General features: G+C 51.6%; 61 protein-coding genes and 1 pseudogene (2 of these 62 only partly in view). 41 read left to right on the forward strand and 21 right to left on the reverse strand.

The features are described 5' to 3' along the window. The 28 genes from rplC to JNC80_RS06575 all read left to right on the forward strand — a co-directional run. A protein-coding gene (gene rplC / locus JNC80_RS06440; RefSeq protein WP_022710938.1) for a 50S ribosomal protein L3 crosses the window boundary here: on the forward strand, window positions 1–178 show its end. It extends 551 nt beyond the left edge of the window; 178 of the gene's 729 nt are visible here — the last part of the coding sequence; its start codon lies off the left edge, out of view; it ends in the stop codon at window positions 176–178. After that, entirely contained in the window at window positions 178–798 is a 621-nt protein-coding gene (gene rplD, locus JNC80_RS06445; RefSeq protein WP_022710939.1) for a 50S ribosomal protein L4, read from the forward strand. The genes rplC and rplD overlap by 1 nt, the downstream gene beginning before the upstream one ends. Next, window positions 795–1,088, forward strand: coding sequence for a 50S ribosomal protein L23 (locus JNC80_RS06450; RefSeq protein WP_022710940.1), 294 nt, complete (start codon window positions 795–797; stop codon window positions 1,086–1,088). Before rplD ends, JNC80_RS06450 begins: the two co-directional genes overlap by 4 nt. Window positions 1,089–1,108: 20 nt before the next feature. Further along, a complete protein-coding gene (gene rplB / locus JNC80_RS06455; protein WP_022710941.1) occupies window positions 1,109–1,942 on the forward strand; it encodes a 50S ribosomal protein L2 in 834 nt (277 codons plus the stop codon). 15 nt (window positions 1,943–1,957) lie between these two features. Further along, window positions 1,958–2,236: a 30S ribosomal protein S19 gene (gene rpsS / locus JNC80_RS06460; RefSeq protein WP_022710942.1), complete on the forward strand. Its 279-nt coding sequence runs from the start codon at window positions 1,958–1,960 to the stop codon at window positions 2,234–2,236. 2 nt (window positions 2,237–2,238) lie between these two features. Then, complete coding sequence (rplV, locus tag JNC80_RS06465) at window positions 2,239–2,628, forward strand: 50S ribosomal protein L22 (protein WP_022710943.1); 390 nt, start codon at window positions 2,239–2,241, stop codon at window positions 2,626–2,628. After that, the gene (rpsC, locus tag JNC80_RS06470) at window positions 2,628–3,338 is read left to right on the forward strand and encodes a 30S ribosomal protein S3 (RefSeq protein WP_022710944.1); all 711 of its coding nucleotides are present in this window, start codon (window positions 2,628–2,630) and stop codon (window positions 3,336–3,338) included. The genes rplV and rpsC overlap by 1 nt, the downstream gene beginning before the upstream one ends. Window positions 3,339–3,377: 39 nt before the next feature. Continuing rightward, complete coding sequence (gene rplP, locus JNC80_RS06475) at window positions 3,378–3,791, forward strand: 50S ribosomal protein L16 (RefSeq protein ID WP_022710945.1); 414 nt, start codon at window positions 3,378–3,380, stop codon at window positions 3,789–3,791. 11 nt (window positions 3,792–3,802) lie between these two features. Beyond that, window positions 3,803–4,003 carry a 50S ribosomal protein L29 gene (gene rpmC / locus JNC80_RS06480; protein WP_022710946.1) on the forward strand — a complete coding sequence of 67 codons (201 nt, stop codon included), beginning with the start codon at window positions 3,803–3,805 and terminating at the stop codon, window positions 4,001–4,003. A gap of 12 nt (window positions 4,004–4,015) precedes the next feature. Further along, a complete protein-coding gene (rpsQ, locus tag JNC80_RS06485) occupies window positions 4,016–4,246 on the forward strand; it encodes a 30S ribosomal protein S17 (protein WP_022710947.1) in 231 nt (76 codons plus the stop codon). Between the two features lie 79 nt (window positions 4,247–4,325). Then, window positions 4,326–4,694: a 50S ribosomal protein L14 gene (gene rplN, locus JNC80_RS06490; RefSeq protein ID WP_022710948.1), complete on the forward strand. Its 369-nt coding sequence runs from the start codon at window positions 4,326–4,328 to the stop codon at window positions 4,692–4,694. A gap of 13 nt (window positions 4,695–4,707) precedes the next feature. Beyond that, window positions 4,708–5,019 (forward strand): 50S ribosomal protein L24, encoded by a 312-nt coding sequence (gene rplX, locus JNC80_RS06495; protein WP_022710949.1) that lies wholly within the window; start codon window positions 4,708–4,710, stop codon window positions 5,017–5,019. Further along, on the forward strand, window positions 5,012–5,569 hold the full coding sequence (rplE, locus tag JNC80_RS06500) for a 50S ribosomal protein L5 (RefSeq protein ID WP_022710950.1): 558 nt from the start codon (window positions 5,012–5,014) through the stop codon (window positions 5,567–5,569). Before rplX ends, rplE begins: the two co-directional genes overlap by 8 nt. Before the next feature lie 26 nt (window positions 5,570–5,595). Next, window positions 5,596–5,901, forward strand: a complete 306-nt coding sequence (gene rpsN / locus JNC80_RS06505; RefSeq protein ID WP_022710951.1) for a 30S ribosomal protein S14 — start codon at window positions 5,596–5,598, stop codon at window positions 5,899–5,901. A 13-nt stretch (window positions 5,902–5,914) separates the two neighbouring features. Beyond that, on the forward strand, window positions 5,915–6,313 hold the full coding sequence (rpsH, locus tag JNC80_RS06510; RefSeq protein WP_022710952.1) for a 30S ribosomal protein S8: 399 nt from the start codon (window positions 5,915–5,917) through the stop codon (window positions 6,311–6,313). A gap of 40 nt (window positions 6,314–6,353) precedes the next feature. Next, window positions 6,354–6,887, forward strand: coding sequence for a 50S ribosomal protein L6 (gene rplF / locus JNC80_RS06515; RefSeq protein WP_022710953.1), 534 nt, complete (start codon window positions 6,354–6,356; stop codon window positions 6,885–6,887). A gap of 12 nt (window positions 6,888–6,899) precedes the next feature. Beyond that, a complete protein-coding gene (rplR, locus tag JNC80_RS06520) occupies window positions 6,900–7,262 on the forward strand; it encodes a 50S ribosomal protein L18 (RefSeq protein ID WP_075654833.1) in 363 nt (120 codons plus the stop codon). A 276-nt stretch (window positions 7,263–7,538) separates the two neighbouring features. Beyond that, a complete protein-coding gene (gene rpsE, locus JNC80_RS06525; RefSeq protein WP_022710955.1) occupies window positions 7,539–8,099 on the forward strand; it encodes a 30S ribosomal protein S5 in 561 nt (186 codons plus the stop codon). A gap of 48 nt (window positions 8,100–8,147) precedes the next feature. Further along, complete coding sequence (gene rpmD / locus JNC80_RS06530) at window positions 8,148–8,345, forward strand: 50S ribosomal protein L30 (protein ID WP_022710956.1); 198 nt, start codon at window positions 8,148–8,150, stop codon at window positions 8,343–8,345. Window positions 8,346–8,365: 20 nt separating this feature from the next. Then, on the forward strand, window positions 8,366–8,839 hold the full coding sequence (gene rplO, locus JNC80_RS06535; RefSeq protein ID WP_075654834.1) for a 50S ribosomal protein L15: 474 nt from the start codon (window positions 8,366–8,368) through the stop codon (window positions 8,837–8,839). 152 nt (window positions 8,840–8,991) lie between these two features. Further along, window positions 8,992–10,332 (forward strand): preprotein translocase subunit SecY, encoded by a 1,341-nt coding sequence (secY, locus tag JNC80_RS06540; protein ID WP_022710958.1) that lies wholly within the window; start codon window positions 8,992–8,994, stop codon window positions 10,330–10,332. Then, on the forward strand, window positions 10,329–10,913 hold the full coding sequence (locus JNC80_RS06545) for an adenylate kinase (protein ID WP_022710959.1): 585 nt from the start codon (window positions 10,329–10,331) through the stop codon (window positions 10,911–10,913). The genes secY and JNC80_RS06545 overlap by 4 nt, the downstream gene beginning before the upstream one ends. Before the next feature lie 485 nt (window positions 10,914–11,398). Then, window positions 11,399–11,767: a 30S ribosomal protein S13 gene (gene rpsM, locus JNC80_RS06550; RefSeq protein ID WP_022710961.1), complete on the forward strand. Its 369-nt coding sequence runs from the start codon at window positions 11,399–11,401 to the stop codon at window positions 11,765–11,767. Between the two features lie 236 nt (window positions 11,768–12,003). Continuing rightward, window positions 12,004–12,393 (forward strand): 30S ribosomal protein S11, encoded by a 390-nt coding sequence (rpsK, locus tag JNC80_RS06555; protein WP_022710962.1) that lies wholly within the window; start codon window positions 12,004–12,006, stop codon window positions 12,391–12,393. Between the two features lie 105 nt (window positions 12,394–12,498). Beyond that, window positions 12,499–13,512 carry a DNA-directed RNA polymerase subunit alpha gene (locus JNC80_RS06560; RefSeq protein WP_022710963.1) on the forward strand — a complete coding sequence of 338 codons (1,014 nt, stop codon included), beginning with the start codon at window positions 12,499–12,501 and terminating at the stop codon, window positions 13,510–13,512. A 42-nt stretch (window positions 13,513–13,554) separates the two neighbouring features. Continuing rightward, the gene (rplQ, locus tag JNC80_RS06565; protein ID WP_376709819.1) at window positions 13,555–13,986 is read left to right on the forward strand and encodes a 50S ribosomal protein L17; all 432 of its coding nucleotides are present in this window, start codon (window positions 13,555–13,557) and stop codon (window positions 13,984–13,986) included. Between the two features lie 642 nt (window positions 13,987–14,628). Further along, entirely contained in the window at window positions 14,629–16,101 is a 1,473-nt protein-coding gene (locus JNC80_RS06570) for a DegQ family serine endoprotease (protein WP_376709820.1), read from the forward strand. A 101-nt stretch (window positions 16,102–16,202) separates the two neighbouring features. After that, window positions 16,203–17,516, forward strand: a complete 1,314-nt coding sequence (locus tag JNC80_RS06575) for a replication-associated recombination protein A (protein WP_376709821.1) — start codon at window positions 16,203–16,205, stop codon at window positions 17,514–17,516. 165 nt (window positions 17,517–17,681) lie between these two features. Here JNC80_RS06575 and JNC80_RS06580 read toward each other — a convergent pair whose 3' ends face one another. Beyond that, window positions 17,682–19,478, reverse strand: a complete 1,797-nt coding sequence (locus JNC80_RS06580; RefSeq protein ID WP_151159010.1) for a glucan ABC transporter ATP-binding protein/ permease — start codon at window positions 19,476–19,478, stop codon at window positions 17,682–17,684. Between the two features lie 507 nt (window positions 19,479–19,985). Here JNC80_RS06580 and JNC80_RS06585 point away from each other — a divergent pair. From JNC80_RS06585 to JNC80_RS06600, 4 genes and pseudogenes are all read left to right on the forward strand, one after another. After that, a complete protein-coding gene (locus tag JNC80_RS06585; RefSeq protein ID WP_376709822.1) occupies window positions 19,986–20,969 on the forward strand; it encodes an RluA family pseudouridine synthase in 984 nt (327 codons plus the stop codon). Window positions 20,970–21,027: 58 nt separating this feature from the next. Continuing rightward, window positions 21,028–21,969 (forward strand): annotated as a pseudogene (locus JNC80_RS06590) (DMT family transporter); the annotation flags it as partial. A gap of 65 nt (window positions 21,970–22,034) precedes the next feature. Further along, window positions 22,035–22,688: an HAD-IA family hydrolase gene (locus tag JNC80_RS06595; protein WP_376709823.1), complete on the forward strand. Its 654-nt coding sequence runs from the start codon at window positions 22,035–22,037 to the stop codon at window positions 22,686–22,688. A gap of 41 nt (window positions 22,689–22,729) precedes the next feature. Further along, window positions 22,730–23,530 carry an ATP12 family chaperone protein gene (locus JNC80_RS06600; protein ID WP_376709824.1) on the forward strand — a complete coding sequence of 267 codons (801 nt, stop codon included), beginning with the start codon at window positions 22,730–22,732 and terminating at the stop codon, window positions 23,528–23,530. Window positions 23,531–23,708: 178 nt separating this feature from the next. Here the strand turns inward: JNC80_RS06600 and glnA are convergent, their stop codons facing one another. Beyond that, the gene (gene glnA, locus JNC80_RS06605) at window positions 23,709–25,118 is read right to left on the reverse strand and encodes a type I glutamate--ammonia ligase (protein WP_022711540.1); all 1,410 of its coding nucleotides are present in this window, start codon (window positions 25,116–25,118) and stop codon (window positions 23,709–23,711) included. Window positions 25,119–25,184: 66 nt separating this feature from the next. Next, window positions 25,185–25,523 carry a P-II family nitrogen regulator gene (locus JNC80_RS06610; RefSeq protein ID WP_028233793.1) on the reverse strand — a complete coding sequence of 113 codons (339 nt, stop codon included), beginning with the start codon at window positions 25,521–25,523 and terminating at the stop codon, window positions 25,185–25,187. A gap of 377 nt (window positions 25,524–25,900) precedes the next feature. Between JNC80_RS06610 and JNC80_RS06615 the strand changes: the two genes are divergently transcribed. Then, complete coding sequence (locus JNC80_RS06615) at window positions 25,901–27,460, forward strand: NAD(P)H-hydrate dehydratase (protein WP_376709825.1); 1,560 nt, start codon at window positions 25,901–25,903, stop codon at window positions 27,458–27,460. 86 nt (window positions 27,461–27,546) lie between these two features. Here the strand turns inward: JNC80_RS06615 and uvrA are convergent, their stop codons facing one another. Continuing rightward, window positions 27,547–30,468 (reverse strand): excinuclease ABC subunit UvrA, encoded by a 2,922-nt coding sequence (gene uvrA, locus JNC80_RS06620; RefSeq protein WP_376709826.1) that lies wholly within the window; start codon window positions 30,466–30,468, stop codon window positions 27,547–27,549. Window positions 30,469–31,749: 1,281 nt separating this feature from the next. Between uvrA and JNC80_RS06625 the strand changes: the two genes are divergently transcribed. From JNC80_RS06625 to JNC80_RS06635, 3 genes are all read left to right on the forward strand, one after another. Next, window positions 31,750–32,865 (forward strand): DmpA family aminopeptidase, encoded by a 1,116-nt coding sequence (locus tag JNC80_RS06625; protein ID WP_376709827.1) that lies wholly within the window; start codon window positions 31,750–31,752, stop codon window positions 32,863–32,865. Window positions 32,866–33,182: 317 nt separating this feature from the next. Further along, complete coding sequence (gene ttcA / locus JNC80_RS06630; RefSeq protein ID WP_376709900.1) at window positions 33,183–34,040, forward strand: tRNA 2-thiocytidine(32) synthetase TtcA; 858 nt, start codon at window positions 33,183–33,185, stop codon at window positions 34,038–34,040. A 12-nt stretch (window positions 34,041–34,052) separates the two neighbouring features. Continuing rightward, on the forward strand, window positions 34,053–34,877 hold the full coding sequence (locus JNC80_RS06635; RefSeq protein ID WP_376709828.1) for an inositol monophosphatase family protein: 825 nt from the start codon (window positions 34,053–34,055) through the stop codon (window positions 34,875–34,877). 47 nt (window positions 34,878–34,924) lie between these two features. Here the strand turns inward: JNC80_RS06635 and JNC80_RS06640 are convergent, their stop codons facing one another. The 9 genes from JNC80_RS06640 to purC all read right to left on the reverse strand — a co-directional run bounded on the left by JNC80_RS06640 (window position 34,925) and on the right by purC (window position 43,552). Next, on the reverse strand, window positions 34,925–36,214 hold the full coding sequence (locus JNC80_RS06640; RefSeq protein WP_022711531.1) for a multidrug effflux MFS transporter: 1,290 nt from the start codon (window positions 36,212–36,214) through the stop codon (window positions 34,925–34,927). A 677-nt stretch (window positions 36,215–36,891) separates the two neighbouring features. After that, entirely contained in the window at window positions 36,892–37,224 is a 333-nt protein-coding gene (grxD, locus tag JNC80_RS06645) for a Grx4 family monothiol glutaredoxin (RefSeq protein WP_022711528.1), read from the reverse strand. Window positions 37,225–37,484: 260 nt separating this feature from the next. Further along, window positions 37,485–37,718, reverse strand: a complete 234-nt coding sequence (locus JNC80_RS06650) for a BolA/IbaG family iron-sulfur metabolism protein (RefSeq protein ID WP_022711527.1) — start codon at window positions 37,716–37,718, stop codon at window positions 37,485–37,487. Window positions 37,719–38,022: 304 nt separating this feature from the next. After that, window positions 38,023–40,254: a phosphoribosylformylglycinamidine synthase subunit PurL gene (purL, locus tag JNC80_RS06655; RefSeq protein ID WP_075654847.1), complete on the reverse strand. Its 2,232-nt coding sequence runs from the start codon at window positions 40,252–40,254 to the stop codon at window positions 38,023–38,025. Window positions 40,255–40,355: 101 nt separating this feature from the next. After that, a complete protein-coding gene (locus JNC80_RS06660) occupies window positions 40,356–40,754 on the reverse strand; it encodes a hypothetical protein (protein ID WP_022711525.1) in 399 nt (132 codons plus the stop codon). A gap of 93 nt (window positions 40,755–40,847) precedes the next feature. Next, a complete protein-coding gene (locus JNC80_RS06665; protein WP_151159021.1) occupies window positions 40,848–41,498 on the reverse strand; it encodes a glutathione S-transferase family protein in 651 nt (216 codons plus the stop codon). Between the two features lie 93 nt (window positions 41,499–41,591). Beyond that, window positions 41,592–42,263, reverse strand: a complete 672-nt coding sequence (gene purQ, locus JNC80_RS06670; RefSeq protein ID WP_376709830.1) for a phosphoribosylformylglycinamidine synthase subunit PurQ — start codon at window positions 42,261–42,263, stop codon at window positions 41,592–41,594. A 173-nt stretch (window positions 42,264–42,436) separates the two neighbouring features. Beyond that, window positions 42,437–42,679: a phosphoribosylformylglycinamidine synthase subunit PurS gene (gene purS, locus JNC80_RS06675; protein ID WP_121993372.1), complete on the reverse strand. Its 243-nt coding sequence runs from the start codon at window positions 42,677–42,679 to the stop codon at window positions 42,437–42,439. Between the two features lie 108 nt (window positions 42,680–42,787). Then, window positions 42,788–43,552: a phosphoribosylaminoimidazolesuccinocarboxamide synthase gene (gene purC / locus JNC80_RS06680; RefSeq protein ID WP_022711521.1), complete on the reverse strand. Its 765-nt coding sequence runs from the start codon at window positions 43,550–43,552 to the stop codon at window positions 42,788–42,790. Between the two features lie 314 nt (window positions 43,553–43,866). Here purC and JNC80_RS06685 point away from each other — a divergent pair, with 314 nt between their 5' ends. Continuing rightward, entirely contained in the window at window positions 43,867–44,187 is a 321-nt protein-coding gene (locus JNC80_RS06685; RefSeq protein WP_075654849.1) for a DUF1476 domain-containing protein, read from the forward strand. Between the two features lie 160 nt (window positions 44,188–44,347). Beyond that, window positions 44,348–45,115, forward strand: coding sequence for an HpcH/HpaI aldolase family protein (locus JNC80_RS06690; protein ID WP_376709901.1), 768 nt, complete (start codon window positions 44,348–44,350; stop codon window positions 45,113–45,115). A gap of 31 nt (window positions 45,116–45,146) precedes the next feature. Here JNC80_RS06690 and JNC80_RS06695 read toward each other — a convergent pair whose 3' ends face one another. After that, on the reverse strand, window positions 45,147–45,695 hold the full coding sequence (locus JNC80_RS06695; RefSeq protein WP_151159023.1) for an alpha/beta hydrolase: 549 nt from the start codon (window positions 45,693–45,695) through the stop codon (window positions 45,147–45,149). Window positions 45,696–45,986: 291 nt separating this feature from the next. Between JNC80_RS06695 and JNC80_RS06700 the strand changes: the two genes are divergently transcribed. Beyond that, window positions 45,987–46,823, forward strand: coding sequence for a VOC family protein (locus tag JNC80_RS06700; RefSeq protein ID WP_376709902.1), 837 nt, complete (start codon window positions 45,987–45,989; stop codon window positions 46,821–46,823). Between the two features lie 72 nt (window positions 46,824–46,895). Here the strand turns inward: JNC80_RS06700 and purB are convergent, their stop codons facing one another. The 7 genes from purB to JNC80_RS06735 form a co-directional block, all read right to left on the reverse strand. Then, window positions 46,896–48,197 carry an adenylosuccinate lyase gene (gene purB, locus JNC80_RS06705; protein WP_221720250.1) on the reverse strand — a complete coding sequence of 434 codons (1,302 nt, stop codon included), beginning with the start codon at window positions 48,195–48,197 and terminating at the stop codon, window positions 46,896–46,898. 94 nt (window positions 48,198–48,291) lie between these two features. Then, window positions 48,292–48,969, reverse strand: coding sequence for a ribulose-phosphate 3-epimerase (rpe, locus tag JNC80_RS06710; RefSeq protein WP_075654852.1), 678 nt, complete (start codon window positions 48,967–48,969; stop codon window positions 48,292–48,294). A 115-nt stretch (window positions 48,970–49,084) separates the two neighbouring features. Continuing rightward, the gene (locus JNC80_RS06715; protein ID WP_376709833.1) at window positions 49,085–50,008 is read right to left on the reverse strand and encodes a lipid A biosynthesis lauroyl acyltransferase; all 924 of its coding nucleotides are present in this window, start codon (window positions 50,006–50,008) and stop codon (window positions 49,085–49,087) included. A gap of 88 nt (window positions 50,009–50,096) precedes the next feature. Beyond that, on the reverse strand, window positions 50,097–51,125 hold the full coding sequence (locus JNC80_RS06720; RefSeq protein WP_075654854.1) for a zinc-binding dehydrogenase: 1,029 nt from the start codon (window positions 51,123–51,125) through the stop codon (window positions 50,097–50,099). 51 nt (window positions 51,126–51,176) lie between these two features. After that, complete coding sequence (locus JNC80_RS06725) at window positions 51,177–52,451, reverse strand: beta-ketoacyl-ACP synthase (RefSeq protein WP_113944946.1); 1,275 nt, start codon at window positions 52,449–52,451, stop codon at window positions 51,177–51,179. Between the two features lie 12 nt (window positions 52,452–52,463). After that, the gene (locus JNC80_RS06730; RefSeq protein ID WP_376709835.1) at window positions 52,464–53,627 is read right to left on the reverse strand and encodes a beta-ketoacyl-ACP synthase; all 1,164 of its coding nucleotides are present in this window, start codon (window positions 53,625–53,627) and stop codon (window positions 52,464–52,466) included. 258 nt (window positions 53,628–53,885) lie between these two features. Beyond that, window positions 53,886–54,167, reverse strand: a complete 282-nt coding sequence (locus JNC80_RS06735; protein ID WP_022711508.1) for an acyl carrier protein — start codon at window positions 54,165–54,167, stop codon at window positions 53,886–53,888. A 370-nt stretch (window positions 54,168–54,537) separates the two neighbouring features. Here JNC80_RS06735 and JNC80_RS06740 point away from each other — a divergent pair, with 370 nt between their 5' ends. Further along, on the forward strand, window positions 54,538–55,494 hold the full coding sequence (locus tag JNC80_RS06740) for an AEC family transporter (protein ID WP_376709836.1): 957 nt from the start codon (window positions 54,538–54,540) through the stop codon (window positions 55,492–55,494). Window positions 55,495–55,608: 114 nt separating this feature from the next. Next, on the forward strand, window positions 55,609–56,444 hold the 5' portion of the coding sequence (locus JNC80_RS06745; protein ID WP_151159028.1) for an NAD-dependent succinate-semialdehyde dehydrogenase. It continues 622 nt past the right edge of the window; the window shows 836 of its 1,458 coding nt (coding positions 1–836); the start codon lies at window positions 55,609–55,611; its stop codon lies beyond the right edge, outside the window.

Genomic DNA, 56,444 nt, shown 5'->3' on the forward strand with positions numbered 1-56,444 from the left:
TCGCGGCCTGATCCTTGTTCGCGGTGCTGTTCCTGGTTCCAAGGGTGCATGGATCTATGTTCGTGATGCTGTAAAAGTATCGCTGCCAGAAAATGCTCCTAAGCCAGCTGGCCTGCGCCAAGCTAAAGGTGAAGCTGCTGCGGTTGCAGAACCTGCAGCGACTGAGGGAGCCGAATAATGGATCTCACAATTACAACACTTGAAGGCAAGGATGCCGGTAAAGTGCAGCTGTCCGAAGAAATCTTCGGTCTTGAGCCGCGCGATGACATCCTTCAGCGCGTTGTCCTTTGGCAGCTCGCTCGCCGTCAGCAGGGTACCCACCAGACTCTGACCCGTGGTGAAGTTGCACGTACCGGTGCAAAAATGTACAAGCAGAAGGGTACCGGCCGCGCCCGTCACCATTCCGCTCGTGCACCACAGTTCCGTGGCGGTGGTAAGGCTCATGGCCCTGTAGCCCGCAGCCATGCACATGATCTTCCTAAGAAGGTTCGTGCTCTGGCTCTGCGTCACGCCCTTTCGGCTAAGGTTAAAGCCTCTGATCTGATCATCATTGATGATCTGGCAGCTGCAGAAGCCAAGACCAAGCTGCTGGTAAGCCAGTTTGCTAATCTCGGTCTGGAAAACGCACTGCTGATCGGTGGTTCGGAAATCGACGCCAACTTCAAGCTGGCTGCATCCAATATCCCGAATATTGATGTGCTGCCGGTACAGGGCATCAACGTTTACGACATTCTTCGCCGTGGCAAGCTCGTCCTTTCCAAGGCAGCTGTCGAAGCCCTCGAGGAGCGTTTCAAATGACAGATCTTCGTCACTATGATGTGATCGTTAGCCCGGTCATTACCGAAAAGTCGACCATGGTTTCCGAATTTAACCAGATCGTCTTTAACGTAGCCCGCAAGGCCACGAAACCAGAGATCAAAGCTGCAGTAGAAGCGCTTTTCGGCGTGAAAGTTACAGCTGTGAACACCACTGTGCGTAAAGGCAAAGTGAAGCGTTTCCGCGGTATTGTTGGGCGCCAGAGCGATGTCAAGAAAGCGATCGTAACTTTGGCTGAAGGCCAGAGCATCGACGTTTCGACTGGTCTCTGAGAGGCCGTGGAGTAAAGACAATGGCACTCAAGCACTTTAACCCGATCACTCCTGGCCAGCGTCAGCTGGTCATCGTGGATCGTTCGGAGCTCTTCAAAGGCAAGCCGGTCAAAGCATTGACCGAAGGTTTGACTAAAAAGGGCGGTCGTAACAACACCGGTCGTATCACTGTTCGCTATCAGGGCGGTGGTCACAAGCGTACGTATCGCTTTATTGATTTCAAGCGTACGAAACACGATGTGTCCGCTACTGTTGAGCGTCTGGAATACGATCCAAACCGTACCGCATTCATCGCGCTGATCCGCTACGAAGACGGTGAGCTGAGCTACATCCTGGCACCACAGCGTCTTGCTGTCGGCGACAAGGTTATCTCCGGCGCACAGGTTGACGTTAAGCCAGGTAACGCGATGCCACTCGGTGCGATGCCGGTTGGTACCATCATCCACAACGTGGAAATGAAGCCAGGCAAGGGCGGTCAGATCGCTCGCTCGGCCGGTACCTATGCACAGCTCGTTGGCCGTGACCAGGGCATGGCGATCCTTCGCCTGAACTCCGGTGAACAGCGTCTGGTACATTCCGGTTGTCTCGCAACTGTTGGCGCTGTATCCAATCCGGATCACGGCAACACCAACGACGGTAAAGCCGGTCGTTCCGTATGGCGCGGTAAGCGTCCACACGTACGCGGCGTTGCCATGAACCCGGTTGATCACCCACACGGTGGTGGTGAAGGTCGTACCTCGGGTGGTCGTCATCCTGTTACTCCGTGGGGCAAACCTACGAAGGGCAAGAAGACACGCTCGAACAAGGCGACGGACAAATTCATCATGCGTTCGCGTCATCAGCGTAAGAAATAAGAGAGGTAGTCTAAAGTGGCTCGTTCAGTTTGGAAAGGACCGTTTATTGACGGCTATCTTCTCAAGAAGGCTGAGAAGGTACGCTCCGGCGGTCGTAATGAGGTCATCAAGATCTGGAGCCGTCGCTCCACGATCCTGCCGCAGTTTGTTGGCCTGACCTTTGGTGTATACAACGGTAATAAACACATTCCTGTGTCCATCTCCGAAGAAATGGTCGGACACAAGTTCGGTGAATTCGCTCCAACCCGTACCTATTACGGTCACGGTGCGGACAAGAAAGCGAAGAGGAAGTAAGTATGGGCAAGGCCAAGGCTCCGCGCCAGCTTAAGGATAACGAGGCGAAAGCCGTCGCCCGCACGATTCGCGTTAGCCCGCAGAAACTTAATCTTGTCGCGGCTCTGATCCGCGGCAAGAAAGTCAACGCGGCACTTGCTGATCTGTCATTCTCGCGCAAGCGCATTGCAGAGACAGTTAAGAAGACGCTTGAATCGGCAATCGCCAACGCAGAAAACAATCACGACCTCGATGTTGATGCTTTGATCGTCGCGGAAGCTTCTGTTGGCAAGTCGATCGTCATGAAGCGCTTTCATGTGCGTGGCCGTGGTAAGGCGAGCCGGATTGAACGTCCGTTCTCTCACCTGACCATCGTTGTCCGCGAAGTCGCCGAAAAAGGGGAGGCCGCATAATGGGCCAGAAGATTAATCCGATCGGTCTTCGTCTGGGCATTAACCGTACCTGGGATTCGCGTTGGTACGCGAATACCGGCGAATACGGTAAGCTCCTTCATGAAGATCTGAAGATCCGCAAATACCTGACTGAAGAACTCAAGCAGGCTGCGATCTCCAAAATCGTGATTGAACGTCCGCACAAGAAGTGCCGTGTGACCATTCACTCGGCTCGTCCGGGCATCATTATCGGTAAGAAGGGTGCAGATATCGAAAAGCTCCGTAAGAAGCTCTCCGATATGACCAACTCTGATGCGGTTCTCAACATTGTTGAAGTTCGCAAGCCAGAAGTTGACGCTACCCTGATTGCTCAGTCGATCACTCAGCAGCTGGAACGCCGTGTGGCATTCCGTCGCGCTATGAAGCGTGCTGTTCAGTCCGCAATGCGTCTCGGCGCAGAAGGCATCCGTATTAATTGTTCGGGTCGTCTTGGCGGTGCAGAAATTGCTCGTATGGAATGGTACCGTGAAGGTCGCGTTCCTCTTCACACTCTGCGCGCTGATATTGACTACGGTACAGCTGAAGCACAGACCGCTTACGGTATCTGCGGCGTGAAAGTTTGGGTATTCAAAGGCGAAATCCTTGAGCATGACCCAATGGCTTCCGAACGTCGTGCGATTGAAGCCGACGCTCAGGGTCCGCAGTCGAACCGCCGCCGCGAAAACGCTTAATTTTAAGCGTTTTCGGTTAGAATATTGGAGTAGAGAACAATGTTGCAGCCTAAGCGCACAAAGTTCCGTAAGCAGTTCAAGGGCCGTATTCACGGTGAATCCAAGGGCGGTACGGATCTGAACTTCGGTGCTTTCGGTCTGAAGGCAGTCGAGCCTGAACGCGTTACCGCACGTCAGATCGAAGCCGCTCGCCGCGCTATTACCCGTCACATGAAACGTGCCGGTCGTGTATGGATCCGGATCTTCCCGGATCTGCCAGTAACTTCCAAGCCTACCGAAGTCCGTATGGGTAAAGGTAAGGGTTCAGTTGATTACTGGGCATGCCGCGTAGCACCAGGTCGTGTTATGTTTGAGCTTGACGGCGTACCTGAAGATGTGGCACGTGAAGCTCTCCGACTCGGAGCTGCGAAGCTGCCGATCAAGACGCGTTTTATTCAACGCATCGCTGAATAAGAGAGACAGCTATGAAAGCCGCAGACATCCGGGCGAAAAGCCTCGACCAGCTGACTGAACAGTTGGGTGGATTGAAGAAAGAGCAGTTTAACCTGCGCTTTCAGAAAGCCACTGGTCAGTTAGAAAAAACCGCACGTGTGAAGCAGGTTCGCCGCGACATCGCACGTATTAAGACTATTGCCCGCCAGAAGGCGGCCGAAAGCAAGGCATAAGGAATTTAAATAATGCCTAAACGCATTCTGCAGGGCGTTGTCGTCAGCGACAAGAACGACAAAACTGTCGTTGTTAAAGTGGAGCGCCGTTTCGCGCATCCACTGCTTCAGAAGATTATTCGTCAATCGAAGAAGTACAAAGCGCATGACGAAAACAACCAGTTCAAGGTTGGCGATCAGGTTTCCATTCAGGAATCTGCTCCAATTTCGAAAGACAAACGTTGGGTAGTTCTCGCGAACTAAGCAACGGGCTAACATTAAACACGCAGCTTAGGTAGGGCAGGAGCCCTTAACCAGCTGAGAGATAAGAAGGCGGCCAGTCATGATTCAGATGCAAACAAACCTCGACGTGGCGGATAACTCCGGCGCACGTCGTGTCATGTGCATCAAGGTGCTGGGCGGCTCGAAACGGAAATACGCTTCCGTTGGTGACATCATTGTGGTGTCCATCAAGGAAGCGATTCCTCGTGGCCGCGTTAAAAAAGGTGACGTAATGAAAGCGGTTGTGGTTCGCACAGCCAAAGACATTCGTCGCCCAGATGGTAGCGTTATCCGTTTTGATAACAATGCTGCTGTTTTGATTGACAACAAGAAAGAGCCTATCGGCACTCGTATCTTCGGACCGGTTCCGCGTGAACTTCGCGCTAAGAGCCACATGAAGATCATCTCGCTGGCTCCAGAAGTTCTGTAAGGGAAGTTCGACGATGCAAAAGATTCGCAAAGGCGACCGCGTTGTTGTGCTTGCCGGTAAGGACAAGGGCCGTACCGGTGAAGTGATCAAGGTCTTGCCGAAAGAAGATCAGGCTTTCGTAAGCGGTATCAATATTGTTAAGCGCCATCAGCGTCAGACACAGACTCAGGAAGCCGGCATTATTTCGAAAGAAGCCGCAATCCATCTGTCAAACCTGGCGATTGCTGATCCTAAAGACGGTAAACCAACCCGCGTTGGTTTCGTCGAAAAAGACGGCAAGAAGGTACGCGTAGCAAAACGTTCCGGAGAGTCGATCGATGGCTGAAGCAAAGAGTGAACCACGCTTCAAGACGCTTTATAAGGATACAATCCGTAAAGCTATGCTTGAAGAGTTCAAATACAGCAACGAAATGCAGATTCCACGCGTTTCGAAAGTTGTAATCAATATGGGTGTTGGCGAAGCCACTGCAGACTCCAAAAAGCCTGCGCGTGCTGCCGAAGATCTGTCTCAGATCGCCGGTCAGAAAGCCGTTGTCACCCGTGCACGCAACTCGATCGCTACCTTCAAACTCCGTGAAGATATGCCGATCGGTACGAAAGTCACCCTGCGTGGTGAGCGTATGTACGAATTTTTGGATCGTCTGATCACGATCGCGCTTCCACGCGTTCGCGACTTCCGCGGTCTGAATCCTAAAAGCTTTGACGGTCGTGGCAACTTCGCCATGGGTATCAAGGAACACATCGTGTTTCCAGAAATCAACTACGATAAAGTTGATCAGATCTGGGGCATGGACATCATCGTTTGCACGACTGCACCAACGGATGATGAAGCCCGCGCTCTTCTGCGCGCCTTCAACTTCCCGTTCCGCCAGTAACGGCAAGCGTAGCGAGGTAATCAAAAATGGCCAAGACTAGCGCAGTCGAAAAAAACAAGCGCCGCGAAAAGTTGGTTAAGCGTCATGCTGAAAAGCGTGCACGTTTGAAGGCAATTGTTATGGATCAGTCCCTGCCTCTGGATGAGCGCTTCCGCGCTACCATTCAGCTGGCTGAGATGCCACGTAACTCCTCCAAGGTTCGCATTCGCAACCGTTGCGAAGTGTCCGGACGTCCACGCGGTTTCTACCGCAAGCTTAAGATGTCGCGTATTGCGTTGCGCCAGCTGGGTTCGCTCGGCCAGGTGCCAGGCATCGTGAAATCGAGCTGGTAAGGAGAGTTATAATATGACTATGTCAGATCCTATCGGCGATATGCTGACCCGCATCCGTAATGCTATCGGTCGTAAAAAGACCAAGCTTACAACCCCGGCTTCCAAGCTGCGTGCACGCGTATTGGACGTGTTGCAGGCTGAAGGCTATATCCGCGGATATACACAGACTGATTTTGACAACGGTAAATCCGAAATCGAAATCGAACTGAAATATTACGAAGGTATGCCAGTAATCCGTGAACTGACCCGCGTTTCCAAGCCGGGCCGTCGCGTTTACGTTTCAGTAAAGTCGATTCCTCAGGTCGCTAACGGCCTTGGTATCAGCATTCTTTCCACCCCTAAGGGTGTAATGGCTGATCATCAGGCTCGTGAGCAAAACGTTGGTGGTGAGCTGCTCTGCCGCATCTTCTGATGTGGCTGAGTGGTGAACATAGAAACGGACAGGGTTAACAATGTCTCGTATCGGTAAAAAACCCGTGCCGGTTCCGGCAGGCGTGACCGCCAGCGTTGATGGTCAGACTGTTACTGCCAAAGGCACAAAAGGCGAACTGAAGTTCGTCGTAAGTGATGAAGTAAGCGTGAAGATGGAAGAGGGCGCAGTAAGCGTTACTCCTCTGTCCCAGTCGAAAGACGCCCGCGCTAAGTGGGGCATGGCCCGTACCATGATCAGCAACATCTTCGTCGGTGTTAAAGACGGTTTCGAAAAGAAACTTGAAATCTCCGGCGTTGGTTATCGTGCTGCTATGCAGGGCAAAAACCTTCAGCTTTCGCTGGGTTTCAGCCATGAAGTTGTATACGATGTTCCAGCTGGCATCACTGTTGCAACACCTAAGCCAACGGAAATCGTTGTCTCTGGTATTGACAAGCAGGTTGTCGGGCAGGTTGCTGCCGAGATCCGCGAATACCGTTCGCCAGAACCTTATAAAGGTAAAGGCGTTAAGTATGCCGGTGAAGTTATCGTCCGCAAGGCCGGTAAGAAGAAATAAGGAACACGTGTTATGGCATCGCCTAAACAAACTATTCAGCGCCGTGCTGCACGCGTTCGTCGTCAGCTCAAAGCTGTTTCGAATGGCCGCCTGCGCTTGAGCGTACATCGTACATCTAAGAATATCTATGCACAGATTATCGATGATGTACGTGGTCACACTGTTGCTGCTGCTTCCACCCTTGACGGTGACCTTAAAAAGTCCCTGAAGACTGGTGCAGACAGTGCAGCTGCCGCTGCAGTTGGCAAGCTGGTTGCAGAACGCGCCGCTAAAGCCGGTGTAGCAGAAGTTGTCTTCGATCGTGGTGCATATATTTTCCACGGCCGTGTGAAAGCTCTTGCAGACGCAGCACGCGAAGCTGGTCTCAGCTTCTAATAAAATTAAAAAATGTCGTCAGGTGCTTGCATTTGACGACATTTTTTCTGTATTACAGCGCCGTGAGGCTTAAGTGACTCACTTTTTATTGCTGTAAGCTGACTACGCATCATATTTTCATAACCGTTTACGGTTCTGGTCTGATGTAATGACACTTCCGGTTTGGTTTCTGATTTATCAGAGAGCTGAACTGCGGGTGTCAATTTGTGCATTTTCGGGTTTAATAGCTTGTTAATGTTTCACTTGTGCTTCCGGAAAAGAAAAAGGAATTAGGAAATGGCACAGAAAGAACGTAATCGCGAAGATCGCGCCCGCGAAGAGCGTGACAGCGAATTCGTCGATAAGCTGGTACACATCAACCGCGTAGCCAAAGTTGTTAAAGGCGGCCGTCGTTTCGGTTTTGCTGCTCTGGTCGTTGTTGGTGATCAGAAGGGCCGTGTAGGCTTTGGTCATGGTAAGGCTCGCGAAGTGCCTGAAGCAATCCGCAAGGCAACTGAAGCTGCCAAGCGCGATATGATTTTTGTTCCGCTGCGCTCAGGCCGTACACTGCACCACGATGTGCAGGGTCGTCATGGCGCCGGCAAGGTTCTTCTTCGCTCGGCACCTGCCGGTAAAGGTATCATCGCTGGTGGTCCAATGCGTGCGGTTTTCGAAACCCTCGGCGTTCAGGACGTTGTAGCCAAGTCGCTTGGCTCATCCAATCCATACAACATGGTGCGTGCAACTTTTGATGCGCTGAAGCATCAGATGCACCCGAAAGATATCGCTGCACAGCGCGGTATTAAGTATTCCACACTGCAGGCTCGTCGTCACGACGTAGTTGCCGGTGAAGAATAACCATTGGGTGAGGGGTGTTAGCCCCGCAAGGACTTAAGGAACAAAGTTATGTCTTCGACTAAAGGCAAAACGGTTACCGTTGAACAGATTGGTAGCCCAATTCGTCGTCCGAAAGAACAGCGCGCTACGCTCGTTGGTCTCGGTCTTAACAAAATGCGCCGCCGCAGCACACTGGAAGATACACCTTCCGTTCGTGGTATGATTGCCAAGGTTGCGCACCTCGTCCGCGTTGTGGACGAAGCTTAATCAAGCGCAGGAGAATTATCATGAAACTTAATGATCTGCGTGAAAACCCAGGTGCAACCAAGGCCCGCAAACGCGTTGGCCGTGGTATCGGTTCCGGCTCCGGCAAGACCGGTGGTCGCGGTGTGAAGGGTCAGAAGTCCCGTTCAGGCGTGTCCATCAATGGTTTTGAAGGCGGCCAGATGCCAATCTACCGTCGCTTGCCAAAGCGCGGTTTCACCAACATCTTCGCTAAGAAGTTCAATGTTGTGTCGGTTGGTCGCATTCAGGAAGCTGTGGATGCCGGTAAGCTGGATGCAAAAGCATCTGTTACCTCTGAAGCCCTGATCGCTGCCGGTATCATCCGTCGCGCTCTGGATGGTTTCCGCGTTGTTTCCGATGGCGAAATCACAGCTAAGCTGGTGATTGAAGCTGCCGGTGCTTCTAAGGTTGCGATCGAAAAGATCGAAAAAGCAGGCGGTTCGGTAAAATTACCTGAAGCTGCTTCTGCCGAATAAGGCCTCAGAAATACCTTCAAGACGGCGGCCTTAGTGCCGCCGTTTTCAACTTTATGCCTATTGATTGCATGTGCCTACTTGCGCCTTGTTGTCTATGGGCATATCTGGGGAGGGGCGTCAGATTCTGACGTACGACAGACCGGAGTAATCTCATGGCATCGGCTGCTGAACAGCTTGCATCCAATTTGAATTTTTCAGCCTTCTCGAAGGCGACTGAGCTCAAGAAGCGTATCTGGTTTACGCTCGGGGCTCTGCTTGTGTATCGTTTTGGTACCTATATTCCTTTGCCGGGCATTAATCCTGACGCGCTGGCCCAGTCGTTCCAGCAGCACAGCCAGGGTGTGCTGGGGCTGTTCAATATGTTCGCCGGCGGTGCTGTTGCCCGTATGGCGATTTTTGCGCTCGGGATTATGCCGTATATTTCGGCATCGATTATCGTACAGCTTATGACCTCTGTGGTGCCTTCTCTTGAAGCACTGAAGAAAGAGGGCGAAGCCGGACGTAAAGTTATCAATCAATATACGCGTTACGGTACGGTGCTTCTGGCGCTTGTACAGGCCTATGCAATATCTGTGGGGCTTGAATCCGGCAGCGGTATTGTGTCTGAGCCGGGACTGTTCTTCCGTATCACTTCGGTGATTACGCTTGTCGGCGGTACAATGTTCCTGATGTGGCTCGGCGAACAGATCACTGCGCGTGGTATCGGTAACGGTATTTCCCTGATCATCTTCGCAGGTATTGTTGCAAACCTTCCGCAGGCTATCTCCGGTACGCTCGAACTCGGCCGTACAGGTGCTTTGTCAACAGCGCTGATCCTTGGTGTGATTGTTCTCGCAATTGCGCTGATCGCAGTGATCGTGTTTGTTGAACGCGCACAGCGTCGTCTGCTGATCCAGTATCCGAAGCGTCAGGTGGGTAACCGTATGGCGCAGGGCGAAACTTCGCATCTGCCGCTGAAGCTGAATACTGCCGGTGTTATTCCTCCGATCTTTGCATCTTCGCTGCTCTTGCTGCCTGCAACTGTTGCCGGTTTCGCAAATACAGAAAATATGCCTGCCTGGGGAAGTACGCTGCTGGCCGCTCTCGGTCACGGTCAGCCGATCTATATGTTCCTCTATGCGGCGCTGATGGCATTCTTCTGCTTCTTCTATACAGCGATTGTCTTTAATCCTAAGGACACTGCTGACCAGCTGAAGAAACATTCGGGCTTTATTCCGGGTATCCGTCCGGGTGAGCGTACTGCTGAATATATTGATTATGTTCTGACCCGCATCACAGTGGTTGGCGCTATCTATATCGTGATTGTCTGTCTTGTACCTGAGTTCCTGATTTCAGCGGCCGGTGTACCTTTCTATCTCGGTGGTACGTCCCTGCTTATTGTTGTCAACGTAACACTTGATACAGTTGCTCAGATTCAGGGTCATCTCATTGCTCATCAATATGAGGGGCTGATTAAAAAATCCAAACTTCGTGGGGGAAGACGGGCGAGATGAGACTCATACTTTTAGGACCTCCGGGTGCAGGCAAGGGAACTCAGGCAAAAATTCTCACAGAAAAATATGCCATTCCCCAGCTCTCAACCGGTGACATGCTCCGTGCGGCCGTTGCCGCACAGACTGAAGTCGGTAAACGTGCCAAAGCAGTTATGGATGCAGGTCAGTTGGTTTCGGACGAGATCGTGAATGCGATTGTTTCGGATCGCATCGATCAGCCGGACTGTGCAGGCGGATTTATCCTTGACGGTTATCCGCGTACAGTGCCTCAGGCGCAGGCGCTGACAGGTATGCTGAAAGAAAAGCATGCTGAACTGGATGCAGTGATTGAACTGAAGGTCGATGAGACTGCTCTGATCAAGCGTATGGAAAACCGCGTTGCGGAAACCATTGCTGCAGGTGGTACTGTCCGTTCAGATGATAATCCTGAGGCTTTCCGCAAGCGTCTGGTTGAGTATCGTGAGAAAACCGCACCTTTGTCTGATTATTATGCAGGTACCGGTGAACTGAAGCTGGTAGACGGCATGGCCGCTATGGCTGATGTTACAGCAGAGATTGAAAAACTTCTGCTTCCTGCCTGATCGTCGGATCCGGTCTTTTTGAAAATCCAAAGCGCTGATCTGATAATATCGGGTCGGCGCTTTGACTTTTAGAAGCAGGTGTTTGCAATTTAGTTTTAACGAAATGATAAGCATTTACGCCTGTTCTCTCTTAGAGGTTGACTTTTCCTCACGATTCCGTCAAAGACAGCGACAATTCGCTTAATTCAGATGGGCGCAACCGATTTTCCGGTTTCGTTCATTTTTATGCTGTCTGTATCCGGTGGTTCGGTGCAGGCATAGAGAACAGATCCGGCTTTGTTGAAAATCCGGTGGATCTCTTGGATTTCGGACGTGTTATTAGCCGTTAACTCGCAGATTTTTGCGAGAACAACTTGCGGATAGCGTTCGGTAGAGCTCATTACAGCGTGAACCGGCTTTCCGGTGCTGTAATATTTTAAACTACCGTATGATTATAAAACATGCCGATGCGGCTGTTATCTTGCGGTTCATACAGGAGAAAGCGCATGGCACGTATTGCTGGCGTAAACATTCCAACGAATAAGCGTGCGATCATTGCACTTCAGTATATTCACGGTATCGGCCCTAAATTTGCTGCTGAAATCATGGAAAAGGTCGGCATTGCGCTTGATCGCCGTGTAAACCAGCTGACAGATGCTGAAGTTCTGCAGATCCGTGAAACCATTGACCGTGATTACCGCGTTGAAGGTGATCTGCGTCGTGAAGTTTCGATGAACATCAAGCGTCTGATGGATCTGGGCTGCTACCGCGGTCTGCGTCATCGTCGCTCCCTGCCGGTTCGCGGTCAGCGTACCCATACCAATGCTCGTACCCGTAAGGGTCCTGCAAAGGCAATCGCCGGTAAGAAGAAGTAATTTGCTGGTACCGGAGCTGTTTTATAAAACGGCTCCGGTATTTGCTCGTCTCTGCCTAAGCTTTATGGAGCAGATCAGAGACAAGCGCAGATTATGCTCCGTTTACGGGGCGTCTTAAAGATTTGGCTCCGAGAGGTGCCAATAAACAGATCCAGACATGTCTTGCCTGATGGCTGGATATGTCGGTGGAGCCGCTGGTATTACGGCGGTGTCGAGATCAATTGGAAGGACTAGTTATGGCTAAAGATGCCGGTCGCGTTCGTCGTCGCGAACGTAAAAATATTTCCTCGGGTGTTGCTCACGTTAATTCGTCGTTCAACAACACACTGATCACTATCACTGACGCACAGGGCAATGCGATTGCCTGGTCTTCAGCCGGTGCACAGGGCTTCAAGGGTTCGCGTAAGTCGACTCCTTTTGCTGCTCAGATCGCTGCTGAAGATTGCGCCAAGAAGGCTCAGGAACACGGCATGCGTTCGCTGGAAGTTGAAGTTTGCGGTCCGGGTTCCGGCCGTGAATCCGCACTTCGCGCTCTGCAGGCTGCCGGTTTCACAATCACTTCGATCCGTGATGTGACCCCGATCCCGCACAATGGTTGCCGTCCTCGCAAGAAGCGTCGCGTCTAATCAGTCCATCGCCGCAAGGGCCCGAACTTATGTTCAGGTCTTTCGTGGTTTCCGCTCTCTGTTGCCACGATTGGATAGTGGCAAAGCTAGATTAAAGGAAAGCACATGATTCAGAAAAACTGGCAGGAACTGATCAAGCCTAACAAGGTTGATTTTCTTACCCAGGGCTCGAAGAATAAGGTCACTGTTGTGGCTGAACCGCTTGAACGCGGTTACGGTCTGACATTGGGTAACGCGCTGCGTCGCGTTCTTCTTTCTTCGCTGCGCGGTGCTGCGGTGACTGCTGTTCAGATTGACGGCGTTCTGCATGAATTCTCGTCGATCAACGGCGTGCGTGAAGACGTAACCGATATCGTACTGAATGTTAAAGAAATCGCTATCCGTATGGAAGGCGATGGACCTAAGCGCATGGTTGTCCGCAAGGAAGGACCAGGCGTCGTAACGGCTGGTGATATCCAGACGGTTGGTGATGTTGAAATCCTTAATCCGGATCACGTCATCTGCACCCTCGATGAGGGCGCTGAAATCCGCATGGAATTCACTGTCAATACGGGCAAGGGCTATGTGCCTGCTGACCGTAACCGCGCTGAAGATGCTCCGATCGGTCTTATTCCGGTTGATAGCCTCTATTCACCGGTACGTAAGGTTTCCTACAAGATCGAAAACACCCGTGAGGGACAGGTTCTCGATTATGACAAGCTGATCCTCAATGTTGAGACCAACGGCTCTGTCACTGGTGAAGATGCAGTTGCTTATGCAGCCCGTATTCTTCAGGACCAGCTTGCGATCTTCGTCAACTTTGACGAGCCGCAGAAGGAAGCTCCGCAGGAACAGGTTGCTGAACTCGCATTCAATCCGGCTCTGCTTAAGAAAGTGGATGAACTGGAACTGTCTGTCCGTTCTGCAAACTGCCTGAAGAACGATAACATCGTTTATATCGGCGATCTGATCCAGAAGACAGAAGCCGAAATGCTGCGGACTCCGAATTTCGGCCGCAAGTCGCTGAACGAAATCAAAGAAGTTCTGGCGTCGATGGGACTCCATCTCGGTATGGAAATCCCGACCTGGCCGCCGGAAAATATCGAAGATCTCGCTAAGCGCTACGAAGATCAATATTGAGACCGGTTGCGACCGGAAGATAGATTTTAAAGGAGAAGGCTCATGCGCCACGGAAAGACACTCCGTAAGCTGAACCGGACTGCAAGCCACCGTAAGGCAATGTTCGCCAATATGGCTGCTTCGCTGATTGAACACGAACAGATCGTAACAACTTTGCCTAAGGCAAAGGAAATCCGTCCGATCGTTGAGAAGCTCATCACTCTCGGCAAGCGCGGTGATCTGCATGCACGTCGTCAGGCCATTTCGGCTATCCGCGATGTACAGCTGGTTCAGAAACTGTTCGACGTTCTGGCAACCCGTTATGCTGACCGTCACGGCGGCTATATCCGCATCATGAAAGCCGGTTTCCGTACCGGTGACAACGCTCCGATGGCTGTTGTTGAGTTCGTAGAACGCGACATCACTGCTAAAGGCGCTGCTGATCGCGCACGCGTTGAAGCTGAAGCTGAAGCTGCTGAAGCAGAAGCTGCATAATATCTGTTTAACGCAGATTATATAAATTAAGGGGCCTTACGGCCCCTTTTTTATTGGTTGGTTTATTTGGAAATTGAGAAGCCTGCTTTTTCCATACATTGCAGGAAATCAATCTGTGTTTGTGCCCATTGCCTGATATACTCAGCTTCTGTGCGCGTTTTGTACAATTTTCGACCTAGAGTGAGAGCCTGCGTGCTTGCACTTTTCCTCGTGTAATAAGTTGTATGGCCATATATCAGGCCGAGGCCATATGTATTTTTCTCACAAATTTCATGTGTTTGTTTATATTGAGTGTGATTTTTGTATTTTTCATCCAGGCTTTGATTATGTTTTTTTATGATTGGGATGTTTGAGCTGGAAATAATTATTATACTTATTATGAGTGTTTTGAGCATATTCTTACTTTTAGTTCCAAAAAAATATTTGTTTAAAATTTAACTTATTTCATTTTTCTCGTTTTGCAATTGCGCGAGTGTTCTTTGGTAATAGATTTAAAATATTGAAGCATCTTATGATTTTTTCATAAGCTTCTGTTTTATTACAATAATTTAATTTTATGTTTGTTGTCCGGCCTCTTTTCCGTCTGGTTTTGAAGCCTATATTCATCCTAATCAGTCGGTTTCCGAAACGTGGGATACAAGTATGGCTTCACATCTGCAGAATGATCCGGTCAATAAATCGGGGCGCTTAGGTAAAATTTACAAGGCCGGTCTGGCTGTTTTACTCACCGGCGTTATTGCAGCGGGAACAATTTCTGTGTTTGCGCCTGCCGTGAGCACACCTGCAATTGCCGAGAAACAGGTACCGCAGTCCCATAGCGACATTCAGCTTTCCTACGCGCCTTTGGTGAAGTCGACTGCCGGTGCGGTGGTGAATGTTTATGCCGGCCGTAAAGTGCAGCAGCGTTCGCCATTTGCCGGTGATCCGTTTTTTGAACAGTTCTTCGGCGGTCAAATGCGTCCAAATAAGCCACGTTTGGAGCAGTCGCTGGGTTCCGGTGTGATCGTGGACAGTTCCGGTCTGATCGTGACCAATAATCACGTTATTGACGGTGCGGATGATATTAAAGTCGCGCTGGCTGATGGCCGTGAATTCTCATCAAAGCTGCTCCTCAATGATGTGACGACCGATCTGGCGATTCTGAAAATTGATGCCAAGGAAGAATTGCCAACGGTTAAGCTTGCTGATTCCGACAAGGTTGAGGTCGGTGATCTGGTGCTGGCAATCGGTAATCCGTTTGGTGTCGGACAGACCGTGACCAGCGGTATTGTTTCTGCGCAGTCACGTACACAGGTTGGTGTCTCGGATTTCGACTTCTTCATTCAGACCGATGCAGCGATTAATCCGGGTAATTCCGGCGGCGCGCTTATTGATATGAACGGTAATCTGATTGGTATCAACACGGCGATTTATTCGCGTAGCGGCGGTTCTGTCGGTATTGGTTTTGCTATTCCGTCGAATATGGTTTCAGCTGTGGTAAAATCTGCGGAGAGCGGCAGTGACACATTCGAGCGCCCTTATGTCGGTGCAACTTTTCAGGCGATTACACCGGATATTGCTGCCGGTCTTGGCCTGAGACAGCCTTCCGGTGCACTGATTACTGATCTGGTTGAAAAAAGCCCTGCGGCAGAAGCCGGTATTAAAGTCGGTGATGTGATTACAGCAATTGACGGTGTGAAGGTCGATAATCCGGATGCGCTGGCCTATCGCGTATCCACTGCCGGTATTGGCAAGACAGTGCAGATGACTGTGCTGAATGACGGTAAATCCCGTGAGGTTGCTGTTACGCTTGCCCAGCCGCCAAAAGAAGCGCCTGCACGGGAAGTCACAGGTCGTAATCCTCTGGCTGGTGCGCAGGTGCAGAATATTACACCGGAACTGGCACGCAAATCCGGTCTCGCACCGACAACACGCGGTGTGGTTATCAGCGGTGTGAAAAACAACACACCTGCGCAGGCAATGAATTTGAAGGCTGGTGACATTGTGCGCGGCGTGAATGGTACAGCCATTGCCAATGTCGACGATCTGCTGGCTGTGCTTTCTGCCGGACGCAGTGCATTATGGCGTTTGGATATTGAGCGCGATGGTGTAATTTACCGTCAGTTTGTTCGCTGATTTTTATCACAAGCGGTTGAGGGGAAGCCTCATTTTCTGAAATCGCTTGTGCATGATTGAAACGGGGAGGCCGGTTTGCGAAAGCAATCCGGCCTGTTGCTATGAGTGATTTATTTTCATCTGCTGTTGATCCTTTAGCTGATCGTAACCGTCCGCTGGCCGACCGTATGCGTCCGCGAGACTTGAGTGAAGTCACAGGGCAGGAGCATCTGACCGGCGAGCAGGGCATTCTCTCGCGTATGATTGCTTCCGGCAGCCTCGGCTCAATGATCTTCTGGGGTCCTCCCGGAACCGGCAAGACCACGATAGCGCGATTGCTGGCCGGTCATACGGATCTGGCTTTTGAGCAGATCTCGGCAATTTTCTCCGGTGTTGCTGATCTCAAGAAAGTTTTTGAAACGGCACGGGCACGGCGCATGTCCGGTCGTCAGACCTTGTTGTTTGTCGATGAGATACATCGCTTCAACCGTGCGCAACAGGATAGTTTTCTGCCGGTTATGGAAGACGGCACGGTTGTGCTGATCGGCGCGACGACTGAGAACCCGTCATTTGAGCTCAATGCCGCTCTGTTGTCGCGTGCGCGGGTTTTGACCTTCAAGCCGCATGATGAGACGAGCATCACCACATTGCTGGCCAGAGCTGAAGAGGTGGAGCAGAAGCCGTTGCCGCTGGATGCGGATGCCCGTGCCAGTCTGGTGCGTATGGCAGACGGTGATGGCCGTGCGGCGCTGACACTGGCTGAGGAAGTCTGGCGTGCGGCAAGGCCGGAAGAAGTGTTTACCGCTGAACAATTGCAGGACATCGTTCAGCGTCGTGCGCCGGTCTATGACAAAGGGCAGGACGGGCATTACAATCTGATCTCGGCACTGCATAAGTCTGTGCGCGGCTCAGACCCTGATGCAGCACTGTATTACTTAAGCCGCATGTTTGATGCGGGGGAAGACCCGCTCTATCTCGGGCGCCGTCTGGTACGAATGGCGGTGGAGGATATCGGTCTTGCCGACCCGCAGGCGCTTGTCATCTGTAATGCTGCCAAGGATGCCTATGATTATCTTGGTTCACCGGAAGGGGAGCTGGCGCTGGCACAGGCCTGTGTCTATCTGGCAACCGCACCAAAATCCAACGGTGTTTATATGGCCTATAAAGCCGCCAGACGCGCTGCCAAAGAAAACGGCTCTCTGCTGCCGCCGAAGCACATTCTCAACGCACCAACCAAGCTGATGCGGGATGAGGGCTATAATGAAGGCTACCGCTACGATCATGATGAGCCGGATGCCTTTTCAGGTCAGGATTATTTCCCTGAAAAGATGGGGCGTCAGCAATATTATAATCCGCCGGAGCGTGGCTTTGAGCGGGAAATCCGCAAACGCCTCGATTATTGGGCGAAGTTGCGGATTGAACGTAATCAAAAATAATATCGTATAATACAATAAAACCCGGTGGTTAGAGCGGTTTGTGCATGAGTTGAATCATGCACACCGCTCTAACCCTTTTTTGAGCCGCATTTATACGACGCTAAATAAATATTTAGCTGTAAAATGCTCAAGCCGGGTTTCCTTGTATTTAGATTCTGACGTGCTTTATGCGGAAGCCTTTGAAGGGAAGCGCGTGACATTGCTGTTTTCATCAATGTCATTTGTCAGGTCTGCTTCTTCGGCCATCAGGCCGCCTGCACGCAGCAGCGAGGCAAAACGACCGCCTTTGGCTGCCAGCTCATTGAAGCTGCCGCTTTCAATGATGTGGCCTTTATCAAGGAACAGCACCAGATCGGCATTGCGTACAGTCGAGAGACGGTGCGCGATGATGAAGGTTGTGCGGTCAGAGCTCAGATCATCAATAGCCTGTTTGACCATGCCTTCGGTTTCCACGTCAAGCGCAGAAGTAGCCTCATCAAGCACCAGAATTGGTGCATCTTTGAGGATAGCACGGGCAATCGCCAGACGCTGACGCTCACCACCGGAAAGCTGCGAGCCGCGCTCACCGGCAACTGTGTCATAGCCTTCGCTTTTTGCGAGAATGAATTCGTGGGCAGCGGCAGCTTTGGCAGCGGCATGCACTTCTTCATTGGTCGCACCTTCCGCACCGATACGGATATTATCCTCAATCGAGCGGTTGAACATACCGGCATCCTGAAACACGGTTGCCATAGCTTTGCGGAGCGATGAACGGCTGACATTGCGGGTATCTGTGCCGTCAATGCTGATATGACCGGCCACAGGATCATAAACACGCTGCAGCAGATTGATCAGTGTGGTTTTACCGGCACCTGTCGGGCCGACAATTGCCACGGTCTGACCGGCTTTGGCAGTGAAGGAAATATCATAGACGCCCTGACCGGAATTGCGGAATTCATAGGTCACTTTGTCAAAGACAACTTCACCCTGCACATTTTTCAGATCATTGGCAGATTGTGGTTCTTCATGCATGGCCACAGCATCTTCCATTGCGAAGAATTCTTCGAGTTTCGCGCGTGAAGAGGCAGTCTGGTTGATGAAATTGCTGATCTGGTCGAGACGGCCGATCATCAGCTGGGCAAAGCCGATAAAGGTAATCACTTCACCGACACGCAGCTGGCCTTTGGAAACCAGATAGGCACCGATCAGCAGCACGATCACCATGGAAATGGTGGAAGCCATACGGTTCAGACCGCTGGCCAGTGCCCACCAGTTCAGCACCGGACGCTGGGTTTTTTCCAGAGTTGCCGCGTAATCACGCAGGGCAGAGGCTTCCGCATTGATGCGGTTGTAGCTCTGCAATACGGAAATATTGCTGATTGTATCGCTGATATGTTCAAACACTTTGTGATGGTGGCGCTCAACCGCAGCCTGACCATCTTTGGTTTTCTGAATAACCAGCTGGCCGATCATTACATAAATCGCACCGAGTACCATCAGCACCAGTGTCAGGCGCGCATCCATGCTGAGCGCGGTCGGGATCAGCACAGCCAGCGCCACAATGGTGGTGAGGTGGTTGCGCATGAATTCCAGCCACAGCGTGAACAGCGTGTCGGTTGCACGGATCAGCGTGTGCAATGCATTGGAGGTGCCGCGCTGCTGATGCCATGCCAGTGGCATTGTAATGATGCCTTCGTAAGATTTGGTCAGGACGCCGAGACGGCGCTTATGCGCCAGCCGGTCAGCGCCGCGTGCAACCAGTACCACGGCGATAATGTTGAACACACCGAGACCTGCCCATAGAGCGAGGGTCGGGATAATCACGGTCTTTTGCGAAATCGCATCAATGACCCGACCGAACAGCACAGGTTCAAAAATGGTGATCACGCCAAGCGCAATATTCGCCAGCACGATAAGCGCTGTCGCTGTTCTCTCGGCTGAGAGATATTGCAGGGATCTCCAGTAAACGCGCACAATAGACACGGGCCACTCCGGTATAATGTCTGACCGAATTATATCCGCCAGTCAGATTGCGGTCAGAAAAACAAATGTTTAGCGGCAGCGGGAACATGATCCTGATTGCCTGAAACTGCAATGGAAATTGGTGTTCATAAGTGGCAATTTAAGTGCGAAACCGACCATAAATTACAACGGATTGTAACCTGCTGTGATAGTTTTATGTAACCTGCTGAAAATGCATGATTTTATAAAATGTTCAGAAAGTTTAATGGATTTAAATATTCGGTGAGAATCCGGTGCCAGAGAGCTTATTCTTAAGTGTTTTTGCGCTTTACGGTTACAGACGGGGGCAGGTCGCCTTTAAGCATGAGTCCGTGCAGAAAACATGTTCTGAACAGTTCCTGTGTCATCTAATGTTTCCATTTGGCTGCGAAATGCTCTAGGAGCATATTTCAGAGTATATTGGCTGCACGGAAGACATTGCATTTGTCGCCGTGATTGTGCCCCGAATTTTAGCGGAATAAACAGAATATGGCTGGCGTAGAACTTAAAACTGTAGATGCAGACGAAACAGGCATGCGCCTTGATCGCTGGTTCAAAGTGCATTTTCCGGGCTTGGGCTTCGGGCATTTGCAAAAGCTGCTGCGCTCCGGCCAGATCCGTGTGGATGGCGGGCGGGTGAAAGCTGATAGCCGTTTGCAGGCTGGACAGTCCGTGCGTGTTCCGCCGCTGGGACTCGATGAAAAAGAAGACAACACTCCGCTGACCGGCAAGACCATCCGCAATCAGGGTGATGGCGATGTTCTCAAGAAAATGCTGATTTTTGAGAATGAGAAGGTTTATGTGTTCAATAAACCATCCGGTCTGGCCGTGCAGGGTGGTTCGGGTGTGGTGCGCAGTGTCGATTCGATGCTGGAAGCATGGCGTAATAAAAAAGGCGAAAAGCCGCGTCTGGTACACCGTCTTGACCGCGATACATCGGGCGTTCTGGTCGTGGCGAAAACCCGTAGTGCCGCGCAGGCGCTGACCAAGGCTTTCCGTGAGCGTGATACCAAGAAAACCTATTGGGCTCTGGTGAAGGGCGTACCGCGCAAGCGCGAGAACAAAATCTCCACATGGCTGGTAAAAGACAGCACGCCGGATGGTGACCGTATGCGCGTTTGCCAGCATGGTGAGCCGGATTCCGATCACGCTGTATCGTTCTACCGCGTGCTGGAAACAGCCGGTCAGAACCTGTCCTGGCTGGAAATGGAGCCTTATACCGGCCGTACCCACCAGTTGCGCGTACATGCGCAGTATCTTGGTCATCCGATTATCGGTGATCCGAAATATTTTGAAGCTGATATCAACTGGGATTTCCCGGGCGGTGTGCAGAACCGTCTGCATCTTCATGCGCGCCGTATCCGCATTCCTAATCCGGGTGGCGGTATGATTGATGTTTCTGCGCCTTTGCCGCCGCATATGGTGCAGTCGTGGAACCTGCTTGGTTTCGATGCGGATGCGGAACAGGACTGATAGTTGATTGTATGTTCCGCCGCATAACAGGCCGGAATGTGTTTGAAGCGGGGATGAAATGGGCAGGGCAGCAGGGAGCGCGGCGTCGGCAACAGGACGGCTGGTGACAGGTTATGAGCGCCGCGCGACGATAGATACAGTGGGCGTGGCGCTGATGCTGTTTATCTGCGTCAGCTGGGGGATGAATCAGGTTGCCATTAAAATCGGCAATCAGGGCTTCAACCCGATGTATATGGCCGCTGCGCGCTCTTTCGTTGGCGGCTTTCTCGTTTTCCTCTGGTGCCGTTTTCGCGGTATTGCCCTGTTTGAAAAAGACAAAACGCTTATTCCCGGTTTGGTGATCGGGCTGTTGTTCGGTCTGGAATTTGTTCTGATTTTTGCGGGGCTGGATTTTACCAGTGCCGGACGCTCCACGCTGATGATGAATACTATGCCGTTCTGGGTGGCAATCGGTGCGCATTTTCTGCTGGGCGAGCGGATGCGGATACTCACCGTTGTCGGTATGATTGTTGCATTTAGCGGTGTGGTGCTGGTTCTCTCGGATGAATTGTCGATGCCCGGCGAGAATGCGATTTACGGCGATATTCTCTGTCTGATTTCCAGCGTGTTCTGGGCGGCGACGACACTGGTTATCAAGAAGACACCGCTGAGCGACGCTGCACCGGAAAAAACCTTGCTCTATCAGTTGCTTATTGCGGCGATTGTACCTTTGCCTTTTGCGCCGATGCTGGGGGATGCGGTTCGTGATCCGACTATGCTGACCTATGCGGCTTTTGTGTTTCAGTCGGCCTTTATTGTCGCTTTTACCTATCCGCTGTGGTTCTGGATGATCCGTCGTTATCCTGCTTCAGCACTGTCGAATTTTGCTTTACTGATCCCTGCCTTCGGGGTGATGCTGAGCGGATTGGTGCTGGGCGAGCCTATGAGCTGGAAGCTATTCGCAGCGCTTGGCCTGATCGCAGGCGGATTATTTATTGCCAATTATGCGCAGCGTATTGCTGTGCGCAAAGCAGCGCAGCAATTTGATACTGACTTGGCAAAAACTATGCAGGAAAAAGCCTCACTATGAAACTGGTGCTGTTTGATTGTGACGGAACGCTGGTCAATAGCGGCGGCGTTATTCATCGTTGTATGGCCGAGACCTTTGCCAATGCAGGTCTGCGTGTGCCGGAACTGAGCGAGACACAGGAAATTATCGGCCTGACGCTCAATCTGGCGATTTCGCAGATTTCCGGTATTCCTATGGGTGCTGAAATTGAGAACCTGACCGAGCAATATAAGCAGCAATTTCGTAAAATCCGGCTGGAGCATGATTTTGACGAGCCGCTTTATGACGGTATTGCCGAATTGATTGATGCACTGGCTGCGCAGGATGATATTCTGTTGGGCATGGTGACAGGAAAATCCCGCCGTGGCGTGATCTCGGTGATGGAACGCCATGGTTTCGACCGGAATTTTCTTGTATCCCGCTGCGCAGATGATTGTCCGTCCAAGCCGCATCCGGCAATGGTGCTGGAATGTTGCCATGAGACGGGTTGCGATGTGTCGCAGACCTTTGTAATCGGTGATACGACTTACGATATGATGATGGCGGGCAGTGCCGGTGCCACAGCAATCGGTGTAAACTGGGGCTATCATAAGCCGGACAGATTAAGTGAAGCGGGTGCCGCAACTATATTGCATCATCCGTTAGATTTGTTGGGTCAGCTTGCCCGCTGATGGCGTGGTGAGATTTTGAACCGAAATATTTAGGAAATAAAATGCGCAATATTCTTGAAGATATCGAACAGGCACGGCTCGATCACGAGGCGATGCTGTCTGATCCTGATCCGGTTATCCGCGCACAAAAGCAGATGCTGACGCCATTGCCGAAGCGTTTCTATAAGGACGTGACTGTCGGTGCCTATGAAGCCGGTGGTTTTGCCATATTGCTGGATGGCAAGCTGGTCAATACGCCGCTGCGTAACAAGCTGGTTCTGCCAACGGAAGCCGCTGCGCAGATCGTGGCAGACGAATTTGCCCGTCAGGATACGCATATTAATCCGGCAGATATGCCGGCAACCCGTCTGGTCAATACGGCGATTGATGGTGTTGCTGCGGAAACGCAGGCGGTGCTGGAAGAAATTCTGCGCTTCGCCGGTACTGATCTGCTGTGCTACCGCGCAGACAGCCCGAAAGAACTGGTTGACCGCCAGCGTGAACATTGGGATCCGCTGCTTGATTGGGCCGCGACACTCGGTGCGAATTTCGAGGTTACAGAAGGCCTGATGCATGTGGCGCAACCGCGTGAGGCGCTGGCTGCTTTCGGTGCACATCTGCGTATGGTTTCTGATCCTGTTGCACTGGCTGCTCTGCATGTGATGACCACACTTTGCGGCTCAGCAATTACCGGTTTGGCATTGTTTAAGGGTGCCATTGATGTGGATGCGGCATGGAAAGTCGCCCATGTCGATGAAGACTGGACGATTGAACAATGGGGTGAGGATGAAGAGGCGCAGGCGCGCCGTGCATGGCGGGAGCGGGAAATCCGTGCAGCTGATGCGCTGGTGCGTGCACTCTAATCAACGCTGAAATTGCTATGAATTTAAGCCGCGCCGGTTTGTCTGACGCGGCTTTTTCAGATCGATAAATGTAAAATAATCAGAGTCTTACATGGATCGCCTGTCAATTAGATTCATTGATTGTCAGGCAAATAAAAAACCCCGCCATTGGCGGGGTTTCTTGTTTCGGGAGGATGTATCAGCAGGAGTAATACATATCGAATTCAACCGGATGCGGAGCCATTTCAAAGCGCATGACTTCCTGCATTTTCAGTTCAATGAAGCTGTCGATCTGATCGTCGCTGAACACGTCGCCAGCTTTGAGGAAGGCACGGTCTTTGTCGAGGCTCTGGAGGGCTTCACGCAGAGAACCGCAAACCGTAGGAATTTTTTTCAGTTCTTTAGCTGGCAGATCATAGAGATCTTTATCCATTGCCTGACCCGGATGGATCTTGTTCTTGATGCCGTCAAGACCAGCCATCAGAATGGCAGCAAAGCAATAGTAAGGGTTTGCAGTCGGATCAGGGAAGCGGACTTCCAGACGCTTTGATTTTGGCGAATTACCAAATGGAATACGGCAGGAAGCTGAACGGTTGCGGGCGGAATAGGCCAGCAGAACAGGCGCTTCATAACCCGGAACCAGACGCTTATAAGAGTTGGTCGAAGGGTTGGTGAAGGCATTCAGTGCTTTGGCATGTTTGATCACGCCGCCGATGAAGAACAGGCAGCTTTCTGACAGACCGGCATATTCATTACCGGCGAAAGTCGGCTTGCCGTCTTTCCAGATCGATACGTGAACATGCATGCCCGAACCATTGTCACCGAAGATTGGCTTCGGCATGAAGGTTGCAGTCTTGCCATAGGCATTTGCAGTCTGGTGAACCACATATTTGAAGAGCTGCATCTTGTCGGCATTAGCGACGAGGGTGTCGAATTTCACGCCGAGTTCGTGCTGAGCGGCTGCAACTTCATGGTGATGCTTTTCAACGGTTACGCCCATTTCGGACAGAACTGTGAGCATTTCCGAGCGCATATCCTGACAGCTGTCGATTGGCGGAACAGGGAAATAGCCGCCTTTAACACGCGGACGGTGACCCATATTGCCGGTTTCGTAATCGGTGTCATCATTTGATGGCAGTTCGCTGGAATCCAGCTTGAAACCGGTGTTGTAAGGGTCGTTTTTGTATTTCACATCATCGAAGATGAAGAATTCAGCTTCCGGGCCGATGAAAACAGTGTCGCCGATGCCAAGCGATTTCACATAGGCTTCTGCTTTCTTGGCAGTGCCGCGCGGATCGCGGTTGTAGTTTTCGCCGGTAACAGGATCGAGAATATCGCAAAGCAGAACCAGAGTGGACGCTGCAAAGAACGGATCCATGTGAGCGGAAGCCGGATCCGGCATCAGAACCATGTCGGATTCATTGATGGCTTTCCAGCCGCCGATGGAGGAGGCGTCGAACATAACGCCGTCGGTGAACATGTCTTCATCAACCATACCCACATCCATAGTCACATGGTGCAGCTTGCCTTTAGGGTCAGTAAAACGCAGGTCAACGAATTTTACGTCGTTGTCAGAGATCAGTTTCAGAATGTCATGGGCGGTCGTCATATGCATTTTCCTATTGAACGACGTTAAACTGAGAAAATTTGTCCGGCAAAACCGGTGACTTACATATCAGATAGCATCAGGACCGGTTTCGCCGGTACGAATGCGGATCACTTCTTCAACGCTGGAGATAAAGATTTTACCATCGCCGATACGGCCGGTTTGTGCGGCTTTGCGGATGGCTTCTACCGCTGCATCCACTGCATCATCGGCAAGCACGACTTCGATTTTTACCTTTGGCAGAAAATCGACAACATATTCCGCGCCGCGATACAGTTCAGTGTGGCCTTTTTGACGGCCGAAACCCTTGGCTTCCAGAACGGTGATACCTTGCAGGCCGACGTCCTGAAGTGCTTCTTTGACTTCATCAAGTTTGAAAGGCTTAATGATAGCTTCGATTTTTTTCATCAGAATGCTGCCTCCGTTTATTTCTGAGCCTTACATGGCCTTGAAATATCATAAGCATAAATCGTGCCAAAATCTGCGAATTTATAAAATGACGGGTAAAATTTATAATTTTTTATGGGCAGGCAGAATTTTAATTGGCAGCTTTTGATGCAGCTTGTTGAAATGTTTGGTTTATTTTTAAATTATGTCGAAAGGTGAAATTCAGCTGAGGCAAAGAATGTGCAGAAATTTCAGGCAAGGCTGCATCTGCATTGCCTTTGCATGAAAAAATGGCAGTGATAAATATGATTGCCGGATTTGAATTGCCTAAAATTTAGGCATTGTGCGTTTTAAATAAGCATGTGCGAAGCAATGAAACATTCTTGCAGGAGCCTGATATGGAATTATTGACGCCGGAAGAGATGGGGCAGGCTGACCGGATTACCATTGCGGGTGGTATTGCAGGCTATCATCTGATGCAGCGCGCCGGACAGGCGGTATTTGAGGAGATTGTAAGATTTTGGCCAGATGCCCGTTCTGTGGCTGTGCTTTGTGGTTCCGGTAATAATGGCGGCGATGGCTATGTCGTCGCAAAGCTGTTGAAGGCGGCGGGCATATCTGTGGCTTGTTTTTATACGGAACAACCCAAAACGGACAGTGATGCTGCTCTTGCCTGTGCTGACTATGTGTCTTCAGGCGGACAGGTTCTGCCGCTTCATTATTTTATACCCGAGGATTATCCGCTGGTTGTGGATGCTTTGCTCGGTGCGGGATTGGTGCGCGATGTAAGCGGAGAGCTGGCAACTTGTATCACAAGGCTGAACATGTCCGGTATATCTGTCTGTGCCATTGATCTGCCAAGCGGTGTATCAGGACTGGACGGGCAGGTTAAGGGTGTGGCTGTGCAGGCGCAGCACACTGTTACGTTTTTCCGTAAGAAGCCCGGGCATTTATTGCAACCGGGACGTGAGTTATGCGGTAACGTCAGTGTTTGTGATATCGGCATTGAAAATACGATACTCGAGAAAATACCGGTCAGGCTTTATGAAAATCTGTCGGAGCTCTGGCGTGATGTTCTGCCTGTTACACAGAGCAATGCCCATAAATTCACACGTGGCCATGTCGGGGTGTTTTCCGGCGGGATGATGTCCACCGGTGCTGCACGCCTGAGTGCTTCTGCTTCTGCGCGTACAGGGGCGGGGCTGGTGACAATGATTGCGCCTCCGGATGCATTGCCTGTTCATGCCGCCCATCTGACGGGCACGATGCTGTATCCGTTAGGTGAAATTGCTGATGTTCTGAATTTTATTAAAGCGAGAAAAGTCAAAACTGCGGTTTTGGGGCCTGCCTTTGGCGATTTGCCAAGAGCGCGGGATTTGGTATGTGCATTAATGGCGGATAGTGCAGATGGAGCCGGTTTGAAAACATTGGTGCTGGATGCGGATGGCATCACAGCATTTAAAGATCAGCCGCAAATATTGTTTGGTGCTGCAGAACGATCAGGCTGTTTGCTGGTGCTGACACCTCATGAAGGAGAGTTTCAGCGGTTGTTCGGTGAATTGGTTACGGATAGTCAGAGTAAAGTTGAGAAAGCGCGGCAGGCTGCTCAGCTCAGCCATAGTGTGGTGATTTATAAGGGGGCGGATACGGTGATCGCCGCACCGGATGGCCGTGCTGCAATTAACAGCAACGGTAATACATTACTGGCAACTGCCGGTTCCGGTGATGTGCTGACCGGTATTATTGCGGGGCTATGCGTACAGGGCATGCCAGCCTTTGAGGCTGCCTGTGCGGCGGTGTGGATACATGCGGAAACTGCAAATTGTTTTGCTGAGGAAGCGCCGGTCGGTTTAATCGATGAAGATATGCCTGACCTGATTGTAAAAGTATGGGCAAGGCTTGAGAAATACGGCTTGCTCTCAAGTGACAGCATATCCCTGAAAAATGGGAAGCACTGAGATAAGAAAATCAGTTCACAGCGCTGATTTTCGTTCCCGTATCATTTAATAAAAACGCCGCCTATTTTATCAGGCGGCGTTTTTATTTATTCAGCTGCGAGTGTTTTGCCGTCAGGACGGCGTTCCAGCAGTTCTTTAAGGAAGTGGCCGGTATAAGAACGCGGTTCGGCGACGATATCTTCCGGTCGACCGGCTGCGACGATTTCACCACCGCCGTCACCGCCTTCAGGGCCGAGATCCAATACCCAATCCGCCGTTTTAATGACTTCGAGATTATGCTCGATAACAGCAACGGTATTGCCCTGATCGACCAGTTCGTGCAGCACTTCCAGCAGTTTGGCAACGTCATGGAAATGAAGGCCGGTGGTTGGTTCATCAAGAATGTATAGCGTCTTGCCGGTTGCGCGGCGGGATAGTTCCTTGGCGAGCTTAACACGCTGGGCTTCACCGCCGGAGAGGGTGGTCGCCTGCTGGCCGATCTTGATATAGCCAAGGCCAACGCGGTTCAGCGTTTCCATCTTGTCGCGGATACTTGGCACCGCAGCGAAGAATTCCACACCTTCTTCAACCGTCATATCAAGAACATCGGCGATGCTCTTGCCTTTAAACAGAACTTCCAGTGTTTCGCGGTTGTAGCGTTTGCCGTTACAAACATCACAAGTCACGTAAACATCCGGCAGGAAGTGCATTTCAATCTTGATAACACCGTCACCCTGACAGGCTTCACAGCGTCCGCCTTTGACGTTGAATGAGAAGCGTCCTGGCTGATAGCCGCGTGCTTTTGCTTCCGGCAGACCGGCAAACCAGTCGCGGATTGGTGTGAAGGCACCGGTATAAGTTGCCGGATTGGAACGCGGTGTACGGCCGATTGGTGACTGATCGATATCAATGACCTTGTCCAGCAGTTCCAGACCTTCAATCCGGTCGTGTTCGGCTGGATGCTCGCGGGAGCCCATAATTTTACGTGAAGCAGCTTTATACAGGGTTTCGATCAGGAAGGTGGACTTACCGCCACCGGATACGCCGGTTACTGCGGTAAAGGTACCGAGCGGAATTTCACCGGTTACGTTTTTCAGATTATTGGCGCGGGCGCCGACAACCTTGATGCGTTTGGATTTGGTGATCTTGCGGCGCTCCGCCGGAACCATAACCTGCATTGCGCCGGACAGATATTTGCCGGTGATAGAATTTGGATTGTTTATCACTTCGGACGGTGTGCCCTTAGCAATAATCTGACCGCCATGAACACCGGCTGCCGGGCCGATATCGACCACATAATCGGCGGTGAGGATGGCATCCTCATCATGCTCAACCACGATCACTGTATTGCCGAGATCACGCAGATGACGCAGTGTGTCGAGCAAACGGGCATTATCGCGCTGGTGCAGACCAATGGATGGTTCATCCAGCACATAGAGAACGCCGGTCAGGCCGGAGCCGATCTGCGAAGCCAGACGGATACGCTGGCTTTCACCGCCGGAAAGCGTGCCGGAATTACGCGACAGTGACAGATAATCCAGCCCCACATCATTGAGGAAGCGCAGGCGCTCACGGATTTCTTTCAGAATACGGGCAGCAATTTCGTTCTGTTTATCATTGAACTGCTGGTCAATCGTGCTGAACCACTGATCTGCATTACGGATCGACATTTCCGTTAACTGACCGATATGCATCATGCCGACTTTAACCGCCAGTGCTTCCGGTTTCAGGCGATAGCCTGCACAGGAAGGACAAGGTGTGGCCGACATATAGCGCTCAATCTCTTCGCGCGACCAGTTGGAATCGGTTTCCTTCCAGCGCCGCTGCAGATTAGGAATAACACCTTCAAATGTCTTGGTTGTTTCGTAAGAGCGTGAGCCATCCTTATAAACAAAGGTAATTTCTTTGCCTTTTGTACCATGAAGCACAGCCTTTTGGGCATCTTCACTCAAATCCTGCCATTTATCGGTCAGCTTGAAACCATAGGCTTTGCCCAGTGCTTCCAATGTCTGATTGTAATATGGCGATGAGGATTTTGCCCAAGGTGCGATTGCACCGTCTTTCATACGCAGAGTTTCATCCGGCACAATCAGGTTCGGGTCAATGGCCTGCTGAGAACCAAGACCGTCACAGGTCGGGCACGCACCAAACGGATTGTTGAAGGAGAACAGGCGCGGCTCAATCTCGGCAATGGTAAAGCCAGAAACAGGGCAGGCGAATTTTTCCGAGAACAGCACGCGCTCATGGGTGTCGTTTTTGGATTTATTGGCGCTGTCTGCTGCGGTTTCTTCCGGTGGCAGCGGCTTATCCGCAAATTCTGCAATCGCCAGACCTTCTGCCAGTTGCAGACAGGTTTCCAGACTGTCGGCCAGACGCGAAGCCAGATCAGGACGCACCACAACGCGGTCAACCACCACATCAATATCGTGCTTGTATTTCTTATCCAGTGCCGGTGCGTCAGCTATTTCATAGAAAACACCGTCAATTTTGACACGCTGAAAGCCTTTTTTCTGCAGTTCAGCGAGCTCTTTGCGGTATTCACCCTTACGGCCGCGTACAATCGGCGCCATGATATAGAGGCGCGTGCCTTCTTCAAAAGCCATCACGCGGTCAACCATCTGGCTGACAGTCTGGCTTTCAATCGGCAGGCCGGTGGCAGGGGAGTAAGGTACGCCAACGCGCGCATAGAGCAGGCGCAGATAATCGTAAATCTCGGTGACAGTACCGACCGTTGAGCGCGGGTTGCGGCTGGTGGTTTTCTGTTCAATGGAAATTGCCGGAGACAGACCGTCAATCTGGTCAACATCCGGCTTTTGCATCATTTCCAGAAACTGGCGCGCATAGGCTGAAAGACTTTCGACATAACGGCGCTGACCTTCAGCATAAATCGTGTCGAAAGCGAGCGATGATTTACCGGAACCGGACAGACCGGTCATGACAATCAGCTTGTCGCGCGGCAGATCAATATCAATATTTTTCAGATTATGTTCGCGGGCGCCGCGAATGGAAATAAATTTTTGATCGCTCATCAGCATTGTGCCTGCGGTTGGTGCGTAACAATTTGGCCGGAAACAGGAGAATGGCAGGATTTACAATGCCTCAGCCGAAACTCAGACATTTATATAGGTGCGCTCTGCTCAAACTCAATATTGACCGGATTTGTACTCTGTTTTGCGGAACCGCGCTGCACTGATGACAGTCCAGCTGCTCTCCCGCAATTTTGCAAAAGGTTATAGAACAAAATATGAACTTAAGTCCAGTCAGATTTTGGTTGTAATCGCAGCAAAGCAGAATTTCTTGTCTAGAGCGGTTTACGTCTAGATTGGATCATAGTACTCGCTCTAGATTCTTTATTTGGTCGCATTATCACGGGCGTCAAGTTGATCCAACTTGACTGTGAAATGCTCTAAGTTCATCAAATGACGATGTAATATAATGTGAAAACCTATCAGTTGACGATGCGCTGTCCTGAGAGCACACTGAAATTGTCTTCAGCATCAGCGGAGGAAAGGGATGTAAAGTCCCGAACAGCTGAAGACGGGCGAAAGCCCAGACAGGAACTTATACTGTTCCGCGCGAAACAGGAGGAATATAAGGATGAGTCCACCTGACCATGCATGACGATATTGTATCGTCGAAAAATAATGTTTTTTCTGAAACTACCGGATTTCTGTAAGGACTATCTGTGAAGATAGTATGTATAGAAAGATCAATGACTATATTCACCGGTCTGTGTGCTTCGGCAGCAAATCGCAGAATATAGGATTTGCTGAAAGTGGTAAGGTTCTGAAAATTATAGCTGAATGCTATATCTGCGGTTCAGAGCCAGACTGTCACAAATGAAAGTTGAAGTGTGGTTTTATTGAAAGAGCAACAATTTATCATTTCTGCAGATAACCTGCCTTTACGGCAGCTTTCTGAAAGCTTGTCGGCGAATGACTACCGACAAAATGGGATGAACCCCAATCAAAAGCCCTGCGCGCCAAAATAAGTGAGCGGCAGGGCATTTTTGTATCTTGCATAAACTTATTGCCGAGGCAGATGTGCCTCTATCCTTTCTCATCTTCTCTCCCAGCTTAATAGTGATGCGATAAGCCTGCTGATAACGGCGGATGAAAGCAATTGCGCGGATAAATTTGCGGTGCTTATATGCCGATGGTGGTATCGGGGAGCATGACGACATACCGCCACGGAGGGTTCTCAAAAATCAGGGCAAAGACGCTGTGTTTTTGCCTGAAGACAGTTTGCAACAGCGGCGGCTCCTGCTTCTGGCGGAATTGTTTTGATTGCAGAATATGGAAATAATTTTAATGACAAGCATATCGCATAAACCGCGCGCGCGTGATCTCGGTATTCCGTTTACAGGCACAACCGGCCCGAATAATGCCATTACCGATGTTGAAGGCGTGACGGTTGGTTATTCGACGATTATCGAAGGTGAGGGCAAGTTAGAGACCGGTAAAGGCCCTGCACGCACCGGCGTTACAGCCATTCTGCCACGGGGTAAGACATTCAATCCGGTTTTCTCCGGCTGGTATTCTCTCAATGGTAATGGCGAGATGACCGGCACAACATGGGTGGAGGAGAGCGGTTTTCTGGAAGGGCCGATAGCGATCACCAATACGCATAGCGTTGGCGTGGTGCGGGATTCTGTAGTTTCATGGCTGATTGATAATGATCTGACGGGGCCGCATTTCAAAGACCTTTACTGGCTGTTGCCGGTGGTTGCTGAAACATGGGACGGTATCCTGAACGACATCAACGGCATGCATGTGAAGAAAGAACATGTCTATGCCGCGCTGGATAATGCTGCGGGCGGTAGAATTGCAGAAGGTAATGTCGGCGGCGGCACCGGTATGAACCTGTTCCATTTTAAAGGCGGCACCGGTACATCATCCCGTAAATTGAGCGAAGATGAGGGCGGTTATACTGTCGGCGTCTTGGTGCAGGGTAATTTCGGCAGACGGCCGGATTTGATGATTTCCGGTGTGCCGGTTGGTGAGGAAATTACCGAGCTGATGCAGGATACCTCATGGACGCGTGAGGAGAGCGGCTCGATTATCGTTGTCGTGGCAACGGATGCGCCGCTGTTGCCGCATCAATTGAAACGGCTGGCGCGTCGTGTGCCTGTTGGCATTGGTCGTGTCGGCGGTTTTGGCGCGAATGGCAGCGGTGATATTTTTATCGCGTTTTCAACGGCCAATCCTGATGCTTTCAGTCGCGAAGAGACTACACAAATGGAGATGGTTTCCAATAATAAAATGGATCCGCTCATTCAGGCTGCTGCTTTGGCAACCGAAGAGGCGATTATCAATGCGATGATTGCTGCGGAAACCATGAAAGGGCGGGACGATAATATCTCTTACGCGCTTCCGCATGACCGGCTTGTTGAAGTTATGAAGAAGTATAACAGACACTCTGAATGAAATTTGTGACCGGGAGGCGGCTGAAAAGCCGCTTCTTTGTTGCGAACAGGGACGGTTCGCTTTATTCGAGGCTAAAGAGCGCCGTGTGCCAGACTTGGCACACAAAGGTCGCTCGAACACTTAAAAATTAGAGCATAATTCCTTAAACTGATCCTAGTTTAAGGAATTATGCTCTAACAGCAGTTTTTTGCAGCAGAGATATTATGAATATTCACGATACAGCCCTGAACGGCGATACAGGTTCAGATTTGCAGGACAAATTGGCGAAATCTGCGCCGGTTTCCGATATCAGTCAGGAACTGGATGATTATGCATCCATGAGTGATGAGGACATGGGCGGAGACGGGTGCCACCCGCTGTTCCGCAATGTGCCGTCCTCGGTGGGCTTCAATAAGCTGCGTAAGCGTTTGCTGCGCCAGACCCGTCAGGCGATGGATGATTTCGCCATGGTGCGTCCGGGTGACCGCTGGCTGGTTGCGCTGTCAGGCGGTAAGGATTCCTATGGCTTGCTGGCGCTGCTGCTTGATCTGAAATGGCGTGGTCTCCTGCCGGTTGATCTGATTGCCTGTAATCTCGATCAGGGACAGCCGAATTTCCCGAAACATATTCTGCCGGATTATCTGACCAAAAATCAGATTATCCACCGCATTGAATATCAGGACACCTATTCGATCGTGACGGATAAGGTGCCTGAAAATCAAACTTATTGCGCGCTTTGCTCCCGTCTGCGTCGCGGTAATCTCTACCGTGTTGCGCGTGAAGAGGGCTGCTCGGCGCTGGTGCTTGGTCATCACCGCGAAGATATTCTCGAAACCTTTTTCATGAATCTGTTCCACGGTGGTCGTCTGGCATCGATGCCGCCGAAACTGCTGAATGATGAGGGCGATTTGCTGGTCTTGCGCCCGCTGGCCTATGCAGCGGAAGATGATCTGGCAAAATTTGCCACAGCGATGGAGTTCCCGATCATTCCTTGCGATCTGTGCGGCAGTCAGGACGGCTTACAGCGCAATATGATGAAGGCGATGCTGACCGATATTGAAAAGCGTATGCCGGGTCGTAAAGATACGATGATCCGCGCGCTGGCCAATGTGCGCCCGAGCCATTTGCTGGATCGTAAGATTTTTGATTTTGCGTCGCTGGTAGCGCCGGAACTATCCTCCTCCTCAGAAGAATAACGGAAGCAGACTATGTTTGATCATCGCGAGATTAACTGGCTGGCTGATTTGCTCAGCTCGACCGCTGACACTGAAATTCTGCCGCGCTTTCGCCGGCTGGACAGTGGCGATATCCGCCAGAAAACCTCGGCTGCTGATCTGGTGACTGAGGCTGATGTTAATTCGGAAAAGGTGATCACCGCTGCTCTGCGTGAGCGCTTTGCCGGTGCGATGATCGTTGGTGAAGAAGCCTGCAGTGACAATCCGGCATTGTTGGATGGTCTTAACTCTGCGGATCTGGCTTTCACCATTGATCCGGTGGATGGCACATTCAATTTCGCATCCGGCGTGCCGCTGTTTGGTGTCATGCTCTCAGTTAATATCAAGGGCGAGACCGTTGCCGGTATTATCTATGACCCGATGGGGCGTGACTGGCTGATCGGCGTTAAAGGGGCGGGCAGCTATATCCGCCGTGCCGATGGCAGTGAACATAAAGTGCGTGTTGCTGACGCTCCGGCGCTCAAGGAAATGACCGGCTGTGTGTCATGGCAATATCTGCCGGAGCCGGATCGTACGCTGGTTGCCGGTAATCAGGCGAAGTTTCTCTCGCATCTCGGCTATCGCTGTGCAGCGCATGAATATCGCGTGATTGCCACCGGTTCTGCGCATTTCGCGGTTTATAACAAGCTGATGCCTTGGGATCATCTGCCCGGTAATCTGATCCATCAGGAAGCCGGTGGTTATACTGCGCGGCTTGACGGCAGTGCTTATAGACCGGGTCATGTTGATGGCGGTTTGATTATCGCACCGGATAAAGACAGCTGGCAGGCGATCAAACAGGCGCTGTGGCAGAAGTAATTATCTGTTCTATAAAGGAAAAGGCCGCATTAAGCGGCCTTTTTCTTTTATTTCTCAATCACATGCTGCGGTGAAGGCGATACCGCGCGGAACAATTTGCCCTGTTCTGCAATCAGCACAAACACCATCGCGATAGCACCGACAATGAAATAGCCAAGTGCCATTGGTACGGTTGTGCCGTTGAAGGACTGGCCGATCAGCATACCGATCGCTGCACCGGTCAGTGACTGTACAAAGCCGAGAACGGAAGAAGCCGTACCAGCAACCTGTCCGAGCGGTTCCATCGCCAAGGCGTTGAAGTTGCCGCCGATAGAGCCGAAGCAGAACATGATCAGCGCGAAGATCACGATGTAAATCGGGAATGGCACAGGGCCTTCAAAAAACACCGACAGCAGGAACAGCAGCAGGCTGAGGCTGATAAATGTAATCAGCAATACCTGCGAAATCCGGCGCATGCCGAAACGTCCGACCATCCGTGAATTCAGGAAGGCGGACAGTGCCATGAAGGCGGCAACGGCAGCAAATGCTACCGGAAAGCCGCGTCCCAGATCATAAATGCCGACATAAATCTGCTGTGCAGAATTGATGAAGCCGAACAGCGAGCCGAGCATAAAGGATGCGGCCAGCGTGTAGCAGAATGCCACGCGGTTACCGATAACAATGCCGAAGCCGCTGATAATGGATTTGGCTGTGAAAGGACGGCGGTTTTCCGGTGCCAGAGTTTCCGGCATACGGGAATAGGCCCAGAAGCCGATCACACAGGCAAACAAAGCCATAAAGCCGAAGATCATATGCCATTCGGAGAAGATCAGAATGACTTCGCCGGTTGCCGGTGCAATCACCGGAACAATCATGAAGACCATCATGGCAAGCGACATGATTTCAGCCATAGCGCGGCCGGAATAGCGGTCACGCACAATCGAAACAGTCATGACGCGGGTAGCTGCGGCACCGATCCCCTGCAGGAAGCGCAGAACCAGCAGCATATTAAATTCCGGCACCCAGACGCAGGCCAGCGAGGTGACGACATAAATGCCGATACCGATCAGCAGTGGCTTTTTACGGCCAAAACGATCACTGATCGGGCCATAAAGCAGCTGTGAGACTGCAAAGCCGAACAGGTAGACTGTAACGACATATTGGTGATGGTTCGGTGTCAGAACACCGAGAGAATTGCCGATTTCGGCCAAAGCGGGCAGCATGACATCAATAGCCAGCGCATTGATTGCCATCAGTGCCGCGATAAGGGCAATAAACTCCGGTCTGGATAATTTAAATCCGTCGGAGGCTTGATTGCCGGATGCAGATACCGCATCTGCAGGAAGTTCACTTTTCATCTTTTACATGCCTTGTCCGGCCGGAAATACGGTCGGAAAAATCTATTGCGGATCAGCAACCGGCAGACTGATGATGACACAATTTGCTATTGTTGTGTCTGTGGCCGGATACTGAAGCGATGTTCCGCAAACCGCTGAAACTCGGATTGTTTACGGAACAGAGGTGTTTTGAATAGCGCGCAGGCAGAAACAGTCCGGTATCTGCCGAGCTATAAAGGGCGAAAGCCGTGCAGCCTCAAAACGGTTACAGGGGCGTCCGCAATCTTGTGACCTGAAACTTCAGGAAGGGCATTTACCGCAGCAATTCGATGCAGCCTTATGCAGGCGGTGCCGCAGATAAATACTGTTTGAAAATATTGATACCGGAAGAACTTTTCGCCGCATTCGTGAGATACTGCGCTCAAATTTCTGGCGAAGCAGTTTTACAGGCCGGTATATTCCAACATATAGGGATTTGCGCAGAGCGCAATCTGGCCGGAATGATAAATTCTATTTAGAGCATAATTTTTTTAAACTTGAATCAGTTTAAGTTTAAATTCTGCTCTTATTTTCAAGTGTTAGAGCGACCTTTGTGCGCCCAATAGGGCGCACGGCGCTCTAATAGTTTAAATGAAAAAAAACGGCAGAAGATCTGCCGTTTTTTGATAATCACATATTCGTGAAGTCTTTGCTGCGGATCAGGCTGCCTTGGTGGCAATGCCTTTTTCTGTCAGCAGAGCCTGCAATTCACCGGCCTGGAACATTTCGCGCACGATATCGCAACCGCCGATGAACTCACCTTTTACATAAAGCTGAGGAATAGTCGGCCAGTTGGAATATTCCTTGATGCCCTGACGGATTTCGTCAGAAGCCAGAACATTGATGCCTTTATAGTCAACACCGATATAATCCAGCACCTGAACAACCTGACCGGAGAAACCGCATTGCGGGAAATCCGGTGTGCCTTTCATGAAAAGCACGACATCGTTGTTTTTGACTTCATTATCGATAAGCGCAGTGATGCCGCTCATGGGAGTGTCCTTTCATTGCCGGCGGGACAAATTCCGCCAGAGTTAGGCTTTAGAGCATTTCCGGTTTTGATTGTATCAGAGGAAATGCTCTATTTCTTTGTTTTAACGCATTTCCTGACGCAAAACCGGTTCCCACTTTTGCTGGAAATGCTTTAAATATCGGCTGCTTTTTAAGCGATGCAGGAAACATCTTCCAGAACGCCTGTTGCCGCAGGGTATTTTGTGAGCCTGACTGCACTGCACTCAGGCTCAGTGAATTGTTATTCCGGTGCGCGGGTCTGCAATGCCAATGCGTGCAACACGCCGCCCATATTGCCGCCGAGGGCGTCATAAACCATCTGATGCTGCTGAACGCGGGTTTTACCGCGAAAGGCTTCCGCTACGACTTCGGCAGCGTAATGATCACCGTCTCCGGCAAGGTCGCGGATGCTGACAACAGCGCCGGGAATGCCTGCCTTGATCATGTCTTCAATATCACCAGGTGCCATAGCCATATTAAAATCCTCCGAGAGCATTTTTTCTGATCAGAGTGTGCCGCGACCGATCTGTTCTGTCGCACCAGCTCTGTTTTTTTGTTTTAGCATCTTGTCCAAAACCTGTCTTAAGCTTTTGGGGATACTCTTCTTAAATTGGAGCCTGCGTCTCGGTGTTTCAAGACGCAGGCTCCGTTATTAACGGGTATTAAAATCTAGAGCGTGTCGCGTTTAATGGAACTGATAGCGATCGCTCTAGATTCTTTTCATTGTCGCATGTTCGCGAACGCTAAATGAAACCATTTAGCTGCGCCATGCTTTAGTATCAGATTTCGCCGTTCATATAGTCAGGGAACCATGATTCATAGGCCTGATGCAACTGTTCAACAGATACAGGCTTTGCGGAACCGAGGATAACAGACTTACCACCGGTGCGGCCGATGAATGGTGCTGCAATACCGGCTTTTTCTGCGCGGCTCTGTACCTGTGCCAGATTGGCTTCGGTCACGGTCAGCACATAACGTCCCTGATCTTCACCGAAGAAGGTGAGAACCGGATTATGGGCTGCCGGTTCATTAATGGTTGCGCCGATTTCGCCTTTGATAGCCATTTCAGCAACAGCCTGCGCCAGACCGCCCGATGAACAGTCGTGAACAGCGGTAACCAGACCATCTTCGATCAGACCACGAACGAAGTCGCCGGTCGCTTTTTCATGCGCCAGATCAACATGCGGAGCAGGGCCGTCGATGCGGTTGTGAACGTCACGCATATAGGCGGACTGGGCAATATGTGTGCCCCAGCCTTCCGGTGCGCCTGCGAGCAGAATGGCTTCGCCTTCGCCTGCAAAACGGATGCGTGCCATTTTCGACCAGTCTTTGATCAGGCCAACGCCGCCGATGGTCGGTGTCGGCAGAATGCCCTGACCATTGGTTTCGTTATAGAGCGATACGTTACCGGAAACAATCGGGAATTCCAGCACGCGGCAGGCTTCGCCAATACCTTTGATCGCATGAACCAGCTGGCTCATGATTTCAGGACGCTCAGGATTACCGAAATTGAGGTTGTCGGTCGAAGCAAGCGGTGTAGCACCGGTTGCTGTCAGGTTGCGCCAGCACTCGGCTACAGCCTGCTTACCGCCTTCAAACGGATCAGCTTCCACATAACGCGGTGTTACGTCGGAAGAGAAAGCCAGAGCTTTGGTTTCATGGCCGTCAACGCGGATCACACCGGCATCGCCACCCGGCAATTGCAGGGAGTTGCCCTGAATCAGCGTGTCATATTGTTCATAGACCCAGCGGCGGGAAGAACCATTGGCGGAATTGAGCAGCTTAATCAGGCTGTCAGCAATATCGGCCGCCGGTACATCATCGGCAGCCAGCGCTTTTGGTGCAACAGCCGGTGTCCACGGACGATCATATTCAGGCGCCTCATCACCGAGTTCCTTGATCGGCAGATCGGCAACCTGTTCACCCTGATGGAAGACGCGGAAACGCAGGTCATCAGTGGTTTTACCAACGATAGCAAAATCCAGACCCCATTTTTTGAAGATCGCCTGTGCTTCTGCTTCCTGTTCAGGACGCAGCACCATCAGCATGCGTTCCTGACTTTCAGAGAGCATCATTTCATAGGCGGACATCTGCTCTTCGCGCACCGGTACGGTGTCGAGGTTCAGTTCAATGCCGAGATCGCCTTTGGCGCCCATTTCAACGGCGGAGCAGGTGAGACCGGCAGCGCCCATATCCTGAATGGCAATAACCGCACCGGAAGCCATCAGCTCAAGGCAGGCTTCAAGCAGGCATTTTTCGGTAAACGGATCGCCAACCTGAACGGTCGGGCGCTTTTCATCAATCGATTCATCAAATTCAGCCGATGCCATTGTCGCACCGCCAACGCCGTCACGACCGGTTTTCGCACCGAGATAAACAACCGGCAGGCCAACGCCTTCAGCCTTGGAATAGAAAATCGCATCGGATTTTGCGAGACCCGCTGCAAAAGCATTGACGAGAATGTTGCCGTTATAACGGGCATCAAACTCCACTTCACCGCCGACAGTCGGCACGCCGAAAGCATTGCCGTAACCGCCAACACCGGAAACAACGCCGGAAACGAGGTGACGGGTTTTCGGATGGTCTGGCTCACCGAAACGCAGAGCATTCATGGCTGCAACCGGACGGGCACCCATGGTGAATACGTCACGCAAAATACCGCCGACACCGGTCGCCGCGCCCTGATATGGCTCGATATAAGACGGGTGGTTGTGGCTTTCCATTTTGAAAACAACGCAATCGCCGTCATCAATATCGACAACACCGGCATTTTCACCCGGGCCCTGAATAACGCGCGGGCCGGTTGTTGGCAGAGTGCGCAGCCATTTCTTGGAGGATTTATACGAGCAATGCTCGTTCCACATTGCCGAGAAAATACCCAGCTCCGTAAAGCTTGGCTCACGACCGATCAGGTCAAGAATGCGCTGGTATTCGTCGGGCTTGAGGCCGTGTGAGGCAATCAGTTCCGGTGTGATCGGGTAATCATTACGGATTGACTTTTTGCTGTCCATATCGGTGTCGCTGTCTTCTTTGATCTATGAGCCGGAGCTCGGATATGTGATAGGTTCGATGCTTAATTCTTATGTGCCGCCAGCTTCGCTGGCATAATCGGTTAGCAGCTTTTTTGTCCGGAAGCCCAGCGCGCTGTATCGCGCTCGATGCGTTCGGAAAGCGGGCTTTGCATTAACGGGCCGAAACGCTCCATCCGTCCCGGATTGCCTTCTGCCTGCACAACCAGCAAAGGCCGGTCATTCGGGTTCTTTGCTGGGACGACGAGAATACGCGGTCGGCCGGTATAAGAAACCAGTTCCGGCGCCAGCGTATATTGGCGGAACTGAGGGTCGCCGGATTTAAACCAGCATTGTCTTGCACCAAGCGCCACGCGCTCCATGGTCGCTAAAGCCGTATGGCTCACATTGCCCGATGCGGGAGACGGGGATTTTTTAGACGCGAGACATCCGCTTAAAGCAACTGCGGACAAAGCCATTACAATTATATGCGCCAATTTCATTAAAGACTGAGCTCCGCAGGGGAAATGATTGTATGGTATTTCAGCATTTGCAAAGCCTGACTATTGTTTGTCAGGCTTTGCGTTTTTTAGGCTTTAGCTAGCTTTCGCCAGAGCTTTGCGGGCATCCTGCATTTCGCCTAAAACGGCAGCGATTTCAGGAATACCTTCTGCATTGGTTTTATAGCCTTCGATATTCGGGCAATCATCCAGAATGGTTTCAAAGCCTGGAAAACGACGCAGGCTTTCCAGCAGGAAGCGCGTTGGCGCAAGCCATGCATCCGCCAGTGTCACATGCTCACCTAATGCGTAAGGGCCGGAAGAAATACGGTCTTCAACGGTTTTCAATGCATGGTGTACATGGTTGAAGACTTTCGCTGCTTTATCCGCAGGAAGCGGATTGGCAGGGCCTGCCAGCAAAACAGGGATGATCGACGGCAGCACATCCAGATCGAGCAGACGCATAATGATGCGAATTTGTGCGCGGTCTTTCGGATCGGCCGGGAGCATCGGTTTTTCAGGAAAACGCTCTTCCAGATATTCTGCAATTACAGAGGCTTCAAACAGTGTTTCACCGGAACCGGTGACGAGCACAGGAATGCGGCGCATAGGGGAGATTTCACGGAAGCTCTCCGGCAGCGGTGGTCCGGCAGGCGCATCAATCAGTTTCAGCGGCAGGTCTTTGACCTCAGCAATAATGCGGATAAAGGCGCAGTAGGGTGATAAAGGCTTGTTATAGAGCTTCATAGTACTTCCTCCCGTTTTGCTGTTATGCAGGTCATGCTGCTGTAAAAGGAAATGCCCGCGCCGCGTTATTGCGCAAAGCGGGCATAACCTGATTTAGGAAGCCAGACGATCCAGCGCCGATGCAAACAGCGCGCGGCCGTCGGTACCGCCATGCGCCTGTTCGATCAGATTTTCCGGATGCGGCATCATGCCGAGCACATTGCCTTGTGCATTGGTAATACCGGCAATGTCATTGACTGAACCATTCGGGTTGGTGCCTTCCGCATAACGGAACACAACCTGACCATTGTCTTCGATCGATTTCAGAACATCGCTTTCAGCAAAATAATTGCCGTCATGATGGGCAACAGGGCTGCGAATGATCTGACCCTGTTCGTAACCGCGGGTGAAGACGGTCTGGTTATTGGCGATTTCGAGCTTTACTTCACGACAAACGAATTTCAGCGAAGTATTGCGCATCAGCGCGCCCGGCAGGAGACCTGCTTCGAGCAGAATCTGGAAGCCGTTGCAGACACCGATGACGCGCACACCGGCTTCTGCCTTTTTGCGCAATGCCTGCATCACAGGCATACGGGCTGCAATCGCACCGCAGCGCAGATAGTCGCCGTAGGAAAAGCCGCCCGGAATAACGATCAGGTCAACATCAGGAATTTCTGTGTCGGTCTGCCACACGGTCTGCGGAGCTTTGTCACCGATTTTTGTCAGTGCGGCAATCATATCGCGGTCGCGGTTCAGGCCGGGAAGAAGGATAACTGCTGATTTCATAGTGCAGATTACTTTCTTTTAATCCAACGCAGTAGCGGACGGATCGGAGCGGAAAATTATCAGCCGGCGAACTGCCGGTAATCTGATTGCCCGTAAAGGCGGTTCCCGCTTTTCCTGCAACTGCTTTAACTACTCTTCATAATATGATGTCAGATGACATCAAAAGAAAGAGATCAGGCGATGTCGAAGCTGTAATCTTCAATAACGGTATTGGCGAGAAGCTTTTCGCACATGGCTTTCAGCTCGGCTTCAGCCTTTGTTTTGTCCGCAGTTTCAAGAACAACATCAAAAACCTTGCCCTGACGTACAGAATTGACGCCATCAAAGCCGAGGCTGCCGAGAGCGCCGACAATGGCTTTACCCTGAGGGTCGAGAACGCCGTTTTTCAGTGTGACGGTGACGCGTGCCTTAATCACTTTGTTATCCTGTATTTTAGAAGAGGGAATGTACAGTCTCCGCAACGCGGAAATACTGCCTGAAAGACACAGCCCGGAAAGCGGCAGACTTCCCGGGCTGAAATGACGTTATTTAACCAGTGTCGGGCCGGTAGGGCGCGGCGGCTCGTTCTCGTTGATAATGCCGAGACGGCGTGCCACTTCCTGATAGGCCTCAACCAGACCACCCATATCGCGGCGGAAACGGTCTTTGTCCATTTTCTCGTTGGTGGCAACATCCCAGAGACGGGCTGAGTCCGGCGAAATTTCATCGGCCAGAACCACGCGCATCATGTCGCCTTCGAACAGACGGCCGCATTCGATTTTGAAATCGACCAGCTGAATGCCGACGCCGAGGAACAGGCCGGTGAGGAAGTCGTTGATACGGATGGCAAGTGCCATAATATCATCGAGCTCTGCAGGGCTTGCCCAGCCAAATGCAGTGATATGCTCTTCGGAGACCATCGGGTCATCGAGCGCATCGGCTTTGTAGTAGAATTCAATGATTGAGCGTGGCAGAACAGTGCCTTCTTCAATCCCCAGACGCTTGGCCAGTGAGCCGGCGGCAACATTGCGCACAACGACTTCAAGCGGAATGATTTCGACTTCTTTAATCAGCTGCTCGCGCATGTTGACACGGCGGATAAAGTGGGTCGGAATGCCGATCTTGTTCAACTGCGTAAAGATGTATTCGGAAATGCGGTTGTTCAGCACTCCCTTGCCATCAATCACTTCATGCTTTTTGGCATTGAAAGCGGTGGCATCATCTTTGAAAAACTGAATGAGCGTGCCTGGCTCCGGTCCTTCGTAAAGGATTTTGGCCTTGCCCTCGTAAATACGGCGGCGTCGATTCATGGGGTTTAGGAACCTCTGGGGTTTGCTGAGACCGTTTTGAGACGTCTCGTCTCATCCCGATGTTTCAGGAAGCGGCCACTGCAGCCGCAATGTCTGCGTTCCCTAGCGCAAATGATAACTTTTAACAATCATCCTTTATGCCGCTATGCTGTTTTTCAGTGATTGTTTTATGCTTTTTCTGTGCGCAGCCTCTGGTTGTGCCATTATGCGAACCCTATATGCCTAAAGCAGCCATGCATTACACTGTGATTTCGTTGCGGGCGGCGTATAATAAAGATCAAGAATAAACCGACTAACTGATATGTGAGGGACCTATGAGCGGAATGGACGAACGTCGCAATACATTCGAAAACAAATTTGCCCATGACGAAGATCTGCGGTTCCGCGCGATTGCCCGGCGCAATAAAATGCTTGGCCTCTGGGCTGCTGAAAAACTCGGTAAAACCGGAGAAGACGCACAGGCTTATGCCGGTGAAGTGGTTCGTGCAGATTTTGAAGAAGCCGGTGACGAGGATGTTATCCGCAAAATTACCGCTGATTTCAGTGCCGCATCGGTCAATGTCAGCGATGCTGAGTTACGTGTGCAATTGCTTGATTTGCTTGAGGAAGCTGCCAAGCAGATCAGCGCTGAATAATCAGTCTTTATAGAACTTCTGAAAAGCCGCACGGAACGCTCCGTGCGGCTTTTTTATTTGATGTTTACTGTGAAGCGCATAGACGCCTTTTTCATTGCGCTCTAAGGTGTCCGTCGGGAACATTCTGAAATATAAGACACATACAGGTGCATTCATGACAATATCACACTCTTTGGTCACCCGTTTGCGCTCCGGCGAAACGGTTCGTTCCGCTTGGAGTACTATCTCTGATCCGCTTTTGCTGGAGAATATCAGCGCTCTGGGCTTTGATGCGGTGACGATGGATATGCAGCATGGTTCGCATACCGAGGCCAGCATCTGTCAGGGTATCGGTACAATAAAAGCCGCCGGTAAGCCTGCTATTGTGCGTATTCCAGTCGGTCGCTTTGATACAGCCAGCCGCGCTCTGGATTTCGGAGCCAATGCGGTGATTGCTCCGATGATCAATTCCGTTGAAGATGCGCAAGCCTTTGCCGCTGCCATGAAATATCCGCCGGTCGGTGAGCGCTCATGGGGGCCGCTGCGCAGTGATATCAGCTACGGGCAGGCCGGTTCCAATGAATATTTGCGCACGGTTAATCAGGAAACATTGAGTTTTGCGATGATCGAAACCCGTGCAGCCTATGAGGCGCTGGATGATATTCTGGCTGTGCACGGAATTGATGGTGTGTTTGTCGGGCCTGCGGATTTTTCAATTGCATGGAGCAACGGCCGTGAAGCCAATCCGCTTTCCGAGGATATTGTTGAGCCGCTGACGCGGATTGCGCAAAAAGCAGCCGCAAGCAACAAGCTGGCCGGAATTTATGCGCCCAACAGCGGATTTGCCAAACGGTATAATGCTCTGGGCTTCCGTTTCATAACGCTGGCCTCGGATCGGGGCTATCTGGCTGCCGGTGCATCGGCGATGCTGAAAGCATGGGATGAATAATAAAAAAGCCGCTTTTAAGCGGCTTTTTCTTTCAGAGCTTGGACAGAAACTGGGTGAAGACCATGGTGCCTTCCGGCCATGGGCCATGTCCGGATTCTGCATTAATGTGACCGGCTTCACCGGCATCAATCAGCAGCGAGCCCCATGCATTTGCAATATCTTCGGCCGACTCAAATTTTGAGAACGGATCATTGCGGCTGGCAATGGTGATGGCCGGAAACGGCAGGCGCTCACGCGGATAAGGGCCGAAAGTCATCAGATGTTTCGGGCGAATCGTTTCATCCAGCACATCCGGCGGCGCGACGAAAAAGCCGCCGGCAACCTTGTCTTTGATATGCGGAATAGCATGCACAGCTGTTGGCACACCCAGCGAATGCGCGACCAGCACGACAGGCTTAGTGGCTTCCTCAACATGCTTGATGAGGGAAGCAACCCAGTCTTCGCGAACAGGCTTTGACCATTCTGCCTGCTGCACACGGCGGGCGGTGGAGAGCTTATTCTCCCAGCGTGTCTGCCAGTGGTCAGGACCGGAATTGGTATAGCCGGGAATGATGAGGATATCTGCGTCTTTAACTTTCATATGCCTGATTTACTCTGCCTGAAGCGTTTATTCAATATTGCTTCTGCGTATCTCTGCTTGGCGGAGAGCGCAGTTTTCACTGCCATTCATATTATTATTCAGAGACATATTTTAAAGATGATGCCGTAAATTGTTTCATCTCAGTGGACAGTTTTGCGATTTCTGCGGCGATTGTATTTTATTTTGTGAACAGCGTGTTTGCCGCTCTGTGTATTGCAACTTGTCCGGCGACGAGCGATTTATAGGTTATCTGAAAGTAACCGCTAAACCTGTTATTGCTGTCGGCAGACAATTCCGCGGTGCAGAAACGGGGATGAAATTATGACTAAATTACCATTTGCAGTGACACGTCCGGCTTATGTTGAACGCGTCGGGCTGAAGTCGCGCGATGCTGAAACGCTGGCGCAATATTATGAAAATATTGTCGGTCTGCGTGAAATGGCACGTCGCGGCTCCTCGATTATTCTTGGTGCAGGCGGGCGGGAATTGCTGGAGATTGAACAATCTTCGGCTCTGAAGCCGGAAGATCCGCGCAGTGCCGGTCTGTTTCATACCGCTTTTTTGTTGCCTGAACGCGCTGATCTGGCACGCTGGATACGTCGCGCTATTGACAAGCAGCTGCCGGTTGCCGGTGCATCCGATCATGCGGTGAGTGAAGCTGTGTATCTGACCGACCCTGATGGAAATGGTATTGAGATTTATACTGATCGTGCGCCGGATACATGGAAGTGGAACGGCGATCAGGTGCATATGGTGACCGATGCCATGGATGTGAATGGTCTTTTGCAGGAGTTGAACAATGCGCCGTCAGAGTGGACAAAAGCGCCGGAAGGCACTGTTGTCGGCCATGTGCATCTGCGTGTCGGGCAAATTCAGCCTGCGGATGACTGGTGGCATGATGAGCTGGCATTCGATACCGTAGCAAAATACGGCTCAAAAGCTGTGTTTCTGTCTTCCGGCGGTTATCATCACCACATTGCCAATAATATCTGGCAGAGTGCTGGCGCCGGTAAACGTGATCTTGATCGCAGCGGTCTGTCCTTTGTGCAGATCAATGATACGCGTGATGTAAAAACGCGCGTGATTGATGATCCGTGGGGGAATGAGATCCGCATCAATAAAATTTAATGTTCTGAAATGCAAAAATCCCCGCCATGATCATCATGACGGGGATTTTTATTGTCTTAATAATAGGCTCGATTATTTGAATACGCGGTTGAAAATCGTATCAACGTGTTTGGTATGATAGCCGAGGTCGAATTTCTCGCGGATCTGCTCTTCGGAGAGTGCTGCGCGGACTTCCGCATCGGCCAGCAGTTCTTCGAGGAAGTCTTTGCCCTGTTCCCATACCTTCATCGCATTGCGCTGAACGAGACGATAAGAGTCTTCACGCGATACGCCAGCTTGAGTGAGAGCCAGCAGCACGCGCTGCGAATGTACCAGACCACGGAACTTGTTCAGGTTGTTCATCATATTTTCAGGATAAACAAGCAGCTTCTCGATCACGCCGGTCAGACGGGCGAGGGCGAAGTCGAGCGTGATCGTCGCATCAGGGCCGATCATACGTTCAACGGAAGAGTGCGAAATATCGCGCTCATGCCACAGAGCCACGTTTTCCATTGCAGGCAGCGCCATGGAGCGAACCATGCGGGCAAGACCGGTCAGGTTTTCTGTCAGCACAGGGTTGCGCTTATGCGGCATTGCCGACGAACCCTTCTGACCCGGTGAGAAATACTCTTCGGCTTCCAGCACTTCTGTGCGCTGCAGATGACGGATTTCAACAGCCAGACGCTCAACAGAAGAAGCGATAACCGCCAGAACCGAGAAGTACATGGCATGACGGTCGCGCGGGATAACCTGTGTGGAAACCGGCTCGGCTTTCATGCCGAGCGACTTGGCAACATGTTCTTCAACGCGCGGGTCGATATTGGCGAATGTGCCGACCGCACCGGAGATTGCGCAGGTCGCGATTTCTTCGCGTGCAGCAACCAGACGGGCGCGGCAGCGTTCAAATTCCGCATAGGCCAGTGCCATTTTAACGCCGAACGTAATTGGTTCAGCGTGGATACCATGGCTGCGGCCAATGGTGATGGTGTCTTTATGTTCGTAAGCGCGGGTTTTCAGCGCTGCCAGCAGCTTGTCGAGATCAGCGAGCAGCAGATCGCTGGCACGCATCAGCTGTACGTTGAAGCAGGTGTCGAGAACGTCCGACGAGGTCATGCCCTGATGGATGAAACGGCTGTCAGGACCGACAAATTCAGCCAGATGGGTGAGGAATGCGATGACGTCATGTTTGGTGACGGCTTCGATCTCATCAATACGGGCAACGTCAAATTTCGCCGCGCCGCCTTTTTCCCAGATGGTTTTCGCGGATTCTTTCGGGATAACGCCGATTTCAGCCAGTGCATCACAGGCGTGAGCTTCAATCTCAAACCAGATGCGGAATTTGGTTTCCGGCGACCAGATGGCAACCATTTCAGGGCGGGAATAGCGCGGGATCATGTGCGTTTCCTAAAGTGTATTAGACGGGAGAACCGGTGAACCGGTCGTTTTAAAAATTTCAGGCGGATATTGCTATCCGCCTGTCAGAATTCAATTAAGCGCGGCCTTGCTCCGCAGCCTTGCGGATTGCCTCGACATTGGCACGGTAACCTTCAAGATTGCCGGCCTTATAAATGGAGGAACCGGCCACCAGAGAATTGGCACCGGCTTTAGCTGCAGCACCGGCATTCTCTGCCGTGACACCGCCGTCGATCTGCAAATCAATCGGACGATTGCCGATCAGTGCATTGAGCTGTTCGATCTTCGGCAGCATGGAGGTGATGAATTTCTGACCGCCGAAGCCCGGATTAACAGTCATTGCCAGAATGAGATCAACATCATCAATCACATTTTCCAGCACCGAGGCAGGGGTACCCGGATTGATCGCAACACCGGCTTTTTTGCCGAGGTTGCGAATGGCCTGCAGCGAGCGGTGCAGGTGAGGGCCTGCCTCTGCGTGAATGGTGATAATGTCCGAACCGGCCTTGGCAAATGCTTCCAGATAAGGATCGCAAGGTGCAATCATCAGATGGGTATCAAACACTGCATCTGTATGCGGGCGGATTGCTTTTACCACATCCGGACCAAAAGTGATGTTTGGTACAAAATGCCCGTCCATCACGTCGATATGAATCCAGTCTGCACCGGCAGTCACAACATCTTTGATTTCCTGACCAAGCTTGGAAAAGTCAGATGCGAGAATGGAAGGTGCAATGATAATCGGGCGGGACATGAGGAGATCCTTGTTTCTAAGCCTTGAGCGAGGCTCTGTTCCGTTTGCAGGCGGTTAGCACGCTATGCGCATCCATACAAGTTTATGTGAAGTCGCATGTGCCTAAAGTCATGGATTAGCCCCAACGTTTGTGGAACCACATCCATTGACCCGGATATTCACGCACCCAGCCTTCAACCGTGTCGTTGAGCAATTGGGCAGTGGCAGCAATATCAACCTGACCATTTGCATCACGCGGCAATTCCATTGCTTCCGATAATTCCAGACGGTAGCGACCGCCAGGCAGGCGGATGCAGCGTGCCGGATAAACATCGCAATCATATTGACGGGCAAGTTTGGCCAAAAGCGGATTGGTTTTTACAGGCAGGTTGAAGAATGTGCTCGGCACGCCGCGGGCGAACTTCTGGTCAACAAGCATGCCCACATTGTCATCTTGTCCCAGCACCGCAGCGAGCGACCATGCAGCACCGGCTTTGGATGGCACCAGATGCCCCATATTGGTTCGGCGGGCTTTCAGCACTTTGCGGGCGATGAACGGATTATTCGGCGGACGGAACAGCGCGGTAACATTGAGGCCGAAAGTTGCGGCGCAAATCGGCAGTAGCTCAAAATTACCGGTATGGGCGGTGAAGAATATATGCGGCTTTTTCTCATCGAGCAGACGACGGAAAATCTCTTCGCCCTCGACTTCAATCAGGCCTTTTTCTGTCGCGTCAGGATCAAAATCGAAGATCGCATCGAGAAACACATATTCAGCCAGCAGACGCGCCATGCTGTCCCACATTTCCAGTGCGATTTCTTCAATCTCCTGAGGCGATTTTTCAGGATAGGCATTGGCGAGATTGCGTGTTGCCACTTTATGACGTGACGACAGCGGGCCGATTTTGCGGGCAACCCAAGCGGAAAACCGGATGGCGGCTTTGGCAGGCAGCAAACGAAGCAGCGCCAGCAAAATGAAGACTGCCTGCGCCCACAGCCAGTAATTGGCAATTTTCAGCTTTTGCCAATATTTGAACGCAAGGAGTTTCAGCTTGAACATGTGGTGCCTTAAGTCTTGATAAATTTACAGCGACCTGTGCGTTAAAACACAGGGCGCTGCAAGATAATCCGCATTGATAAATTGAGGATCAGTCAATTTTCAGAATGATTTTGCCGAAGACGTCACGGGTTTCCATGCGCTTCAGAGCTGTGTCGATATCTTCAAAGCCGACCACAGTATCAATCACCGGAGAGACAATGCCCTGAGCCATTTTCTGCATGGCATCGGCCATGTTTTCCATGCGGCAACCGAAGGAACCGAGCAGTTTAAGCTGCTGCTGGAACAGCATCATCAGGTTCATATTTGTCGAAACACCGGAGGTGGAACCGCAAGTGACCAGACGGCCGCCGCGCTTCAGTGACAGCATGGAGCCAGCCCATGTATCGGCACCAACATGCTCGAATACCACGTCGACGCCTTTTTTCTTGGTGAGCTTGCGCATAACACCTTCAAAACGGTCTTCACGGTAGTTGATAACGTGATCGGCACCGAGCGCTTTGGCTTTTTCGATTTTGTCGTCTGAACCAACTGTGGTGTAAACCGTGCAGCCCATTTTCTTGGCAAGCTGAATAGCAGCCGTACCAATACCGGAACCACCGGCCTGAATAAGAATGCTTTCACCCGGCTGCAGCTTGGCATTGTCGAACAGCATATGTTCAACGGTACCGAAAGTGACAGGGGCAACAGCCGCGCCGATTGCATCAACACCCGGAGGTGCAGGGATCAGCAGGCGTGCTGGCAGATTAACAGCCTCACAGGCGAAACCATCGAGGTGGAAGCCATGAACACCGGAAACATGTTCGCAAAGATTGTCGCGGCCTTCGCGGCAGGCTTTACACAGGCCACAGGTACGGGCGCCGTAGATTGACACCAGCTGACCCGGCAGAACATTGGATACGCCTTCACCGATTGCGGTGACAACGCCCGATGCTTCCGCGCCGATGACCAGCGGCATTTTGCGTTTGGCAAAAGCCATGCCGCGCCAGCCCCATACATCGATATGGTTGAGGGCAACCGCTTTGATATTGACGGTAACTTCACCAAAACCCGGCTTTTCAGGAGCCGGAATGTCGGTGATTTCCAAGCGGCGGTCATCGAGAAGCTGTAATGCGCGCATGTTTGAGTTCTATCCTTATTAAATTTTGAGTGCCTGTACGGAGTTGCGCGCTTATTGATGCGCTGCAACCACGAGGCTGGCATTCTGACCGCCAAAGCCGAAAGAGTTCGACAGAATGGCAGTGACATTGGCATCCCGTTTTACATTCGGCACCACGTCGAGCGCGATTGCCGGATCAGGATTGTCGTAATTGATGGTCGGCGGCAGTGTTCCGGTCTGAATTGTCAGCAGCGAGAACACGGCTTCAATCGCACCGGCAGCCGTCAGTGTATGACCGATCATCGACTTGTTGGACGAAACCGGAATTGAGCTGATGCGTTCACCGAAGACGGAGGACAGAGTGTGATACTCCATCTTGTCATTTTCCGGTGTCGATGTGCCATGTGCGTTGACATAGCTGATATCGTCAATGGTCAGACCTGCATCATCCAAGGCTGCGCGCACAGTGGCGATAGCCGGTGAAGCATCTGGGCTGGAACGGGTGCGGTGGAAATCATCCGCCTTTTCGCCGCAACCTTTGAGAATACCGAGAATTTTTGCACCGCGGGCAATGGCACTTTCCAGCGATTCCATCACCAGAGCGCCGGAACCTTCAGCCATAGCAAAACCATCACGGTCTTTGCTGAATGGCTTGGAAGCCTTGTGCGGCTGGTCATTCTGCGTGGACAGAGCGGAAAGCAGTGAGAAGCGGATCAGTGCTTCAGCGGAAACAGAACCGTCTGTACCGATGGCCAGAACGCGGTCGCTTTCACCACGGCGGATTGCTTCAACACCGGACTGAATAGCGGTCGCGCCTGATGCGCAAGCGGTGGACATGGTTACGGGCAGGCCGCGTGTGCCGAAAATATCAGCCAGACGCTCGGCAATATAGCCGAATTGTGTGGTGTTGAATTCGTCCATACGCGGATTGTTGCGGCAGGCTTCGAGCAGCAGCTGATAGCTTGGTTCACCCTGATTTTTTACCAGTGCGTCCAATGCAAAACGGCTTTTCCAGTCCAGTTCAACCGGTGGCGCTGCCAGAAACAGCGGGCCGCCGAAATCTGTAACCGACAGACCGGACTGGGCAATGGCTTCCTCACCGGCAAGACGTGCCAGTTTTTCAGACAGAGCAGATGCGCCGATTGTGCTTTCCGGCAGGAAATCTACTGTACCGGCGATGCGGGTCTTGAGATTTTCGGTCGGAAAACGGTTGATTTCGTGAATGCCGGACTGACCGCCGGTCAGGGCGTTCCAGTTATCTTCCTTGCCGGTTCCCAGCGGGGAAACAACACCGGCACCGGTTATGGCAACGAGAGGGCGGCCGAGATGATCGGTAAATTTTGACATGGTGACCTCCGATCAGGCTTTTACAATAATGGCTGCACCTTCGGAGCGGGTGGCTCCGACGGTCAGTGCTGTGGCGCGGTCAAGCGCACCGCTGCGTGCTGTTTCATCACCGGAAAGCGGAGCAAAAGCTTCGCCTTTCCAGACGCTGAGTGCGGCAAGCGCAAGTGCCAGAGGGAACTGTGCTTCACGCATATGGCCGAACAGGCCGGATACACCGCGGTAGCTGGCAGATTTAGCGCTCAAAGCTGCTTTTTCTGCAGCTGTCGGCTGATGGGCGCCGGATGCACCGGACACAACAAAGCTATTGTCTTCAATCAGTGCTGAAACAGCTGCGGTCAGGTCTTCCTTGCCGCGACGGATCTGACCGCTGGAAATGGATTCAATCTCACCATAGGCGCGCGCGCCACGGGCTTTGGCGTGTTCGGCTTCTTCAAGAACGAGGAAGATGCCGCCGGAGCCGGTAATCATACCGCCGCCCTGCGAGCCTTCACGTGCCCAGACCGGAGCCCAGCCGTCGGACTTAAGGAAACCGCCGAGCTCATGGCCGAGCAGCATGTCGAAATGTTCCGCATTGTAAGAACCGCCAACGAGAGCATGGGTGCTCTGGCCGGTGCGGATGCGGGCTGCTGCAGTTTCTACAGCGGAAATGCCGGAACCTTCTTCACCCATGAAAGTGCGCGAAGAGCCGGTAACTTTATGAACAATTGAAATATTGCCGGCAAGCAGGTTGGAAAGCTGCGCCAGAAACAGCGTCGGGCGCAGTTCTGTGGAGAGCTTTTCGTTGAGAATTAAACCAGGCTGGTTATTGCCGCGGCCTGCATCGAGAATTTGTGTGTCCACGCTGATATCGCGTTCGCCGCCACCGGCGCTCACAATCATATCCATTGTGGAGCAGAGCGCTTCATTCTCTTTGATACCGGCATCCTGCAAGGCAAGACCTGCCGCATAGGTACCGAGACGCTGCCATGTTTCCATCTGGCGCTGGTCGGAGCGCTTCGGAATTTGCTGAGACCAGTCAACTTCGCCCAACGGGTGAACTGTGTAAGGAGCGAAATTCTCTGTATCGAGCTTCGGCTGCGTCCCTGCTGATGTGAGGGCAGACCAATGGGCTTCCACGCCTTCACCCAGAGAGGTGATGAGGCCGATGCCGGTGATGAGAACTTTTTTGCTGTGCATGAGCTGCTCGCTTGATTTCCGGTCGTAACTTACCCGAAGGCAGGATCTTACAGTGGTATAATTATGACAGGGACAGATTTATCCCTGAAACATACTTATCAATGACAAAAGCCGCATCAAGCGGCGATCAATGTTTTGTGATTTACTCACATTTATAAAGCACTGCGTGTTTGAGATAACACGCGGTTATAAACCACTGCCTGTAAAAAGACGCGCGGTATGGTTTGTTTTCCACACTGCGCGTCAATTTAACTTAAATTAGGCCTGTTTGGCAGCGACGAGTTCGTCGATTTTTGCGCAGAGATTCTTCAGAACGAAATATTCTTCAGTATCTGCTTTGCCTTCGTTCACTTCCTGAGTCCACTGTTCCAGAGGAATCTTGATACCGAAAGCTTTATCAATTGCGAAAACGATGTCGAGGAAATCAAGGCTGTCGATGCCCAGATCGTCGATTGTATGGCTTTCAGGCGTAATGGAAGCGCGGTCAATTTCGCTGGTTTCAGCAATAATATCAGCTACTTTGTCAAATGTTGAGGACAATTTGAAAATCCTTGTATCAGGCCCGAACCAGCAGGCATCGTTGTTTAATCAGGGCGTGTCTAGCGTTTTTCGCTCAAAAGGGAAAGATATATTCCCCCTCTGAGTAAGACCCTGAGAATATGAAGATCTTCCGCTTGTGCCATTTTGCAACAGCTTGTCTGATAAGCGGGGATCAATTTACACATATTATATTCTGAAAAGCGTTATGCAATTTTCAGAATATGCCCTGACTGATCTTTCATATTGCGCAAATTTATGAAGAAATCAGCAAGAGTTTGGCGATTTACAAGAAATTTGTAAATCTGCGCAGGAATCAAGAATGCTTTAAAGCATAATTTCTTCGCGGCATTGCAGATAAGTATGGTGAAATATGGGTCTCGCGGCCACAATTACAATTATCTTCAGCATTATTATGCTTGGCTACCTATTTGCGAGGCTGAAGATATTGAGCGATACGACCGGAGATGGTCTCGCTGATTTCGTATTTGTCGTCTCTACGCCGCTGTTGCTTTTCCGTACAATGATGACCGCTGATTTTCAGTCGAGTAATCCTTGGGAATTGTGGCTGGTCTATTTTACCGGTGTCGTTGTTGCATGGACTGCCGCGCATTGCGGAATCCGTTTCATGTTCGGCCGTGACCGGCGGGCAGGCGTCGTGGCCGGTGTGACCGGCGCTTTTTCCAATCTGGTTTTTCTTGGCATGCCGTTGATGCTCGGCGTTTACGGTGAGGCGGGGCTGGTGATTATTTCGTTGATTATCAGCATTCATATGCCGCTGATGATGGCCGCATCGCTGATGCTGAATGAATGGGCTTTGCGCAAGGACGGCATAATCAGCGGTGAAACCAGCCGCTATGATACGGCGGTTAAGTTTATCACGTCTCTGCTGCGCAATCCGCTGGTTATCGGCATTCTTGCGGGCTGGCTGGTGCGCCTTTCCGGCCTGTCGGTTCCGCAATTGCCGATGCAGCTGATTTCGATGCTGGCTGATGTATCGGGGCCTTTGGCGCTGTTTGCCATGGGGATGGGGCTGAAGAAATTCGGCATTTCCGGCAATGTGATTGCCGCCGGTGTGAATGCTTCTTTCAAACTGATGCTGATGCCTGCTGTGGTTTTTGCTATGGCATGGCTGGTCGGGCTGCCGCCTTTGACGGCTAAGGTTGCGATTACCGCTGCGGCGCTGCCGTCGGGCGTTAATTCCTATCTGATTGCCACGCGATTCGGCGTGGGGCAGGGCTTGTCTTCAACCTCGATGGTGCTGGCGACGGCCGCATCTGCCGTTACGCTGGCAATGTGGATCGCTCTGGCGCAGGCGGTTTGGGGGTGAGGCGGTTTTCGCGCTGATCCCTTGACATTATCCGCGCCAAAGCCCTTGATCTGAGCGGGAAACAAGCATGCGATTTTGAGGGTAATTGCATGTATTGTCGTGAGGAGAGAAGTTATGAATGCGAATACCAGCCGGTTTATCAAACAGGCTAATCTGATCGGCGGCCAGTGGGTGGCTGCAGATAGCGGTGCAACGATCGATGTTATGAATCCGGCGACCGGCAAGGCGATCGGCACAATCCCGAAATCCGGTAAGGCAGAGACTGCGCGCGCGATTGAAGCCGCTGCACAAGCTTTTAAAAGCTGGCGCAAAACCACAGCCAATGAGCGCTCGCAGAAAATGCGTAAATTGCATGATCTGATTTTGGCCAATCAGGATGCACTTGCTGAAATTCTGACCATGGAGCAGGGCAAGTCGTTCACGGAAGCCAAAGGTGAGGTAGCAAGCTCTGCCGCCTATATTCTGTGGTATGCGGAAGAAGCGCGGCGTGTTTATGGTGATGTGGTGCCGTCCCCTTGGGCAGATCGCCGTATTATGGTGACCAAAGAACCGGTGGGCGTTGTCGCAGCGATTACACCGTGGAATTTTCCGTCTTCTATGCTGGCACGCAAGATCGGCCCTGCTTTGGCAACGGGCTGTACAGTCGTGGTGAAACCGGCAACGCAGACACCTTATTCCGGTCTGGCATGGGGCGTGCTGTGTGAAGAAGCAGGTATTCCGGCGGGGGTAGTCAATATTCTCACTGGTTCTGCCAGCGAAATCGGCGGCGAACTGACCCGTAATCCGCAGGTTGCCAAACTGACCTTCACCGGCTCGACTGAAATTGGCAAGCTGCTGATGAAGCAGACAGCAGGCACTGTCAAAAAAGTCTCGATGGAACTGGGTGGCAATGCGCCGTTTATCGTATTTGATGATGCTGATCTGGATCGCGCGGTTGCCGGTGCGATTGC

It is taken from the genome of Pseudochrobactrum lubricantis, from assembly GCF_041929865.1.
Taxonomy (GTDB): domain Bacteria; phylum Pseudomonadota; class Alphaproteobacteria; order Rhizobiales; family Rhizobiaceae; genus Pseudochrobactrum; species Pseudochrobactrum saccharolyticum.

Excerpts from the sequence above, each read along its gene's own strand:
- JNC80_RS06730 (WP_376709835.1), bottom strand. The coding sequence starts at position 53,627 with ATGCACAGCAAAAAAGTTCTCATCACCGGCATCGGCCTCATCACCTCT.
- rplR (WP_075654833.1), top strand. The coding sequence starts at position 6,900 with ATGGCATCGCCTAAACAAACTATTCAGCGCCGTGCTGCACGCGTTCGT.
- rplF (WP_022710953.1), top strand. The coding sequence starts at position 6,354 with ATGTCTCGTATCGGTAAAAAACCCGTGCCGGTTCCGGCAGGCGTGACC.
- rpsC (WP_022710944.1), top strand. The coding sequence starts at position 2,628 with ATGGGCCAGAAGATTAATCCGATCGGTCTTCGTCTGGGCATTAACCGT.
- JNC80_RS06585 (WP_376709822.1), top strand. The coding sequence starts at position 19,986 with ATGGCTGGCGTAGAACTTAAAACTGTAGATGCAGACGAAACAGGCATG.
- JNC80_RS06595 (WP_376709823.1), top strand. The coding sequence starts at position 22,035 with ATGAAACTGGTGCTGTTTGATTGTGACGGAACGCTGGTCAATAGCGGC.
- purB (WP_221720250.1), bottom strand. The coding sequence starts at position 48,197 with ATGATCCCGCGCTATTCCCGCCCTGAAATGGTTGCCATCTGGTCGCCG.
- JNC80_RS06560 (WP_022710963.1), top strand. The coding sequence starts at position 12,499 with ATGATTCAGAAAAACTGGCAGGAACTGATCAAGCCTAACAAGGTTGAT.
- JNC80_RS06570 (WP_376709820.1), top strand. The coding sequence starts at position 14,629 with ATGGCTTCACATCTGCAGAATGATCCGGTCAATAAATCGGGGCGCTTA.
- JNC80_RS06685 (WP_075654849.1), top strand. The coding sequence starts at position 43,867 with ATGAGCGGAATGGACGAACGTCGCAATACATTCGAAAACAAATTTGCC.
- rplB (WP_022710941.1), top strand. The coding sequence starts at position 1,109 with ATGGCACTCAAGCACTTTAACCCGATCACTCCTGGCCAGCGTCAGCTG.
- JNC80_RS06725 (WP_113944946.1), bottom strand. The coding sequence starts at position 52,451 with ATGTCAAAATTTACCGATCATCTCGGCCGCCCTCTCGTTGCCATAACC.
- JNC80_RS06650 (WP_022711527.1), bottom strand. The coding sequence starts at position 37,718 with ATGGCTATGGCACCTGGTGATATTGAAGACATGATCAAGGCAGGCATT.
- rplD (WP_022710939.1), top strand. The coding sequence starts at position 178 with ATGGATCTCACAATTACAACACTTGAAGGCAAGGATGCCGGTAAAGTG.
- purL (WP_075654847.1), bottom strand. The coding sequence starts at position 40,254 with ATGGACAGCAAAAAGTCAATCCGTAATGATTACCCGATCACACCGGAA.
- uvrA (WP_376709826.1), bottom strand. The coding sequence starts at position 30,468 with ATGAGCGATCAAAAATTTATTTCCATTCGCGGCGCCCGCGAACATAAT.
- ttcA (WP_376709900.1), top strand. The coding sequence starts at position 33,183 with ATGAGTGATGAGGACATGGGCGGAGACGGGTGCCACCCGCTGTTCCGC.
- JNC80_RS06660 (WP_022711525.1), bottom strand. The coding sequence starts at position 40,754 with ATGAAATTGGCGCATATAATTGTAATGGCTTTGTCCGCAGTTGCTTTA.
- rplX (WP_022710949.1), top strand. The coding sequence starts at position 4,708 with ATGCAAAAGATTCGCAAAGGCGACCGCGTTGTTGTGCTTGCCGGTAAG.
- rplP (WP_022710945.1), top strand. The coding sequence starts at position 3,378 with ATGTTGCAGCCTAAGCGCACAAAGTTCCGTAAGCAGTTCAAGGGCCGT.
- purC (WP_022711521.1), bottom strand. The coding sequence starts at position 43,552 with ATGAATCGACGCCGCCGTATTTACGAGGGCAAGGCCAAAATCCTTTAC.
- rpsM (WP_022710961.1), top strand. The coding sequence starts at position 11,399 with ATGGCACGTATTGCTGGCGTAAACATTCCAACGAATAAGCGTGCGATC.
- rpsK (WP_022710962.1), top strand. The coding sequence starts at position 12,004 with ATGGCTAAAGATGCCGGTCGCGTTCGTCGTCGCGAACGTAAAAATATT.
- rplQ (WP_376709819.1), top strand. The coding sequence starts at position 13,555 with ATGCGCCACGGAAAGACACTCCGTAAGCTGAACCGGACTGCAAGCCAC.
- rpsN (WP_022710951.1), top strand. The coding sequence starts at position 5,596 with ATGGCCAAGACTAGCGCAGTCGAAAAAAACAAGCGCCGCGAAAAGTTG.
- JNC80_RS06695 (WP_151159023.1), bottom strand. The coding sequence starts at position 45,695 with ATGAAAGTTAAAGACGCAGATATCCTCATCATTCCCGGCTATACCAAT.
- rplE (WP_022710950.1), top strand. The coding sequence starts at position 5,012 with ATGGCTGAAGCAAAGAGTGAACCACGCTTCAAGACGCTTTATAAGGAT.
- JNC80_RS06640 (WP_022711531.1), bottom strand. The coding sequence starts at position 36,214 with ATGAAAAGTGAACTTCCTGCAGATGCGGTATCTGCATCCGGCAATCAA.
- JNC80_RS06635 (WP_376709828.1), top strand. The coding sequence starts at position 34,053 with ATGTTTGATCATCGCGAGATTAACTGGCTGGCTGATTTGCTCAGCTCG.
- rpsQ (WP_022710947.1), top strand. The coding sequence starts at position 4,016 with ATGCCTAAACGCATTCTGCAGGGCGTTGTCGTCAGCGACAAGAACGAC.
- glnA (WP_022711540.1), bottom strand. The coding sequence starts at position 25,118 with ATGACGACCGCCCATGACATTCTGAAACTGATCTCTGACAACGACGTA.
- rpsH (WP_022710952.1), top strand. The coding sequence starts at position 5,915 with ATGACTATGTCAGATCCTATCGGCGATATGCTGACCCGCATCCGTAAT.
- rplO (WP_075654834.1), top strand. The coding sequence starts at position 8,366 with ATGAAACTTAATGATCTGCGTGAAAACCCAGGTGCAACCAAGGCCCGC.
- rpmD (WP_022710956.1), top strand. The coding sequence starts at position 8,148 with ATGTCTTCGACTAAAGGCAAAACGGTTACCGTTGAACAGATTGGTAGC.
- JNC80_RS06625 (WP_376709827.1), top strand. The coding sequence starts at position 31,750 with ATGACAAGCATATCGCATAAACCGCGCGCGCGTGATCTCGGTATTCCG.
- JNC80_RS06615 (WP_376709825.1), top strand. The coding sequence starts at position 25,901 with ATGGAATTATTGACGCCGGAAGAGATGGGGCAGGCTGACCGGATTACC.
- JNC80_RS06450 (WP_022710940.1), top strand. The coding sequence starts at position 795 with ATGACAGATCTTCGTCACTATGATGTGATCGTTAGCCCGGTCATTACC.
- rplV (WP_022710943.1), top strand. The coding sequence starts at position 2,239 with ATGGGCAAGGCCAAGGCTCCGCGCCAGCTTAAGGATAACGAGGCGAAA.
- rpe (WP_075654852.1), bottom strand. The coding sequence starts at position 48,969 with ATGTCCCGCCCGATTATCATTGCACCTTCCATTCTCGCATCTGACTTT.
- JNC80_RS06610 (WP_028233793.1), bottom strand. The coding sequence starts at position 25,523 with ATGAAAAAAATCGAAGCTATCATTAAGCCTTTCAAACTTGATGAAGTC.
- JNC80_RS06600 (WP_376709824.1), top strand. The coding sequence starts at position 22,730 with ATGCGCAATATTCTTGAAGATATCGAACAGGCACGGCTCGATCACGAG.
- JNC80_RS06740 (WP_376709836.1), top strand. The coding sequence starts at position 54,538 with ATGGGTCTCGCGGCCACAATTACAATTATCTTCAGCATTATTATGCTT.
- JNC80_RS06665 (WP_151159021.1), bottom strand. The coding sequence starts at position 41,498 with ATGAAGCTCTATAACAAGCCTTTATCACCCTACTGCGCCTTTATCCGC.
- rpmC (WP_022710946.1), top strand. The coding sequence starts at position 3,803 with ATGAAAGCCGCAGACATCCGGGCGAAAAGCCTCGACCAGCTGACTGAA.
- JNC80_RS06575 (WP_376709821.1), top strand. The coding sequence starts at position 16,203 with ATGAGTGATTTATTTTCATCTGCTGTTGATCCTTTAGCTGATCGTAAC.
- grxD (WP_022711528.1), bottom strand. The coding sequence starts at position 37,224 with ATGAGCGGCATCACTGCGCTTATCGATAATGAAGTCAAAAACAACGAT.
- JNC80_RS06720 (WP_075654854.1), bottom strand. The coding sequence starts at position 51,125 with ATGCGCGCATTACAGCTTCTCGATGACCGCCGCTTGGAAATCACCGAC.
- JNC80_RS06715 (WP_376709833.1), bottom strand. The coding sequence starts at position 50,008 with ATGTTCAAGCTGAAACTCCTTGCGTTCAAATATTGGCAAAAGCTGAAA.
- rpsE (WP_022710955.1), top strand. The coding sequence starts at position 7,539 with ATGGCACAGAAAGAACGTAATCGCGAAGATCGCGCCCGCGAAGAGCGT.
- JNC80_RS06545 (WP_022710959.1), top strand. The coding sequence starts at position 10,329 with ATGAGACTCATACTTTTAGGACCTCCGGGTGCAGGCAAGGGAACTCAG.
- secY (WP_022710958.1), top strand. The coding sequence starts at position 8,992 with ATGGCATCGGCTGCTGAACAGCTTGCATCCAATTTGAATTTTTCAGCC.
- purQ (WP_376709830.1), bottom strand. The coding sequence starts at position 42,263 with ATGAAATCAGCAGTTATCCTTCTTCCCGGCCTGAACCGCGACCGCGAT.
- rplN (WP_022710948.1), top strand. The coding sequence starts at position 4,326 with ATGATTCAGATGCAAACAAACCTCGACGTGGCGGATAACTCCGGCGCA.